The following is a 56812-nucleotide window of genomic DNA, read 5'->3' on the forward strand; positions in this document are numbered from 1 at the left end:
AGATCAGCAGCGACGTGCCGAGATCCTTCTCGAACACCAGGACGCCGATGGACACGATCCACGCGACGACGATGGGGCCGAGATCGCGGGCGCGCGGGAAGTCCATGCCGAGCACGTGCTTGCCCGCGGTGGTGAAGAGCTCGCGCTTCGCCACGAGCACCGAGGCGAAGAAGATGAGCAGCAGAATCTTCGAGAACTCACCGGGTTGGATGCTGAAGCCGGGCAACCGGATCCAGATCTTCGAGCCGTTGACCTCGGACAACGAGGAGGGCAGGACGGCCGGCAGGGCCAGGAACACCAGACCGCCGAGGCCCAGGGTGTAGCCGTACCGCGCGAGGGTGCGGTAGTCGCGGACCAGGACGAGGACAGCGATGAACCCGGCGATGCCCAGGGCCGTCCACAGCACCTGCTGCGTGGCGTCGGCCGACGGCTCTTCGATGCCGAGGTACACCGCCGACTGCTGGGCCGCGAGGTCGAGCCGGTGGATGAGCACCAGTCCGAGCCCGTTCAGCATGGCGACGACCGGGAGCAGCAGCGGATCCGCGTGGGTGGCGAATCGACGGACCGCGGCGTGGGCGACCGCGAACATCGCGAGGTAGGCGAGGCCGTACTTCGCCAGGTCCCAGGTGATGGCCTGCTCCTGGCTCGCCTCGACGAGCACCAGCGACACAGTGGTGATGACCGCGGCCGCGCCGAGCAGTGCCGCCTCGACACCGCGTCTCGTCGACTGCGGCGGGGCGGGGGCGAACCCACCGGGCGGGCTAGGGAACGAGGCGGACGACTGGCTGGGGGTGGGCCGGTTCGGGGTCGGCAGGTTCGGAGCGGACATCACGAACCCGTCCTGCAGGTCTGGCCCGCCACCAGCGTCGGCGTCGGTGCCGGGGTGGGCTCGATCGTGGTGGTCACGGGAGCCGCCGGATCGACGGGCACCGCCGGGTCCGGAGCGGGCGGTGCGGCCGTGGGAGCAGGCGTGGCCTCGGGAGTGGCGCTCGGCGTGGTGGTGGTGCTCGCCGGCGGCGTGCACGGGGGCAGCAGGTCACCGGACGCGAGTCGCGCCACCTGGGTGCGCGCGTCGTCGAGGGTGCCCGACGGCAGACCCGAGCGCACCTGTTCGCGTGCCGAGGGCTGGAGATCGTCGACACCCAGGATCGTGCAGTCGGCATCGCCGGGAGCGCGCAGCTCGACCGTCGCGTCCTCGGTGGCCGTGGCCCCGTCGCGGACGCAGCCGACCAGATCGACCTCCTGCAGCGAGAAGCCGAGCACCGAACCGGAGACTCCGCGCATCACGACAACGCGACCGTCGTCGGTTCCGACGTAGTAGTTACGTTGCAGCAGTTGCCATCCCACGACGAGGCCGACGACGAGAAGGGCGACCACGCCGAGGCCGGCGAGTGACCACCGGAGCTTGTGCGACTTCTTCTCCGGCACGGGCGGTGGTGTCACGACACGTTTCGGGGTGGTGCGGGGCGGCCGCATGGCGGCGGCGCGGCCGGCTGCCGTGTTCGGCGGCGGCGCGTCCTCCTCGTCGGACATCGACGCGGCTCCGGCGAGAATGGGGTGCGACTGGCCGTAGTCCAGATCGATGACGTCGGCGACGACGACGGTGACGTTGTCGGGGCCACCGCTGCGCAGCGCCAGCTCGATGAGCCGATCGGCGCACTCGTCGTTCTCGCCCTCGCGGAGCGTGTCGGCGATGGTCTCGCTGCTGACGACGTCGGACAGGCCGTCCGAGCACAGGAGATACCGATCCCCGGCGCGGGCCTCCCGCACCGTGAGCGTCGGCTCGATCTCGTTACCGGTGAGCGCGCGCATGATGAGCGACCGCTGCGGGTGCGAGTGCGCCTGCTCGGCCGTGATCCGGCCCTCGTCGACCAGGGACTGGACGAACGTGTCGTCTCGCGTGATCTGCGTCAGCTCGTCGTCGCGCAGCAGGTAGGCACGCGAGTCGCCGATGTGGACGAGCCCGATCTTTCTGCCGCCGAACAGGATCGCCGTCAGGGTCGTGCCCATGCCGTCGAGCTCGGGATCCTCCTCGACCTGCTCGGCGATGGTGGCGTTGCCCTCGCGCGTCGCCCGTTCGAGCTTGCCCAGGAGATCGTCTCCCGGCTCGTCGTCGTCGAGGTGGGCGAGCGCCGCGATCATGAGCTGGGACGCGACCTCACCGGCGGCGTGCCCTCCCATGCCGTCGGCGAGAGCGAGCAGGCGCGCACCGGCGTAGACCGAGTCCTCGTTGTTGGATCGCACGAGACCGCGATCGCTGCGCGCGGCGTAGCGGAGAACCAGTGTCACGGGCGCAGCTCGATCACGGTCTTGCCGACGCGGACGGGCGTGCCCAGCGGGACGCGCACCGCCGTCGTGACCTTGGCCCGGTCGAGGTAGGTGCCGTTGGTCGAACCGAGATCCTCGACGTACCAGTCACCTCCGCGAGGAGACAGCCGTGCGTGGCGCGTGGACGCGTAGTCGTCGGTGAGGACCAACGTCGAGTCGTCCGCCCGACCCATGAGGACCGGCTGCGACCCGAGCGTGATGCGGGTACCGGCCAGCGAACCCTGCGTGACCACCAGCTGCTTGGCCACCTTCGCCTTGCGGCCCTGCAGCGACACCGGTGACGTGCGGGAGCGCGGTGCCACGCGCAGCCCGGAGGCCGCATAGATGTCCGACCGCAGGGTGCGCAGCACTGCCCAGACGAACAACCACAGGATCAGGAGGAAGCCAGCTCGAGTGAGCTGCAGAATCAATCCCTGCACAGCGTGTCACCTCCTCGTGTCACCAGAAGCCGGGTCACGGCTTTCTCGGTCGCCCGGGGACGTCCCGTCTCGGAGCATCATAAGGGCAGGCGCCGACGGCCGGTGTCGGCCGCCGCACCCGTCGCCGGTCCGGTCGTGTCAGACGATGCGGACGAGGATCTCCGAATGTCCGGCGCGGACGATGTCGCCGTCGGCCAGCTGCCAGTCCTGGACCGGTGCACCGTTCACGGTCGTGCCGTTGGTGGAACCCAGGTCGGACAGCATGGCCACCCGGCCGTCCCAGCGGATCTCGAAGTGCCGACGCGAGACGCCGGTGTCGGGGAGCCGGAACTGGGCCTCCTGGCCGCGACCGACGACGTTGCCGCCCTCGCGCAGCTGGTAGTGACGGCCGCTGCCGTCCTCGAGCTGCAGGGTGGCGGCGAGCCCGCGAGACGCGGCCGGGCGGTCGTAGTCGTCCCCGTCCGCGACCTGCTGGTAGCCCTGTGTGGCCGGCTGGTCGTACGCCGCCGCAGCGCCGTACGCCCGCGGCTGTGCGGCCTGGCCACCGTCGGCGTAGCCGCGCTGGTCGTAGTCGCCGTACGCCTGCTGACGGTCCTGACCGTGCTGGTCGTAGCCCGACCGGTCGTAGCCGCCCTGGTCGTAGCCGCGCTGGTCGTACCCGCCCTGGTCGTACCCGCGCTGGTCATAGCCGCCCTGGTCGTAGCCCTGCTGGTCGTACCCGGCCTGGCCGTAGCCCTGCTGGCCGTAGGCGCGGGGATCGGGTCCACCCTGGTCGTACTGAGGACGGCCGTGACCGCGCGGATCCGCCGCCGGCTGTCCGTAGGCCTGGCGGTCGTACGGCTGCTGAGCGGGAGGCTGCTGGCCGTAGGCACGCGAGTCGTAGGGGGCGCGGTTCTGCGGCTGGCGTCCGTATCCCTGGTCGTAGCCGCCCTGCTCGTGACCCTGCTGGTCGTACCCGGCCTGGCCGTAGCCCTGCTGGTCGTACCCGGCCTGGCCGTAGCCCTGCTGATCGTGACCCTGTCCGTACGGTGCGCGTCCGTATCCGCCCTGCTCCTGACCGGCGGGCGGGCGGCCGTAGCCGCGGGCGTCCTGCTCGGAGTCGCCGTACGCGCGGGGCGGGCGCACCCGGTTCTCCGCCGCCGGGTCGACGCGGCCCGACGCCTCGGGGTCGTACGCCTCGGACGGGTACGCGCTGCCGTTGCGAGGGGCACGGGCGGCGACGCCCGATGCGGGCCGATCGTTGTCGCGGTCGGGCTCGTCGCCCTGGTTCTGAGTCCCTGAGTTCTGGGTCATGGGGCCGGCTCCTGATGTCGACGACGGTCGGTCTTGTGCAGTGGACTGGTGAGGTGGAGCGCTCTGCTGGGGTGACGCGTCGGGATCGACTGTTCCCGACGTGCGGAACTGTCCCGTGTGCAGTGTGGTGGACGGTTCGAAGCGGACCACCACGCGCCCGTACGTCTGCCATCCCTGGTCGGTGATGAAGTCCTGGAGATGGCGTGAGAAGGCGCGAGTGGTGAGGTCGTGGTCGGACGCGAGCCTGTCGTGATCCGACGGGCTGATGGTGATGACGTAGGCGTTGGGTGCCAGCAGATGTCCGCCGTCCAGCGTGCGGACCGACATGGTGGCCTCCTGCTGGAGGGCCGCCTCGACCTCCTGCGGCACCACACCGCCACCGAAGACGCGAGCGAAGGCGTCACCGACAGCACTCTGCAGCTTTCTCTCGAATCGCTGAACCACTCCCACGACACCCTCCTTCTCCGTCTTCGTCGGTACTGCGTCTCACATCGGTACTGCGTCCGTGCGTCGGAGACTCATGATGCTGGAACCGTCCCCGAGGCGTCCACGCCGCCGACGTCCGCGCAGGCCGTGCGGCCTCGCGTGTCCTTCCGTCGTGCGACTACCGATCCATGCTATACGCCCGGAACCGGTTCCCGGCCCCGCCTCAGGACCGGAAACCCGGACCGACGGTATGGATTTCTGCCCGAGTGACGGGTCGTGTTAATCTCGTCCCGTCGCTCGGGCGAGTGGCGGAATGGCAGACGCGCTGGCTTCAGGTGCCAGTGTCCTTCGGGACGTGGGGGTTCAAGTCCCCCTTCGCCCACCACACTGGCCGTAGCCGAGAAATCGCTACGGCCAGTAGTCTTTCATCGGACGTACGTCTCGGTGTGAGATCTCCGACGTCGAGCTCGTGCGCTCCCGGAGTATTCTCGTGAACGAACGCCGAGGTACCGCGCAACGTCGCGCACACACCCACACCGCCGGGGGAACGACCAGGTCAGGCCCGAATGAGGATGCCCTGATTTGTGAATTCGACCGGTTCCTGACTTATCGTTCAGCTGCGGGGTCGACCCACAAGGATCGCCCCTGCCCGAAAACACTCGGTCACCACCTCGGAACGGATCGTTGTCCGAGAGTGGCCGGAGCCCCATCGGAGTGCGTGTTCAACGGTGAACCCGCTCTCGCATCGCCCCGCGGTGGCTCGCGTCGAATCTCGGACGTGGCCGCGCTCTCGCGGATCTTGGCTCGACTCGTCAGTTAGGCAAGACACATGCAGCTTCCCGGACACCGGTACCCATCAGCGCGCGGCCTCTACGATCCCGCCAACGAACACGACTCCTGCGGTGTCGCGTTCGTGGTCGACATGCACGGCCGACGGAGCCGCGACATCGTCGACAAGGCGATCACGGCGCTGATCAATCTCGAACACCGCGGCGCTGCGGGTGCCGAGCCCAACACGGGTGACGGTGCCGGCATCCTGATCCAGGTCCCCGACGCGTTCTACCGCGCCGTGGTCGACTTCGATCTGCCGCCCGAGGGTTCCTACGCAACCGGTATCGCGTTCCTCCCGCAGGCGCGCGCCGCGTCCGCCGAGGCTGTCGCCGGTGTCGAGCGTGTCGTGACCGAGGAGGGCCTCGAGGTTCTCGGCTGGCGCGACATCGAGACGGACGACGCCTCCCTGGGCGCGCTGGCGCGCGACGCCATGCCGACGTTCCGCCAGCTGTTCGTCGCCGCTCCCGACCGTGCACTGTCCGGCATCGATCTCGAGCGACGCGCGTTCGTCGTGCGCAAGCGCGTCGAGCACGAACTCGGCCTCGAAGGCCCCGGCAAGGACGGTCCCGGCCGTGAGTCCGTGTACTTCCCGTCGCTGTCGCCGTCGACCATCGTCTACAAGGGCATGCTCACGACGCCGCAGCTGCGAGGCTTCTACCTCGATCTGCAGGACGAGCGCGTCGTCAGTGCCCTCGGTCTGGTGCACTCGCGCTTCTCCACCAACACGTTCCCCTCGTGGCCGCTGGCACACCCGTTCCGCCGTGTCGCGCACAACGGTGAGATCAACACCGTCACCGGCAACGAGAACTGGATGCGTGCCCGCGAGGCCCTCATCGAGTCGGACGTCTTCGGTGGCCCGGAGAAGCTCGAGAAGATCTTCCCGGTGAACACGCACGGAGCGTCGGACACCGCGCGCTTCGACGAGGTGCTGGAGTTCCTGCACCTCGGCGGTCGCAGCCTGCCGCACGCCGTGCTGATGATGATCCCCGAGGCGTGGGAGCACCACGACAAGATGGATCCGGCTCGCCGGGCGTTCTACCAGTACCACTCGACTCTGATGGAGCCGTGGGACGGACCGGCGTCGGTGTGCTTCACCGACGGCACCGTCATCGGCGCGGTCCTCGACCGCAACGGCCTGCGTCCGAGCCGTCTCTGGGTCACCGAGGACGGCCTGGTCATCATGGCGTCCGAGGTCGGCGTCCTCGACATCGAGCCGTCGAAGATCGTGCGCAAGGTTCGCCTGCAGCCCGGCCGCATGTTCCTGGTGGACACCGCGCAGGGCCGCATCGTCAGCGACGACGAGATCAAGGACGAGCTCGCCGCCGAGCACCCCTACCAGGAGTGGCTCGACGAGGGTCTCGTCGAGATCGACGACCTGCCCGAGCGCCCGCACGTCCACATGACGCACGACCGTGTGCTGATCCGTCAGCAGATCTTCGGCTACACCACCGAGGAACTGACCATGCTGGTCGCTCCCATGGCCAAGGCCGGCGCCGAGGCCATCGGGTCCATGGGCACCGACACGCCCGTCGCCGTGCTCTCGAACCGCCCGCGCATGCTGTTCGACTACTTCTCCCAGCTGTTCGCCCAGGTGACGAATCCGCCCCTGGACGCCATCCGGGAAGAGGTGGTCACCAGCCTCGGCGGCACCATCGGTCCCGAGCGGGATCTCCTGCAGCCCAGTGCCGAAGCATGCCGGCAGATCGTGCTGAAGTCGCCGATCCTGCACAACGACGAGCTGGCCAAGCTGGTCCACATCAACGACGACGGCACCCAGGACGGACTGCGCTCCGTGGTGGTCCGCGGCCTCTACCCGGTCGCCGAAGGCGGTGAGGGACTACGTCGTTCGCTCGAGATCATTCGTTCGCAGGTCTCCGCGGCGATCGACGGCGGCGCGCGCATCGTCATCCTGTCCGACCGCGAGTCGAGCGAGCGGCTGGCACCGATTCCGTCGCTGCTGCTGACCTCGGCCGTGCATCACCACCTCGTCCGGGAAAAGACCCGCACCAAGGTGGGGCTGATCGTCGAGGCCGGTGACGCCCGCGAGGTCCACCACATGGCCACCCTCGTCGGCTTCGGTGCCGCAGCGGTCAACCCCTACATGGCGTTCGAGTCGATCGAGGACATGATCGACCGCGACACCCTGCAGGGCATCGACTACGACAGTGCCGTCAAGAACTACATCAAGGCCGCCGGCAAGGGCGTGCTGAAGGTGATGTCGAAGATGGGCATCTCGACGCTCGCCTCGTACACCGGCGCCCAGCTGTTCCAGGTCATCGGCCTGTCGCAGGCCCTGGTCGACGAGTACTTCTACGGCGTGCAGTCGCCGCTCGGCGGCATCGACCTCGACCAGATCGCGGCCGACGTCGCGGTGCGTCACGGAGTCGCTTACCTGGACAACAAGTTCGAGCGCGCGCACCGCGAGCTCGAGACGGGCGGCGAGTACCAGTGGCGCCGCGAGGGCGAGTACCACCTGTTCAACCCGGACACGGTGTTCAAGCTCCAGCACGCCACCCGCACCGGTCAGTACTCCGTGTTCAAGGAGTACACCCGCATGGTGGACGACCAGTCCGAGCGGCTCGCGTCGCTGCGCGGACTGTTCCGCTTCAAGACCGAGGGTCGCACCCCGATCCCGATCGACGAGGTCGAGTCGGCACGCGACATCGTCAAGCGTTTCTCCACGGGTGCGATGAGCTACGGCTCCATCTCGGCAGAGGCGCACGAGACGCTGGCCATCGCGATGAACCGCCTCGGTGGTCGCTCGAACTCGGGTGAGGGCGGCGAGGACACCGCACGCTTCCTCCCCGACGAGAACGGTGACTGGCGTCGGTCGGCCATCAAGCAGGTCGCGTCGGGTCGTTTCGGTGTCACGTCGAACTACCTGACCAACTGCACCGACATCCAGATCAAGATGGCGCAGGGCGCCAAGCCCGGTGAGGGCGGCCAGCTTCCGGCGCACAAGGTGTACCCGTGGGTGGCCGACGTGCGTCACTCGACGCCGGGTGTCGGCCTCATCTCGCCGCCCCCGCACCACGACATCTACTCGATCGAGGATCTGGCTCAGCTGATCCACGACCTGAAGAACGCCAACCCGTCGGCGCGCATCCACGTGAAGCTCGTCTCCGAGGTCGGTGTCGGTACGGTCGCCGCCGGTGTCTCCAAGGCGCACGCGGACGTGGTGCTCATCTCGGGCCACGACGGCGGCACGGGCGCCACCCCGTTGACGTCGGTCAAGCACGCCGGCGCACCGTGGGAGCTCGGCCTGGCCGAGACCCAGCAGACGTTGCTGCTCAACGGTCTTCGCGATCGCATCGTCGTGCAGGTCGACGGTCAGCTCAAGACCGGTCGCGACGTCATGGTCGCCGCGCTGCTCGGTGGTGAGGAGTTCGGCTTCGCCACCGCGCCGCTGGTGGTCTCGGGCTGCATCATGATGCGCGTCTGCCACCTCGACACCTGCCCGGTGGGCGTGGCGACGCAGAACCCACTGCTGCGCAAGCGGTTCGCCGGTCAGCCGGAGTTCGTCGAGAACTTCTTCCTGTACATCGCCGAGGAGGTCCGCGAGTACCTCGCGGAATTCGGTTTCCGCACGCTCGACGAGGCCATCGGCCAGGTCGCGCTGCTGGACACCACCGCGGCGAAGGATCACTGGAAGGCGTCGAAGCTCGATCTGTCGCCGATCCTGGACGTCGCGGAGTCGGCGTTCATGAACCAGGATCTCTACTGCACCGGCACGCAGGACCACGCACTGGACAAGGCTCTCGACCAGCAACTCATCGCGCAGAGCCGCGAGGCACTGGACAAGGGCGAGAAGGTCGAGTTCTCGACGCGGATCACCAACGTGAACCGCACCGTGGGCACGATGCTCGGCCACGAGGTCACCAAGGCGTACGGCGAGGACGGTCTGCCGGAAGGCACGATCGACATCACCTTCACCGGATCGGCCGGTAACAGCTTCGGAGCGTTCGTGCCCAAGGGCATGACGCTGCGACTGCAGGGCGACGCCAACGACTTCGTCGGCAAGGGTCTGTCCGGTGGGCGGATCGTCGTACGCCCGTCGCTCCAGGCCAACTCGAGCTTCGTCGCCGAGAACAACATCATCGCCGGCAACGTGATCCTCTTCGGTGCCACCGAGGGTGAGGCGCTCATCCGCGGTGTCGTCGGTGAGCGGTTCGCCGTCCGTAACTCGGGCGCCGTCGCGGTGGTCGAGGGTGTCGGTGACCACGGGTGCGAGTACATGACCGGTGGCAAGGTCGTCATTCTCGGCGAGACCGGCCGCAACTTCGGTGCCGGCATGTCCGGCGGTGTGGCGTTCGTCTTCGACCCGAACTCGACCTTCGAGGACAACCTGAACACCGAGCTCGTCGACATCGAGGAGCTCCAGGGTGACGAGTTCGCGTGGCTCAAGGATGCGATCACGCGGCATCGTGACGAGACCGGGTCCGAGGTCGCCGAGCGCATCCTCGCGGACTGGTCGCAGCAGGTCAATCACTTCGTGAAGGTGATGCCCCGCGACTACAAGAAGGTACTGCTCGCGATCTCCGAGGCCGAGAAGAACGGCGCGGACGTGGACGAGGCGATCATGGAGGCAGCTCGTGGGTGATCCACAAGGATTTCTGAAGAACACGTCGCGGGAGCTCCCGTCGCGGCGCCCCGTCGACCTGCGCCTGATGGACTGGAAGGAGGTGTACGAGGACTTCTCCACGGACACCCTCCGCACCCAGGCCAGCCGGTGCATGGACTGTGGCATTCCGTTCTGCCACAACGGGTGCCCGCTCGGGAATCTGATTCCCGAGTGGAACGACCTGGTGTACAAGGACCGGTGGCGCGAGAGCATCGACCGGTTGCACGCCACCAACAACTTCCCGGAGTTCACGGGCCGGCTGTGCCCGGCTCCGTGTGAGGCGTCGTGCGTCCTGGGCATCAACCAGGACCCGGTGACCATCAAGCAGGTCGAGGTCGAGATCATCGATCGCGCCTTCGATGAGGGATGGGTCCAGCCCGTCTACCCGACGTACCTCACCGGCAAGAAGGTGGCCGTCGTCGGTTCCGGTCCCGCGGGTCTCGCTGCAGCGCAGCAGCTCACGCGTGCCGGCCACACCGTCACCGTGTTCGAGCGAGCTGATCGCATCGGCGGACTCCTGCGCTACGGCATCCCCGAGTTCAAGATGGAGAAGCGCCACATCGATCGCCGGTTGGCGCAGATGGAGGCCGAGGGCACCATCTTCCGCACCGGTGTCAACGTCGGTGTCGACATCACCGCGGACGAGCTCCGCGAGGAGTTCGACTCGGTCGTCCTGTCGGGCGGTGCCACCAAGGCCCGCGACCTCGAGGTCCCCGGCCGCGAGTACGGCGGCATCCATCAGGCGATGGAGTTCCTGCCCTGGGCCAATCGTGTTCAGCTCGGCGACGACGTCGTCGACCAGTACGGCCAGCCGCCCATCACGGCGAAGGGCAAGAAGGTCGTCATCATCGGCGGCGGCGACACCGGCGCGGACTGCCTCGGCACGTCGCACCGTCAGGGCGCGGCCAGCGTCCACCAGTTCGAGATCATGCCCCGCCCGCCGGAGGAGCGCGCCGGATCCACCCCGTGGCCGACGTACCCGCTGGTCTACCGCGTGTCCTCGGCTCACGAGGAGGGCGGCGAGCGCGTCTTCTCCGTCAACACGGAGCGCTTCACGGGCGAGAACGGCATGGTCACCGGACTCGACGCGCACGAGGTCGAGTTCAAGGACGGTCGCTTCGCCAAGGTCGAGGGGTCGGACTTCCACCTCGAGGCCGACATCGTGTTCCTCGCGATGGGCTTCACCGGGCCCGAGAAGCCGGGCCTGCTCACCGATCTCGGAGTGAATCTCAACGAGCGCGGCAACGTGTCGCGGACCGACAAGTGGAACACCAACGTCGACGGTGTCTTCGTGGCCGGCGACATGGGCCGCGGTCAGTCGCTCATCGTGTGGGCCATCGCCGAGGGCCGCTCCTGCGCGTCCGCGGTCGATTCGTTCCTCATGGGAAAGACGGCGCTGCCCGCGCCGATCGTGCCCACCCAGGCACCCCAGCGGTAGCGAGCCCACACACCCGGTACGAACAGAACACCCCCTGCAGCGTGCTGCAGGGGGTGTTCTGTGTCGGGAGTCGGTGCGTCAGCGCGCTCGACGGAACAGGACGGCGGCCGCGCTGCCGGCGATCAGCAGCGTGACGAGCGTGGCCCCGGACGCGGCGACGATGCCGTCCACGTACGCCTCGCGGGCGCGGGACGCGAGGTCGGGCCCGACGTCGGGTGACATCCGGCCGGCTTCGGCCAGGGTGCCGGCGAGCGTGCCGTCTCCGGACGTGTCGGCGGGCCCCAGCACCAGGCGGTACGTGGCCACGCTGATGGAGCCGAGCACGGCGATGCCCAGTGCCCCACCGAGTTCCGCGCCCGTCTCCGACACGGCACCGGCCGCGCCCGCCTTCTCCGGTGCCGCGGTGGCGAGCACCCGATCAGAGCCGAACGTCGTGCCGGTACCCACACCGAACGCAGCGATCACCATGCCGCACAGCAGGATCGCGAGCGTGGCGCCCGACCCGACGTCCGAGGGGAGGGCCACCGCACCGATCACGACGGCACCGACGAACATGACGGAGATGGCGCCGACGAGGATGACGGCCGGCGGGCGGCGCTTCATGATCAGGGGGGCCGTCAGTGAGGCGGTGGCCGTCGCGATCGCCGGGATCAGCGACCACAGTCCCGCCTCGAGGGTTCCGAGCCCCATGACGAGCTGAAGATATTGCGACAGCATCAGATTGAAGCCCGTGATGATGAAGACCGACACGAGGATGACGATCACCGCGACGGAGAACGCCGGGGTGCGGAACAGATCGAACTCGATGACGGGGTGCGTGCTCGCGCGTTGACGTCGCACGAACCACCAGCCGACGAGGAGCCCCACCGCGAGCGCGGCGGCCACCTGCCAGTCGAGGCCGTTCTGCGCGGCGTGCTTGAGCGCGTAGACGATACCGAGCATCGCGACGATCGAGGCGCCGACGGCGGGCAGGTCGAAGCGGCCGGGGTTCGGGTTCTTCGCCTCGGGCAGCATCACCGGCGCGGCGATCAGCAGGACCACCATGATCGGGATGTTGATGAGGAACACCGAGCCCCACCAGAAGTACTCGAGCAGCGCGCCCGCGATGACCGGGCCGAACGAGCCACCGCCGGCGAATCCGGCCGTCCAGATTCCGATGGCGACACCGCGCTGCACGGGGTCGACGAAGAGCTTGCGCAGCAACGACAGTGTCGACGGCGCGAGGGTGGCGCCGCCGATTCCGAGAAGCACCCGCGAGGCGATGAGGGCCTCCGGGGTGTGCGAGAAGGCGGCGGCGACGGACGCGATGCCGAAGACGAGCGACCCGATCATGAGCAGCCGACGGGTGCCGATGCGGTCGCCGAGGGAGCCCATCGTGACCAGTAGGCCGGCGAGCATGAAGCTGTAGATGTCGAGGATCCACAGCTGCTGCGAGCTGCTCGGCTGGAGATCCTCGGTCAGCGAGGGCAGGGCGAGGTACAGGACCGACATGTCCATCGAGACGAGGACGATGGGGACGACGAGGACGGCGAGACCCCACCACTCGCGACGCCCCGCCCGTTCGGTGGCGGGCGTGTCGGTGCTGGTCATGCGAGATCCGTTCGAGAGTGCGTGTGGTGGTGCTCCGTGAGGGGAACACCCTGCATTGCAACACACGGAGCGGGTCGGAAAAGAATCCGCTCCAGCCGGTGAGAGGGAACGAACATGCGGGTGGCAGTACTGGGAACCGGAACGATGGGCGCGGGCATGGCGGGGTCTCTGCTCCGCGGCGACCACGAGGTGACGGTGTGGAACCGCAACGCCGATCGCGCGGCGCCGCTGAAGGACCAGGGGGCGACCGTCGCGGACGATCCGGCGGCCTGCGTCGCTGACGCCGACGTGATCGTCACGATGCTCTACGACGAGTCGGCCACCGCGGACACGGCCACCACCTTCCTGTCCGCGGTGAAGGACGGCGCCGTGTGGGTCCAGTCCGCGACCGTCGGTCCGGCCGGCGCCCGACGGCTGGCCGATCTGGCGCAGCACCACGGGGTCGCCTTTCTCGACTGCCCGATGCTGGGGACCAAGGAGCCGGCGGAGTCGGGCAAGCTGACGGCGCTGGCCTCCGGACCCGCCGAGGCGCTCGAGTCGGTGCGCCCGGTGCTCGAGTCGTTGACGGTGAAGATCGTGAACGCGGGGACGGCGCCCGGCCGGGCGAGTGCGCTCAAACTGGCGTGCAACGCGATGGTGTCCACGCTCACGGCGGCCACGGCGCAGTCACTCGCGATGGCGTCGGAACTGGGCCTGGAGCCCTCGCTCGTCCTCGAAGCGCTCGACGGTGGTCCGATCAACGCGCCGTACACACAGATGAAGGGCCGCTCGATGATCGAGCGCGACTTCACCCCGTCGTTCGGGATCGACGGCGTGGTCAAGGACGTCGACCTGATGATCGATGCGGTGGATCCGCGCACCTCCCGCCTGCTGCAGGCCGTGCGCAGTGCGTACGTGGACGCGAGCGTCGCGGGGCACGGCGCCGACGATCTGGCGGCCGTCGTCACGGCCTTCGAGAACGACGAGGGGTTCCAGGGCTGAGTCGTCAGGGGGCAGTCGGGCGATAACAGACGCCCGCCGCCGCTCCTCGCCGTACGTTCGGGTGGACCGATGACGAACGAGCGAGACGAGAACGACGATGAGTGATCTGCACGTGGTGGCCACCATTCCGGTGACGGACGGCTTCGACGAGGTGCTGGAGGCGATGCGGCAGTTCGCCGTTCTCACGCGCGAGGAGGACGGCTGCCTGGAGTACGACGTCTACACCTCGAACGCGGCGCCCGACACCATCGTCACCGTCGAGGTGTGGCGGGACCAGGCGGCCCTCGACGGGCACATGGCGTCACCGCACATGGCCGACGTCATGGGTCGCCACGGCGCCAAGCTGGGCGCCCTGGCGATCCACCCGTTGACGCCCGCCTGAGTCAGGCGAGGCGCGGTTCGTCCCGGTAGGCCGCGCGGTCGTCCTCCGGGTCGGACCGGGCGACGAGCGAGTAGACGAGACCGGACACCGCGAGCAGGGCGACCATCACGAGGACGGCGAGCCAGCCGGTCGAGTCCATGGCGTCCGCCGCGATGCGCTCGAGCCCGGCGGCGAGCCACCCGACGGGCGTGAAGGACGCGGCCTTGCCGAAAACGGAGCTGTCGGGCGACCCCACCAGGGCTCCGCCTGCCAGGACCAGCTGGACGAGCAGCAGCACCAGGTTGATCGACTGGCCGACGGCACGGCCGAACGCCATCTGCACGGCGCCCGCCGCGGCCAGGAACGCCGCGGACCCCAGGAACAGCAGGACGATGCCGCCGAGGAGCGAGCCGAAACTCAGGCCGTCGCCGACGAACCAATAGGCGATACCCGCAGCTGCGGTGACCGCGAGTGCGCCGAGGGCGGGTGCGATCCGAGCGAGGCGGTCCCGGCGCGACAGCAGTCGCATCAGGCTCACGGCGGCGGCTGCGGCAACGGCCACCAACGCCGCGATCAGGTAGTAGTTCGACGGGGTGCTGCCCTGCACGACGAGGGTGGTCTGCGTCTGGCCGTTCTCGTCGGTGGTCGTGGTCGCCGCCACCGCGTTCGCCGCGGGCAGCGACGTCTGCGCGGTCTTCACGTTGGTCTGCAGGCTGCTGACGACGCCGCCGATCGGCTCGATCCCGGTCGCGATCTGGTCGGTGCCCGCCTTGAGCTGTTTGCCACCGTCGTCGAGCTGGATGATGCCGTCGTTCAGCTGACCGGCTCCCGTGGCGAGCTGCGCGCTGCCGTCGACGGCGGTGTTCACACCGGTGACGAACTCACTGGACGGATCGTCGAGCTGGAACGCGAGCAGGGCGGCGCCGTCGCGCAGCTGGTTGATCTGGGAGACGGTGTCGGGGCCGATGCCCTGCGCGTTCAGCGTGTCGATCAGCTCACGCAGCTGCCGTGCCGCGTCGGTGGTGATCGGGTTGTTCAGCACCTCGATGCGGTTCGCGACGTCCGCGATGGACGAGGTGACCTGAGCCTGCTTCTCGCCGAGCGCCAGCAGGGGCGTCGTCAGCTGGTTCACGCCGCCGCTGATCTGCACGGCGCCGTCACCGAGCTGGCCCACTCCGCCCTGCAGCTGCACGAGTCCGCCGGCCAGCTGAGAGTTGCCGTCCGCGAGCTGCTGGGACCCGGAGCGCGCCTGCCCGAGGCCGTCGGAGAGCTGGGTGACTCCGTCGGTGAGCTGCGGCGCCGCGTCGGTCAGCTGAGTGAGTCCACCGCTGAGCAGGCTCAGGGGCAACTGCGTCTGGGTGAGAGCCGAGCGCGTCTTCGCCAGCGGGTCTCCCGCGGCGGGGGTGCTGCCGTCCGTGCCCTCGGAACCGTCTGCCGAGGTGGTGGTCTCGGAACTGCTCTGCGAGGCCAGGGGAACGACGTCGTTCCCGCTGAACGACGCGTAGAGGCCGGCCAGGAGCAGGGGGAGGGCGATCACGAGAACGACGATCACGGGCCGCGACAACGTGGCGACGAGACCCGAACGCGGGGCACCGTGTGCTGAGGGAGAAGTCATGATACTGCTCAGGCTAACCGGTGCCGACGCGCTCGACGGACCGTGCCGAGCACCGATCGTGCCCGTAATGCCCGGTGACCTGCGCGATTAAGAAGTCGGTGAGGATCGCGCCCGGTTGCGGGGGAGCAGATCCCACACGTGCTGCGTCTCGTTCACCGACGCTACCGTACGTCTGCCGCTGCGCGAGAACAGTATTCGCGTGACCGAGACGTAGTCGATCGGGAAGGTCAGAGGCATGGCGGTGCCGAGCAGATCCTGCAGGTGGACGTTGATCACCCCGCCGTGGGCGAAGATCGCGACCGTGTCCTCCGGCTCCGCGTCCCGCACCACCGAGGCGATGTCGTCGAACACCCGTCGGCGGAAGGCGTCGGCGTCCACCGCGCTCGGCAGATGCCCGGCCTTGATGCGCTCGAACTCGGCGGGGAACTTCTCGCGCGCCTCCTCGATGGGGAGGTAACCCGGGAAGTCCCGGTCGTACTCCGCCAGACCGTCGAGAACGTCCACCGGGAGTCCGGTGTCCGCGGCGAGCGGTTCCGCGGTCTGCCGGGCGCGCAGTTGTGGACTGCTGACGATGCGCGCGAGCCGATGGGCGCGCAGCCCGTCGGGCACGCGCGCGGCCTGCTCGAGTCCCAGCGGTGCGAGTGCGGGATCGGCATCCGCGTCGGAACGCAGTGGCAGAGCATGGCGGATCAGCAGCAGTTGCACAGCGGCCACTGTCTCACGGCCACTGTCTCGCGGTCATGAGAGCGTTCGGAGTTCCGCGACCAGCCGGGCGGGCGCCGTCCGCCGGAACGACATGTCGAGCAGTTCGTCGACCTCGGCCCAGTCGGGGGTGCCGATCGTCAGGTCGAGTCCTACCCAGCCGCTCGCCGCGGTGTACGCGGGTTCGAAGAATCGCTCGTCGTCCAGCAACGCCGCTCGCTCGTCGGTGTCGGGCAGAACCTGCAGCGACCGATCCCAGCGGGTGGAGTGATGGTCCCCCTTCACCGTGGCGCCGTAGATCGCGAAGACCTTCGTGGTGCGGAAGTTCGGCCGGCCGTGGGAGACCTTCTCGGAGGCACCGGGCAGGCGTAGGGCTCGCTCCCGCACCCTGACCAACAACGGATCGTCGTCGCGGAATCGCACGGGATGCTCCATGACCGAGGAGACTAGGCCCTCGTCATCGAGCCGGGCGGTCGATCGCCATCACCACGTGGTCGGTGGGGTCGATCGGATTGTCCGGGGTGAGGTGGGCCTCGGCGACACGTCGGTACCCGGCCTTCTCGAGCGCGCGCCACGACGCCACGTTGCCGGCGGCCACCGGAACGACGACGCAGGTGGCGGCCGGGTATCGCCGCCACGTGTCGGCCGTGAACTCGATCAGCACGCGGGTGCCGAGGCCGTTCCCGACGAGGCGCCCCTCGCCGATGAGGTAGTCGATGGTGACGGCCTCCGCGGGCGCGGGCCAGAACGGTGCCAGCTCGTCGACGTACTCCGGGTAGTCGTGCCATCGGGCGCGCTGGAGCAGGCCGACGGGGGTTCCGTCGTCGAGGGCGAGCGAATCCTCGGACGGTTCCTCGCCGCGGGCGGACGCCCCGAAGTCGCGGGCGACGGCCTCGGCGGTGACCTCGTGGTTCCACCACCGCGCCACGTGGGGGTGCGACAACCAGCGCGCGAGCAGCGGAAAGTCGTTCTCGGTGACCCGCCGGAAGGTGATCATGATCAGCGCATGGACACGAGTTCGTGCACGTCGTCGTACGGGAGCATCCCGTCCACCGTGGCCATGACCTGCATGCGGTTCAGAACGATGTAGCCGTCGTGGTTGTCGAGGAACGCGGTGTCGGACGCGTCCCGCCCGGTCGCGATCCGCACCAGGCTCTGCCTCGGGGCCAGCCGCGTCGCGTCGACCACACGCCAGACACCGTCGACGTAGGCCTCCGCGACGGCGTGGAAGTCCATCGGGTCGCAGCCGGGTGCGTAGACCGCGACGAGTCGGGCCGGCACGGTCATGGCGCGCAGCAGTGCGACGACGAGATGCGTGTAGTCGCGGCAGACTCCGCTGCCCGCGAGGAGCGTGTCGGTGGCGCCGTCGATGGGGTCGCTGCTGCCGGGTACGTAATGGAGACGGCGGCCGACCCAGGCGGACACGCGCTCGAGCACGTCGGCATCCGAGGTGTAGCGCCCGAACTCGGTCGCGGCGAAGCCCAGGAACTTGTCCGATTCGCTGTACCGGCTCGGCCGCAGGTAGACGGACAGGTCTCGCTCGACCACCGGGGCGGGATCCGCCTCGCCTTCCACGCGGGCGCGGTAGTCGACGACGAGTTGTCCACGCCCACAATCGAAACGGTGGATGCGCCCGCCGGTCTCCGCGCGGATCTCCGTGGGTGTGATCTCCTCGCCGTCGAGCCGGAACGACAACGATTCGGTGACCGTCGTCCCCGGTAGCTGCGCGACCGCGATCTGGAACTCGAGGTTGGTGGGGTCGACGACGGTCACGTCGAGGTGGGCAGATACGTCACGCGTCACTACCGCATGATGCCACCGGTCACGGGCGGAAGATCGCCCGGACCGCGTGTGGTCCGGAAGCCCCGCGCTTCGATGACTTTCGATCCGCCGCCATGTCTGTCCAGTGGCAGGCCTGTCCAGTGGCAGGTCTCGAACACGACGGAGGATGTGGAGTCGCATGTCGAACGAGTTGGACAGAGAGCGCGTCGCGGCACTGACCGCGACGCAGAGGCAGGCAACGGTCGCGGTACTCGAAGGACTGTCGAACACCGAGTGGCAACAACCGACTCTGTGCGAGGGTTGGACCGTTGCCGACCTGGCGGCGCATCTGTCGATGTCTTTTCGGGTGAGCTTGCCCAAGTTGTTGGTGACGATGATTCGAGAACGCGGCAGCTTCGACCGCGCGGCCGACCGTCTTGCCCGCCGTGACGCCGCGACGATGGGCCGAGTCGAACTGATTGCCGCGCTCCGAGACAACATCACCACCGAGTGGAGTCCACCGGGAGGTGACCTCGTCGATTCGTTGTGCCACGACGTCGTTCACGGACTCGATCTGACGGAGGGACTGGGACTGCCCGCGACCGCCACGACGCCGCAACTGGAGGTGGTGCTTCGCACGATCGAGTCCAGGAATCGGATGGCCTATTTCGGCGCCGACCTCGACGGGTGTGCACTTCAGGCGTCCGACATCGACTTCCGCATCGGAGACGGCGACACCTTGATCTTGCCGGCGAAAGCGGTTGTCCTGATCCTCACCGGCCGGGCGACCGTGCACGATCATCGTGGAGCGTGACAGATCGGCCCCCGACTCCGGCACGGCCGCACCTGTGATCCGATGCCCGGGAGGCCCGCCGCCCTCCTCAGCCCGCTTCGCGCCCATCCTGCACCGTCGGGCCCGCACCCAGAGCCCACCGGATGGCGGTGGTGACGGCGATGCCGCTCGCGCGCACGGCGGTGGCCTCGGTGATCGGGAGGTAGGGGAGCCGGAGCGGGAAACGGGTCCAGCGCGGCATCATCGACACCGCCACCGACGACAGCAGACCGTAGGCGGGGCGTACTGCCAACGGGATCGGTGGGTTGAGCAGGATGAAGCGGGCGGTGCGACGTGCTGCGGGAGTGCCGCGCAGTTCGGGCCGGTACATCGCCAGCATCTCGTTCAGCTCGTCGACCGTCTCGGGCACGTCCTCGGCGCCGAGCCCGCGAGCGACCCAGGCCGACTCCCGGACGTAGGCGTCGCGGCCGCCGGCATCGAGAGGTCGGGCACCGTAACGATCGTGCGCGCGCAGGAAGCTGTCGATCTCCGCGACGTGGACCCACCGCAGCAGGTGCGGATCCGACGCGGCGTACGGCCGCCCGTCCGGCGCGACACCCGTGATGCGCTTGTGCACGGCGCGCACGATCCGCACGGCGCGCTCCGCGTCCTCGATGGTGCCGAACGTGGTCTCGGCGAGGAAGGTGCTGGTGCGCTGCAGCCGTCCCCAGGGGTCGCCGCGGTATCCGGAATGCTGGTCGACCGCCGCCATCGCGAGAGGGTGCAGTGACTGCAGCAGAAGAGCGCGCATGCCGCCGACGAACATCGAGGCGTCGCTGTGCACGCGATGTACCGCGGAGTCCGGGCCGTAGCGCCGGGGTCCGGTGGAGAGGTGGATGCGGTCGCGTCGTGCGGGGCCCTCGTCGCCCGCGATGCGAGCGAAGATGGTCTCGCCGACGCGCTGCTGGACGGAACTGAGAGGGTTCATCTCTCCAGTGTGCGCTCGCGCGGCGATCAGCCGACGGAGACAGTTCTCACCAGCGCCGCGACTCGCCGGGGCTGATCGATCATGGCGTGGTGGTGCGACGGGGACACCACGGCGAAGCGGCCGCCGAGGTAGTGGGCCAGACGCTGCTGGCGCCGCAACCACTGCGCTCCCCACGGGGTCCGTCGTCCCGTGTGCGCGGCCGCCACGATGACGGGGACGGACGGAACGGGCGTCGCGCGGCGCAGGCGGTTCAATTCGAGGGCCATGTCGGCGTACACCGCGTACTCGATCGCGGCGGCCTCCAGATAGGAGGGATCGCGGTAGATGCGGCGGAGATCGTCGATTCGGTCGGGCGCGTACCCGTCCGGGGGAATGGCCTGCGTCAGGACGTGGCGCACCGGATCGGCGAGCAACCGTTGCAGACCGGCGGCCGAGACGATGCGGGCGATCACGCGAGTCACCGGAATGCGGATGCGCGGCGGCACCAGGGCCGACGGCGACTTCTCGACGCTCGAGTCGAGCAGCACGAGCGCCGCCGTGCGCGCGGGGTACGACCGCGCGAAGCCCTCGACGTAGAAGCCGGCCATCGAGTGCCCCACCAGGACCACGGGGTCCGTCATCGCGAGGGCGTCCAGGACGGCGAGGATGCGATCGGCCTCCTCGTGCACCGTCGGCACCCGGTCCGGAGGCAGCGGTTCGCTGTCGCCGAAGCCCGGTCGATCGATGGCCACCGTCGTGTGGCCGGCCGCCACCAGCAGCGCGGACACGTCGATCCAGTCGTGCCACGTCGAGGCGAGCCCCCCGCACAGCACGACGACCGGGGCGGGCGCCGCCGCCGCGTCAGGACGGGAGACCACCACGTGCACGGCGGTCCCCAGTACGTCGACGACCACCTCGCCGTTCGGTTTCATGTGAAACATTCAGCTCCGCGGCTTGGCCAACGGGAACGCGAGGGTCTCGCGGATCGACCCGCCCGTGATGAGCATGACCACCCGGTCGACACCCATTCCGAGGCCACCGGTCGGCGGCATGCCGTGCTCGAGCGCCTGGAGGAAGTCCTCGTCCAGTTCCATCGCCTCGGGATCGCCGCCCGCGGCGAGCATCGACTGCGCGGTGAGACGAGCGCGTTGGTCCACGGGGTCGGTCAACTCGCTGTAGGCGGTGCCCAACTCGACCCCCCACGCCACCAGATCCCACTTCTCGGCGACGCCCGCGATGCTGCGGTGGGGCCGGGTCAACGGGGACATCGACGTGGGAAAATTGGTGTAGAACGTCGGGAACTCGGTGAAGTCCTCGACGAGGTGCTCGTACATCTCCTGCGCCACGGCCCCCTCGTCCCAGGTCGACTGATACGGGACGTCGTGCAGATCGCACAGCCGCTGCAGCTCCGCGAGCGGTGTGTCGGGCCGGACGTCGGCACCGATCTTCTCCGCGACGGCGCCGTGCATGGTCTTCACCGGCCACTCGCCGGAGATGTCGATCTCCGTCATGGTGCCGTCCTCGGCCGGCCGGTAGATCACCTCGCGGCCGTGCGCGGCCACGGCGGCGCGCTGGATCAGCTCCCGGCACAACACCATCGCGCGCTCGTAGTCGCTGTGCGCCTCGTAGGCCTCGAGGATCGTGAACTCCGGATTGTGCTTGAAGTCGGCGCCCTCGTTGCGGAACACGCGACCGATCTCGAAGACCCGCTCCATGCCGCCGACGCACAGCCGCTTGAGGTACAGCTCCGGCGCGATACGGAGGTAGAGATCGAGGTTGTAGGCATTGATGTGCGTGAGGAAGGGTGCCGCGTTCGCGCCGCCGTGAATCTGTTGCAGGATCGGCGTTTCCACCTCCATGTATCCGCGGTCGCCCAACGTGTCGCGCAGCGACTTCACCACCGCGCTGCGAGCACGCATGAGGGCGCGCGCCTGCGGATTGATCTCCATGTCGACGTAGCGCTGACGCACCCGCGCCTCGGGATCGGTGAGCCCGCGGAACTTGTCGGGCAGCGGGTGCAGCGATTTCGCGTTCATGCGCCAGTCGCTCACCAGCAGCGCGAGCGCTCCGGTGCGACTGCGACCGACCACTCCCGTGCAGGAGATCAGGTCGCCCAGGTCGAAATCGGACGTGAAGCGTCGCAACCGATCTCGATCGATGCGCTCGCTGTCGAGGAGGATCTGCAGGTCCCCGCTCCAGTCGCGCACGAGGCCGAAGACGACGCCGCCGTAGTCGCGGATGCGCAGCAGGCGACCGGACACGCGCACGGTGGTGCCCTCCGGGGCGTTCGCCGCGGAGTCCACGGTGTGGGTGGGCGGATGCGCGACGGGGTAGGCGTCGACGCCGTCCGCGGAGAGCCTGTCCAGCTTGGATATCCGCACCCGGACCTGTTCCGGCCGTCGCCGGCCGGGCAGCGTGTCGACGGGTGTGTCGTCGGGCTCGCTCCCGTCGGCGTGCAGCGTGCCGTCGGCCAGCAGCGCGGCGGGAACAGCCTGTCGGGTGCCGGTGTGAGTGCGTGCACCGAGGCCCGGCAGCGTGAGGAAGCCCTCCGCGATGGCCGATGCGGTACCCACCTTCGGCAGATCGCGGTTGTCCTCGAAGCACAGGTACCGCGGTACCCACTCGGGCTGGTACTTGAGGTTCGATCGGTACAGCGCCTCGAGCTGCCACCATCGCGAGAAGAACACGAGCGTCGAACGCCACAGGCGCAGAACAGGTCCCGCACCGATGCGGCCGCCCTCCTCGAACACGGAGCGGAAGACGGCGAAGTTCAGGGACACCTTGGTGATGCCCACGGTGTCCGAGCGGGACGCGAGCTCGGAGACCATGAGCTCGACGGTGCCGTTGGGTGAGGCGGGATCACGGCGCATGAGGTCGAGCGATGCTCCGCTCGCGCCCCAGGGCACGAGGGAGAGGGTGCCGACGACGCGGTCGTCCGCATCGAGCACGGCCTCGACGAGCAGGCAGTCGCCGTCGAGAGGGTCGCCGAGGCGCCCGAGTGCCATGGAGAACCCTCGTTCGGTCTCGGTGTCACGCCAGCGGTCGGCACGCTCGACGATGCCCGGCCACTCGTCCTCGGGGATGTCGCGATGCCGTCGGATGCGCACCGTCACGCCCTTGCCGCGCGCCCGATTGACCGCTTGGCGCACCGGGCGCATGTCGGGTCCGTTCAGGCTGAACGAGCGGGTCTGCAGGATCGCCTCGTCGCCGAGTTCGAGCACGGCGAGTCCCGCCCGCCGGAACGCGGCGGCACCGGTCTCGCTCGCTCCCATCACCGCCGGGGCCCACCCGTACCGAGACGACATCTCGAGCCACGCCTCGATCGCGTGAGGCCAGGACTCCTCGAGGCCGATGGGATCGCCGCTGGCGAGGCACACTCCGACCTCGACGCGATAGGTGATGGCGGCCTTGCCGTTCGGTGCGAAGACCACCGCCTTGTCGCGGCGGGTGGCGAAGTAGGCCAACGAGTCGTCGTGGCCGGAGCGGGCGATGAGTCCGCGTAGCGCCGACTCGTCCGTGCCGGTGAGGGCGTTGCTCGCACGCTGCGAGCGGAACAGTGTCACCACCGCCGCGGCGAGGGCGACGAAGGCGAGCAGTCCCAGAAGAAAGTTGAGGAATCCGTGTGGTCGGCCGCTGAACTGCTCGTTGTCCACCAGTGCCAGGCCGGCCACTCGGTTGAGTGACCACAGAAAGGTCTCGTTCCGCGGCAGCGAACCCGGGAAGGCCTCGAGCAGCGCCCAGCCGGCGAGGATGCCGACGATCAGACCGGTGACGAGAACACCGAGTGCCTTCCATCCGGCGCCGCGTCGGACCTTGGTGTCGAACTCGGTGCGGGAGGCGAGCAGCAGTGCGAGCACCGCGACCTGCAGGACGAGTCCGATCCAGGACCCGACGCTGCCGGGATCGTCCACCAGGGTCGATACGTTCACCACCGCGGATCCGGCCGTGTAGAGAAGAGCGATCCACCACGCGACGCGTTTGCGCGTCGACAGCGCCGCGGCGACCAGCGCGACCACGAAGCCGTAGGACAGGCTCGTGTCGGGAGCGTCGATGACGTACGAGTCGAGCCACTCGCGGGGTACGTGGACGAGGGCTCGGAGCGCGGGTGACAGGCTCCACAGGAGGACCAGCGTCGCGTAGACACCGAGCACGAGGCCGACGTGGTGCGGCACCTGCCGCAGGCGCCCCTTGTGGCGCGACCGGCGATCGGCGCGGGCGACGCGGGACGCGTCGGACAGGCCTGACGGGGACGGTGATGCAGTGCCCGCGGCGGATGCCGCCGGGGTCGCCTGTGTGGCCATGATCGAGCGCCTCCTGCCGGGACCGTGGATGACGGGACGAGCCCGTGCTCCGCAGGACACAGGCTGTGACAGACAACTATGCAGCGTTCGATGCCGCCGCGCGCCCTGTGCTGCGCGGCGGGTCGTCACGAAGGGCCGGGAACCGGAACGACGTCGGGTTCGTTGGCCGGGCAGCACCGATCCGAATACGGATGAATCGGGCGAAACGAGAAGGGATCTCTCACATGGGCGTCAGCCTGACCAAGGGTGGCAACGTGTCTCTCACGAAGGCCGCACCGAATCTGACCGCGGTGTCCGTCGGACTCGGATGGGATCTGCGCACGACGACCGGAACGGATTTCGATCTCGACGCCAGCGCCATCGCGCTCGGCCCGGACAAGAAGGCGCCCGGCAACGAGTACTTCGTCTTCTTCAACAATCTGAAGACTCCGGACGGCTCGATCCAGCACACGGGTGACAACAAGACCGGTGAGGGCGACGGCGACGACGAGGTCATCGACGTCGATCTCGCAGCGGTCCCGTCCACCGTCGACATCGTCACGTTCCCCGTCTCGATCTACGAGGCCGACGCGCGCTCGCAGTCGTTCGGCCAGGTCCGCGGCGCCTACATCCGTGTGATCGACAAGTCGAACGGCACCGAGCTCGCCCGTTACGACCTCACCGAGGACGCCTCGACGGAGACCGCCATGGTCTTCGGCGAGCTGTACCGCAACGGTGCGGAGTGGAAGTTCCGCGCCGTCGGCCAGGGCTACGCCTCCGGACTCGCCGGCATCGCCCGCGACTTCGGCATCAGCGTCTGATCAGTCTCGACGCCTGACCTCGGGGCGGTCGGCTCGTCGCCTCGCGCGCACGATGCCGACCGCCCCGATGATCATGCCCACGATGGACAGCACGTCCGACTCGGTGAATCCGTGCTGGAGTGAGAACACCACCAGCACACGGCCCTCGAGCGGCGCGTTGAAGAGCAGCCAGCCGATCGACGCGAGCACCACCGCGGAGATCGACCAGGCGTTCGGCCGCGCCAGGCACCACGCCGACGCGGCGAACAGCGAGTTCATGACCACGAGTGCGTGGAAGATGTCGATCACGGGGTGGGTTTCCTCGTCTGGGTCCGATGCAGGGCGGGTGTCACAGGAAGGTCGAGAGCAGCCGATGCCCGCCGGCGGCCTTGGCTCGGTACATCATCGAGTCCGCACCCCGCGTCGCGCGGTCGATCGCCCCGGGTCCGGAACTCCACAGCGACGAGTCGGGATTCAACACGGCGACGCCGACGCTGGCGGTCACGGGAATGGTGTCCTGTCGATCGTGGACCGTCTCGGTGACACGGGCGACCACCGACTCGACGTCACCGTCCACATCGGTGAGGACCGCCACGAACTCTTCGCCGCCGGTTCGCGCGAGCACCCCGTGGCCGTCGAAGAGCTCGGCGAGCCGGGTCGCGACCAGGACGATCACGGTGTCGCCCTGATCGTGTCCGAAGCGGTCGTTGACGCTCTTGAAACGATCGATGTCGATCATCACGACCACCACGGGCGATGTGGTCGCGAGTGCCGTCTCCCACAGATCCTCGACCGAGTTCTGCAGACCGCGGCGGTTCCTGACGCCGGTCAGCGAATCGAGGTCCGAGGCTTTCGCGTCCGTCGATACGAGTGACCACGCGATGGACGCGAAGACCGGCACCCCACTGCTCGCGCCGCTGGCCACCAGCACCGCGGCGATCGCGTCCCACGGCCCCCACAGGTTCTGGACGTACGCCAGGGTGCCGATGAGGACGATGACGGCATTGGTGAACGCGAGATGGGCGAGCAGCACTCGTGGGCTGAGGAAGAACGTGCAGAGAGCGCCGTTGATCGCGAACAGGAAGGTGCCGATCAGTGCCGACGTCGGGGTGTCCAGCAGGATCACGGACGTGATGCCGACGTCGCCGAAGATCAGGAACCCGAGGAACTGCGCCTTCGTGTCCGGCGTCGGTCCCGTGAGCACCCAGATCATCGCGGCGATCTGCAGTGCCAGCACGAGGAAGACGTAGACGATCGCCGGCGTGCCGGAGGGGCCGTTGGGCGAGGCGAGCATCAACATGGACACGGTCGCGTTGAGCAGCACCGCGCCGGCGAAGACCAGCCGGATGATGCCGTGGATGGACCGGGTGGAGTGATGGACGAAGATCCAGTCGAAATCGTGCGGCGTGGTCAGCCACCGACGCACGACGTCGAGTGCGCTGTCCCGAGGCCGGTGGGTGAGGGGCCTGCGTTGCGCGTTGCGGATGCGCCGGGATCCGCTGTGTCGACCCGGGCGAGCGCGATCGCGGGACGCGCGGACGCGCTGCGTGACCGGCGGACGGGTCGGGTGCGACATGCGTGGAGAATCCCTTCGAACTCGATGCGACCCCCGACGCGGCGTGTGTCCCTGCTGGTGACCAGTGAAGTGTACGTGTAGTCGGTTTGGTCGGCCCGAAACCGGTGAAAGATCGGGTATTCGTGGTAGGTAGCCGAGATCATCCCTCGACGTACGATCGGCCGCATGACCGCTGTGTTCCCTGCCAGGCTTCCCGTCGTGTGCGCGCCGATGGCCGGAGGCCCGTCCACCCCCGCCCTGACCGCTGCCGTGAGCGATGCCGGTGGCCTGGGGTTCCTGGCCGGAGCGCTGCTGAGCCCGGAGGCGCTCGACGGCCGGCTCTCCGAGATCGAGTCCCTCACGTCGGCGCCGTACGGCGTCAATCTCTTCCTCCCGTCAGCGCACATCGCGGTCGCCGACGAGATGGAGTCGTACCGCGCCGCGCTGGCCCCGATAGCCGCCGAGTTCGGGGTCGAACCCGGCCCGGCGACACCCGGCCCCGACGACATCGACGCGGTGATCGACGTGGTGCTCGCCCACCGCCCGGCGGCCGTGTCGGTCACGTTCGGTCGACCCGGCGCCGAGCTCACCGCCCGCGTGCACGAGATCGGCGCCCTGATGATCGGGACGGTCACCTCGGTCGACGAGGCCCGCGAGGCCGTCGAGGACGGGGCCGACATGCTCGTCGTCCAGGGCAGCGAGGCCGGTGGACACCGGGGCGTCTTCACGGACGACGCGTCGTCTCCTCGAGGCGGTGACGCGATGTCGCTGCCGTCCCTGCTGCTCGCCGTCGGACTGTCGGTCGACGTGCCCTTGATCGCGGCCGGCGGGATCATGGACGGGTCCGGCGTGGTGGCCGCTCTCGGGCTCGGCGCCGTCGCTGCGCAGATGGGCACCGCGTTCCTGTGCTCCGACGAGGCCGGTACCTCGGCGGTGCACCGCGCCGCACTGCTGGACCGTCGCTACCGGCGCACCGTGGTGACGCGTGCGTTCTCGGGACGACCGGCTCGGGGACTCGAGAACGAGTTCGCGGCGCAGTTCACGGCCTCCGCACCGGCCGGCTATCCCGATGTCAACGCGATCACGGGCCCGATCCGCACCGCGGCGACGGCTGCCGGCCGAGCGGACGTGCCCAACCTGTGGGCCGGTACCGGGTGGCGTTCGGTGATCGCCGCGCCGGCCGCGGACATCGTCGCGCGGATCGTCGCCGAGATGGAGACCGCCTAGAACCTCAGGACGGGTCTGCGGTCGGGGACCGGTCCTGACTTCCCGCGAGGAGGATCGACGCGATCAGCTCGGGGTTGTCCGTCATCGGCACGTGGCCGACCCCGGGGACCGAGATGACGCGGGCGTGCGGGAAGCGGCGACGGACGCCCCGCACCTGGTAGTGCGGCAGGATCAGGTCTCGCGTGCCCCACGCCACCGTCACCGGCACCAGCGGTTCGGTGAGTGGCGGGAACTCGAACGGCGCGTCGATGCCCGCGTCGATCATCGCGTTGGTGGTGAGTGACGAGGCGTCGACGACGGCGGCCTCGTACGACACCCTGCTCGGATGCGCGAAGAACGGCAGCAGCGTGGGGTACCGCACCGCCCGCATCTTGAGCGCCGTCGGTGTGGCCTTGCCGAACGTGCGCGCGACGGTCCGCATCGCGCGGAACGTCACCATGGTTCGAGCCTGGTCGGTGTGGTTGAGGAAGAAGCCGGCGGGGGACAGCGCGGTGGCCGACGCCACCTCACCCTGCGCGGCGAGACACAGCGCGACGTAGCCGCCGAGCGAGTTGCCGGCGATGTGCACCTGGTGGTCCGGCTCCTCGATCTCGCGGACGAACTCGGTGACCTCGTTCTGGAGCGTGAGCAGCACGTTCTCACCGGACTCGTGCAGCGGCTCCGACTCCCCGTGCCCGGGCAGGTCCACGGTCACGACCCGCCGATAGGGCGTGAGCAGGTCCAGCACCGCGTCCCACGCCTGGCGGCGGTGAACGACTCCGTGCACCAGTACGAGGGTGGGACCGTGACCGTCGACGTCGTAGCGCAGTGTCATGGGCGGATGGTAGCGGAGCCCGGCGCAGTGCCTGTCACTCGGCGTACACAGACAATCCGTTCATGAGCTGAGAACCCGGTCGATCGCCGCGACGGCGTCGGCCAGCGCCTCCTCGGTCACGGTCAGCGCGGGACGGAACCGGACGCTGCGCGAGCCGCACCCCAGCATGATCACCCGCTCGTCGACGAGGAGCCGCGTGATCAGTCGATCGCGAGTCGCGGTGTCCGGCAGTGAGAACGCCCGGAACAGGCCGCGTCCCCGCACGTCGGAGATCGACGGGTGACGCACCGCGAGTGCGTCGAGAGCGGCGCCGAGGATCGCGCCCCTCTCCGCGGCGCGGGCGATGAGGCCGTCGCGTTCGATCACCTCGAGGATCCGCCGTGCCCGCACCATGTCGGCCAGGCCGCCGCCCCACGTCGAGTTGATCCGGGATCCGACCTCGAAGACGTTGTCGCGCACCATGTCCACGCGGCGGCCCGCCATGATGCCGCACACCTGGGTCTTCTTGCCGAAGGCGAGGACATCGGGTTCGATGCCCAGCTGCTGGTGCGCCCACGCGGTGCCGGTGATGCCCGCCCCGGACTGGACCTCGTCGACGACGAACAATGCGTCGAACTCGTGGCACAGAGCCTGCAGCCCGAGGAGGAACGACGGTCGGAAGTGATGGTCGCCGCCCTCGCCCTGGATCGGCTCGACGATGGCGGCGGCGATGTCGTCGGGGAACGACTCGAACGCGGCCCGCGCAGCGGCCAGTGAGCGCGCCTCGAGAGCGTCCATGTCCGCGCCCTCGCGCAGGTACGGCGACGGGATGCGGGGCCAGTCGAACTTCGGGAAACGCGCGACCTTGATCGGATCCGTGTTGGTGAGCGACATGGTGTAGCCCGACCGGCCGTGGAAGGCGTGCTCGAGGTGCAGGATCCGTCCGCCCAGTGCCGGGTCGAGACCGCGGGACTCGTTCAACCGGCTCTTCCAGTCGAAGGCCACCTTCAGGGCGTTCTCGACGGCGAGCGCACCGCCCTCGACGAAGAAGAGGTGGGGTAGTTCGGGGATGCCGAGCACGCGCGCGAAGGTCGCGACGAAGCGGGCCATCGGCTCGGAGTAGAGGTCGGAGTTGCTCGGCTTGTGCAGCGCGGCCGTCAGCAGATCCGCCCGGAACTCGTCGTCGCGGGCGAGCGACGGATGGTTCATCCCGAGCGCGTTCGAGGCGAAGAACGTGAACATGTCGAGATAGGACGCACCGGTCCGCGCATCGACGAGTGTGGAGCCGTGCGACCGCTCGAGGTCGAGAACCATGTCGAAGCCGTCGGCCAGGATGTGGCGCGACAGCACGTCGTGGACCGACTCCGGCGCACCGGCGGGAACGGGGGTGGTGGGCCGCGATGGCAGTACCTGCGTCATGAAGGCGAAAGTACGCGATAAAATACTGTCAAACAACAGCTGGGCCGGAATAAATCCTGTCACGACCATCGGAGACAATGAATCCATGACATCGACCGTCGACCTGTCCGCCCGTACGTCCGAGCTGCTCGCCGCAGTCGGGGCCGCGCCGCTCGACCACGACTCCGGCCTGGCCGCGACCAGCCCGATCACCGGTGCGGTGCTGGGCCACGTGCCGCTCACGAGCGACGTGGACTCGGTGATCGCCGCAGCCGCGGACGCCTACCCGTCGTGGTCTCTCGTTCCCGCGCCGGTACGCGGCGGTCTGGTGCGTGAGCTGGGTGAACTGCTCCGCGAACACAAGGACGCACTCGGTGAGCTGGTGTCCATCGAGGCCGGCAAGATCGTCAGCGAGGGCCTCGGCGAGGTCCAGGAGATGATCGACATCTGCGACTTCGGCGTCGGACTGTCCCGCCAGCTCTACGGCAACACCATCGCCACCGAGCGGCCCGGCCACCGGATGATGGAGCAGTGGCACCCACTCGGAGTCGTCGCCGTGATCACGGCCTTCAACTTCCCGGTCGCGGTGTGGTCGTGGAACACCGTGCTCGCCCTCGTCGCCGGCGACACGGTGGTGTGGAAGCCGTCGGAGAAGACGCCCGTCACCGCGGTGGCCGTGCAGGCGCTGTTCGAGGAAGCCGCACGCCGTGCCGGGGTGTCGCCGGCGGTGGCGCAACTCGTCGTCGGTGACCGTGCCGTCGGTGAGACCCTCGTCGACGATCCGCGCATCGCCCTGGTCTCCGCCACCGGATCGACCCGCATGGGCCGCGAGGTGGGCCCCCGCGTCGCGGCACGGTTCGGCCGCGTGCTCCTCGAACTCGGCGGCAACAACGCCGCGATCGTCTGTCCGAGCGCCGATCTCGACCTCACCGTCCGCGGCCTGGTGTTCTCCGCGGCCGGCACGGCCGGTCAACGGTGCACGTCCCTGCGCCGCGTCATCGTGCACGAGTCCGTCGCCGACACCCTCGTCGACCGACTGGGTACCGCGTACTCGTCGTTGCCCGTCGGGTCGCCGCTCGACTCGTCGACGCTGGTCGGACCGCTGATCGACGAGGCCGCGCACGACGGGTACGCCGACGCGTTGGAGCTCGCGCGGAAGGACGGCGGCACCGTCGTCGCGGGTGGTGAGCGGGTGCGAGTGGCGGGCGCCGAGGACGGTGTCTACGTCCAGCCGGCCATCGTGCGGATGCCCGCGCAGACCGACGTGGTGCGCCGTGAGACGTTCGCGCCCATTCTGTACGTCATGACCTACAGCGATCTGGACGAGGCCATCGCCCTCCACAACGACGTACCGCAGGGGCTGTCGTCGTCGATCTTCACGACCGACCTGCGCGAGGCGGAACGCTTCCTGTCGGCGGCAGGGTCGGACTGCGGCATCGCGAACGTGAACATCGGCCCGTCGGGCGCGGAGATCGGCGGCGCGTTCGGCGGCGAGAAGGAGACCGGTGGCGGGCGCGAATCGGGCAGTGACGCCTGGAAGTCCTACATGCGACGCACCACCAACACGGTCAACTACAGCTCGGAGCTGCCGCTCGCCCAGGGGGTGACGTTCCTGTGACTGCGGGAAGGCCGGAGGCCGGCCGGGATCATGCGGGAAGGCCGGAGGCCGGCCGGGATCATGCGGGAAGGCCGGAGGACGGCCGGGATCACGCGGGAAGGCCGGAGGACGGCCGGGATCACAGCAGCGATCGAACGGTCGAGATCCGCGACGAGGTGATCAGGCTGGGGCAGTTCCTCAAGCTGGCCGACCTCATCGAGTCGGGGTCCGAGGCGAAGGCCGTCATCGCGGACGGTCTCGTCGAAGTCAACGGTGAGACCGAACTGCGCCGAGGACGTCAGCTCCGTGCGGGCGACACCGTCACCGTCGGCGGGGTGTCCGCCCGCGTCGCTCAGGCCTGAGCTGCCGGTCAGCCCTGAGGCGGGAGGGGTTGCGCCGCGACGACGACACCGTCGTCGTCGCTGTAGACGAACTCGCCGGGGATGAAGGTAACTCCGCCGAACTCGACTGTGACGTTCTTCTCACCCGACCCTGTCTGCGTGCTCTTGCGCGGGTTGGTTCCCAGCGCCTTCACCCCGATGGCGAGAGTCGTCAGGATGGCCGAGTCGCGCACGGCACCGTTGACGATGACGCCCGCCCACCCGTTGTCCACACCGCGCCCGGCGATGATGTCGCCGACGAGGGCGGTGTGGACACTCGCGTCGCCGTCGACCACCAGGACTCCGCCGTTGCCGGGCTCCGACAATGTCTGCTTGACCAGCAGGTTGTCCTGAAAGCAGCGAATGGTGGTGATGGGTCCGCAGAACTCCCGCACGGCCCCGAGCTGACGGAACTGCGTGTCGCAGCTCCGGATGTCCGGCCCGATGGTGTCGGCGAGATCGGCGGTCGCGATGAAGGTGCTCATGGCGTCACAGGCTAGCGGCAGTCCTTCGGCACGTCGGGTCACGCTGTCGGGGACACCCGCCGGGGCGGCGGTAGGTGCGTCGGCGGTTCGGTCCCTCGAGGTCGATTGGACGGTGCAGGTCGGGGGAACCCGCACGTCATGAGTACAAGTCACGACGGCAACGACGGTCACACCGGTGACGAGACTGCGCGCGACGCCACCCGAGAGGACCACCCCATGTCCGGCCAGAACCCCGATCCCGCAGAGACTGCAGGACTCGAACCCGGTGGCAGCATCGTGCCGGGTGACACGCCGCCGGACTCCACGTCGGCCGCGGGTCCCAATCATGAACCGCCTCAGCGCACTCGGACACCCGCGATCGTGTTCCTGGTCGCGGTCGGCGTCGTCGTGGTGCTGATCGTCCTCGGTGTCGTGGGCAGGATCGCGGGCCTCGTCTAGAGCCCCCGACAGAACTGACGACGGAGCACGTGGCCTCTCGGCCTCGTGCTCCGTCCGTGTGTCAGGCCCCGTTCTCGCGGGCGTTCGCTCCGACGACGGCGACGATCCACTCCGCCAGCCCGGCGGCCCGCCCGTCGTAGTGCGCGCGGAACCGCTCGTCGGCGGTGTACATCCCGGCCACGCAGACATGCATTGCGTGGTCGCAGTCGTAGAAGCGGTCGATCGACGCTCGGTGGCGTTCCGCGAGGACGTCGGCCTCGTCCGAACCGGGCTCCACGCCGCGGAGCATCGCCGCCGCGAGATCAGCCTCGAGTTGTTCGGTGTCGGCCTTGATCGCACGCCAGTCGTCGGCCGACATCGCGGCGGTGCGCTCCGTGCTCTGGGCCCACGCGTCGGTGGTTCCCCAACGCTCGCGGGCCTCGTCCTCGTACTTCTCGCCGGCCCAGTCGTCGCCCCAGATCTCACGCTGCTCGGCCGGGGTCAGGTTCGTACCCATCGTCTTCCTCTCGATCACGGTGTCCACGGCGTTCGCCATGGCTGTCAGGTGAGCGATGCGCCGGTCGAGCAGGGTGCGCTGCCGTCGGAGATGCTCGAGCGCGTCCGCGGCGGGATCGTCGAGTATCTCCTTGATCTCGGTCAGCGGGAACCCGAGTTCGCGATAGGTCAGCACGGAGTACAGGCGCTCCACGTCCTGCGAGGAGTAGGTGCGGTATCCCGCAGGAGACCTGCCGCCGGGCACCACCAGCCCCACCGCGTCGTAGTGGTGCAGGGTGCGCACGCTGACGTCTGCCAGCGCGGCGACCTGTCCCACGGTCAGTGCATCGTTCACACCGGTCACTGTCCTGCCTCCCGTTGCGTGAGGGTCAAGCACAATCTTGGCCCGATCCGCCGAGGCGTCCGGTCAGGGGCTGTGTCCGAACGCACTCCTGGCGTACCGTGTCGATACCGACGGTGTATCCGTCAACCGTCGTCACACTCATCCGCCACTGGGAGATACGCATGTCAGCGCCGACCGCAGACACGTTCACACGACTAGTCGCCCTCGCCTCGGTCGCACCGGGCCGGGAGACCAAGCCCGTCATCGAGGTGTTCACCGGCCGCGAGATGGCGACCATCCCCGTCGGCACCCGCGACGACGTGCTGGCGGCGAACGACAAGGTCCGCGCAGCCCAGAAGCGGTGGGCGACGACGTCCATCGCAGATCGAGCGAAGATCCTCCACAAGTATCGCGACCTCGTGTTGAAGCACCGGGCGTCGCTCATCGACCTGGCGCAGGCAGAGACCGGGAAGTCCCGGTCCGCCGCCCAGGAGGAGGTCCTCGACATCGCGATGACGGCGCGGCACTACGCGCGGGTCTCCGGCGAACTGCTGAAGAGCAAGCGCGTCAAGGGCATGCTTCCCGTGCTGACCAAGACGCAGGTCAACTACCAGCCCAAAGGCATCGTCGGCATCATCTCGCCGTGGAACTACCCGATGACCCTCGCGGTGTCCGATGCCATCCCGGCTCTGATGGCCGGCAACGGCATCGTGCTGAAGCCGGACAGCCAGACGCCGTACTGCGCGCTCGCATGTGTCGAACTGCTCTACCAGGCCGGTCTGCCCCGTGACCTCTTCGCCGTGGTTCCCGGCCCCGGATCGGTGGTGGGCACCGCCATCGTCGACACCTCCGACTACCTGATGTTCACGGGTTCCACCGCCACCGGCCAGCTTCTCGCCGAGCAGACCGGTCGGCGACTCATCGGGTTCTCCGCCGAGCTCGGCGGCAAGAACGCCATGATCGTCGCCGCCGGCGCCAAGATCCCCGAGGTGGTCGACGCGGCCGTCCGTGCCTGCTTCTCCAACTCCGGTCAGCTCTGCATCTCCATCGAGCGCATCTACGTCGAGAAGTCGATCGCCGACAAGTTCACCGCCGCGTTCGGTGAGCGGGTGCGCCGCATGACGCTGGCCGCCACGTACGAGTTCGGGGTCGAGATGGGCAGCCTCATCTCGGAGGACCAGGTCAAGGCCATCTCGAACCACGTGGACGATGCGAAGGTGAAGGGTGCGACCGTGGTCGCCGGCGGCAAGGCACGCCCCGACATCGGCCCGCTGTTCTACGAGCCCACCGTGCTCACCGGCGTGACCGACGACATGGAGTGCTGGGGAGCCGAGACGTTCGGTCCCCTCGTCTCCATCTACCCCGTCGCCAGTGTCGACGAGGCTGTCGAGCGGGCCAACGCCACCGAGTACGGACTGAACGCCAGCGTGTGGGCGAAGACGAAGGCGCAGGGCGAGGCCATCGCCGCGCGACTGCACGCCGGCACCGTGAACGTGGACGAGGGGTACGCGCCGACCTGGGGAAGCACCGGTGCGCCGATGGGCGGCATGGGTGTCTCGGGCGTCGGTCGTCGACACGGACCGGACGGCGTCCTGAAGTACACCGAGTCGCAGACCGTCTCCACGACGCGCCTGATCAACCTCGGCGGACGACGGCTGCCTCCGAAGCTCTGGGCGAAGGCGTTGCCGATCTTCATCCGGGCGCTGAAGTACGTGCCGGGACGGTAGCGGCGCGCATCCCGTAGAATCGGGCGAAACACCCGCAGCGACTAGAGGACGAATGGACAGCGACAAACCCGGGCCGGTCATGGCCCCCCTCGTATCGACCGATGCGACCAGGGCGGTGACCGGCACATGAGCGAGTTGTTGACGCTTCTCCTCGGTATCGTCGTCGTCGTCGGAATCACCGCCGGCACAGGCTATTTCGTGGCCCAGGAATTCGCTTACATGACCGTGGACCGGTCGAGGCTCGAAGCGCGCTCGAAAGCGGGTGACACCGTCGCCGCGCGCACCCTGGCCGTCACGAAGCGCACGTCCTTCATGCTCTCGGGCGCTCAGTTGGGCATCACCGTCACCGGCCTGCTCGTCGGTAACTTCGCCGAGCCGCTCATCGGACAGTCCCTCGGGACTCTGCTCGGCGGCGTCGGCATTCCGAGCGGTGTCGGACTCGCCGTCGGTGCGGTGACGGCGCTGGTGGTGTCGACGTTCGTGCAGATGCTCTTCGGCGAGCTGTTCCCCAAGAACTTCGCCATCGCCCGCCCCGAACCCGTCGCGCGATGGCTCTCGCTGTCGACGACGATCTACCTCAAGCTGTTCGGCTGGCTCATCCGTATCTTCGACGCCTCGTCCAACGCGCTGCTGAAGGCGCTGAAGATCGAGCCGGTCCACGACGTCGAGCACTCGGCGACCCCGCGCGACCTCGAACACATCGTGGCCGAGAGCCGGGGCACCGGTGACCTGCCCGAGGAGCTGTCCACACTGCTCGACCGCATCCTCGACTTCCCCACCCAGACCACGGGTCACGCGATGATCCCCCGCGCGAAGGTGGCTACGGTGCGCTCCGACTCCACCATCGCCGAGGTGCGCGCCCTCATGAGCGTCGAGCACTCGCGGTATCCGGTGCTCCATGCCGACGACTCGATCGAGGGCGTCGTGCACCTGCGCGACGTGCTCGCCACCGACCTGCCCGGCGACACACCGGTCGCCGTGCTGTCCCGCGACGCACTGGTGCTCCCCGAGACCCAGATGCTCCCCGACGCCATGGGGGAGCTTCGCGCGTCGAAGAACCAACTCGCCTGCGTCATCGACGAATACGGCTCCTTCACCGGTGTCGTCACCATCGAGGACCTGGCCGAGGAGCTCGTCGGCGAGATCACCGACGAGCACGACGACGCCGACGGCGCGGAACCCGTGCCCGGCGACGACGGTGTGTGGACGGTGGCCGGCGACGTCCACCTCGACGAGGTGGAACGTGCTCTGGACCGCGAACTTCCGGAGGGTGACATCGAGACCATCGCCGGACTGGCCATAAGCGTCCACGGATCGCTTCCCGAGGTCGGCGACGTCATCGAACTGGAGCTGCCCATCGACCCCGGTGACCTCGCGACCGACGCCGAACCGCCCCGACGGTTCCTCGTCATGAGGATTCAGGAGATCGACAACCACGTGCCGTCGTCGGTCACGCTCGAGGTCGTGGAGCGCACTTCCGACGACGTCCCGGCCATGAGTGAGACGGAGGACGCGCTGTGAGCAACCCCCTGGTGTTCCTCGTCGTCACCGTCGGCCTGATCGCGCTCAGCGCCTTCTTCGTCGCCGTCGAGTTCGCGCTCCTCGCCGCCAAGCGGCACCGGCTCGAGGACGCGGCGGCCGATTCGCGGTCGGCGCGCGCCGCTCTCCGCAGTTCCACCGAGCTCACGGTGCTGCTCGCCGGCTCGCAGCTGGGTATCACGTTGTGCACGTTGGCACTCGGTGCGTTCACCAAGCCCGCCGTGCACTACTGGCTCCGGCCGCTGTTCGAGTCACTCGGTCTGCCCTACTGGGCATCCGACGTGCTCGGCTTCGTCCTGGCCCTGGTCATCGTGACCTTCCTGCACCTGGTCGTCGGCGAGATGGCGCCGAAGTCGTGGGCCATCGCGCATCCCGAGAAGTCGGCGACGATGCTGGCCATCCCGATGCGTGTCTTCATGTTCTTCACCCGCCCGATCCTGGTGTCGCTCAACGGAATGGCGAATGCACTGCTGCGCCGGGCCGGTGTGGAGCCGGCCGATCAGGTGATGTCGGGCCAGAACCCGGACGATCTCGAGCAGCTGGTCGCGCACTCGGTGAGTGTCGGATCGCTGGACAAGGGCTACTCGGATCAGCTCTCGAGTGCGCTGGAACTGCAGAAGCTCACGGTGGCGGACCTCGTGCGCATCGATTCCGAGCCCACCGCGGTGGCGACGACGGCGACGGTCGCCGACGTGCGGGCGGCGTCGCTGCGCACGGGCCATCTGCGCATCCTCGTGCGGGACGGCGCCGACGTGATCGGTCTGGTCCACGTGCGAGACACGTTGCAGGCGGAGGACTCCCGCTCGGTGGACGACTTCGTGCGACCGGCCTTCGAGCTCGACGCCGCCGCGCCCGTGTACGTCGCGCTCGCGGAGATGCGGGAGACCCGCAACCATCTCGCGGTGGTGCGCGACGGCGGTGCGGTGGTCGGTGTCATCACCATGTCGGACGTGCTCGTCCGGTTGCTGCCCAGCGCGGACCCGCTGCCCGCGTGATCAGGCCGTGGTCGCCAGTGCGGCGGCCACGCCGAACGCCGCGGCCATCGCCGCGGTCTCGACGACGGCACGCCGCGTCGAGACCGTGGCGTGCGTGGTGTGGGCACCGATGACGCTCACCCACGTGCGCCGTCGCCACCACCCGCCGATCACCAGGGCGACCAGCAGGACCGACTTGAGCAGGATCAGCCGCCCGTAGTCGGTGTCGACCAGGGCGGTCACCGAGGTGAGCCGCACGGCGGCGTTGACGACACCGGTGACGGCGACGGCGACCACACACCACAGCGCGGCCGCCGAGTAGCGCGGGAGCAGATCCGCCCAGGCGGTCCGTGACCGCAGGGTCACCGCCATCGCGACCAGCAGCCCGAGCCACACCGATGCCGCCACGACGTGCACGGCGACGAGCAGCGCGCCGACGGCGTGCTGCGCCATGTGGCCGGTCATCGGGCGAGCGATGAGGGCGACGGCGGTGGGTACGACGACGACGATGCCGGAGACTTCCAGATCGGTGCGGAGGGCAGTGGCCGCCAGCACGGCCATCGCGAGCGCGACGACCACGACCGCGGAGCCGATCCGGCCGTTCGCGATGTTCTGGACGTAGTCGGTGAACGTGCCGAGCGACACCGCGGTGGCGCTGACGGCATCGGACCGCGCCGCCCCCAGCACCAGCAGCGTGACCTCGGAGACTGCCCAGCACGCGGCCGCGACGAGGGCGCCGCGCCACGCGAGGTGGTCGTCGACGTGCCGGGAATCGCGGGCCCACAGGATCAGCAGACCGAACCCGAGCGCCACGGCACCGGCGACGTCGGCACCGGTCCGCACGAGGGAGTCGAGCGGAAGGTCGGAGGGCGCCAGTACGAGGGCGGCGATCACTCCGAGCAGTGCAGCCGGAACGACGGCGAGCGGTGACCACCGCGCCGTCGTCGTTCCGGCCACGACTCAGTTCTTCTTCCGCAGAGCGAACGCGAGACCGCCGAGGAACACCACCGCGGCGGCGACCAGGAACGGCCAGAGCGGCACACCGCCCCCCGACTCGGTCGAGGACGCGCCGGCGTCGGCCGCGGGACCGGGGGTCCCGGTGCCGGCCGTCGTCAGCTCGAATGTCCGAGTACCGCTCACGGGGTGGCCGTCGGCTGACGTGACGCGGAACGCGATGGTGTATGTGCCCGTCGGCCCGAGCTCTCGGAGGTCCACCGCGACGGTGGAACCCGACACCCGCGGGTCACCGTCGGACCAGAGGTTGCCGTCGGGACCGACGACGGTCAGCGAGGCGAACTGCGACTGCACTGCCTCGTTGAACGTCACCGTCGCCTCCGCCGGACCTTGATCGACGGAACTCTCGTTCTCGGGGGAGCTGGACACCACCACCGAGTGCGCGGACGCCGTCGAGGTGCCGAGCAGCAGCGCCGCGGCGAGGGCGAGCAGCAGAGCGAGGAACCGGCTCACGAGCGTCGACTCCGCACCGTGGCGCCGATCCCGAGTGCGGCACCGAGTGCTCCGAGAACCAGGCCGATCCCGCCGAGCCACCGGGCCGTGGTGTCGGACGACGACGCGGCGGCCTCGGTGGTCGAGGACGCTGACGACACCGTGGGGCTGCTGTGATGATCGCCGCTGCTCGCCGCGAGTTCCAGTGTGGGAGCCGGCAGTTCGGGCTCGGTACCGTCCTCCGGTGTCGGCTGGTCCCAGTTCACGACCTCGCCGTCACTGTAGGTCTGGCGGGCCGGGAAGGACACGCTCTCCTCCTCCGGCAGGGGGCCGGCCGAGAGCTGGAACTGCTCGAACTGTCCGGGCCCGACACCGGGGTTGCCGGGATCCGCCGTCCAGGTGACCGAGGTGGCGAGTTCGTCCGCCGAACGTTCGACGACGGCCGTCCAGCCGGGCATGGGCTGCGTGCGGGCCGAGGTGAGGCCGGGCAGCTGGACGGTGACGGAGGTGGTGGACGCCGCCTCCGACTCGGTCGGCACCCGGAAGGTGAGAACGCCGTATCCACCCTGTGCCGCGTCCGGAGCGGACACGACGACGTGGGCGGACGCCAGTCCTGCGGAGGCGAGGAGGGCGGCGGCGGTGAGGACACTCGTGCCCAGGGCACGCGTGGAGAAGCTGGTCATGACAGATGTCTTCCGTTCAGGTGAGGGAGTACCGCGGTGTGAGTGGCTGCACGAGCACCTGCGGTGGTCCTCTCCTGGAGACGGCGGACAGAACGGGTACGGGAACCGGCCGATCGAGCGGCGCGGTGGCGGTGACGGATCGGGGGCGACGCGGCGGCGAGAACGTGAGCCGCGGTGCGCGCAGCACCGACGTGATCGCGGCGAACAGCCGCTCCGACGAGGCGACCAGGACTGCGCCGACACCGACGGCGACGGCGTGCGCCGCGAGCATCGACGCGTCGAGCGGGTGGGCGTGTTCCGCGACGGCGGCCAGTGCCTCGTGCGCGACGACCTGTCCGCCCACGAGCCACAGGAGGATCGGGAGGGGGCCGGTCCGGGCGGTCCCGACACCGGCGGCGAGCACGCCCGCACCGATCGCGACGGCGAGCAGCAGGGAGAGAGCGGACGAGGTGGGCACGCCACCACCGCCGACACCGTGCGCGGCGACGGCGAGCGTGGCCGTGAGTGCTCCCACGGCACCACCACGCCACACGCGCGTGCGCTCGGTCCCCATCGTCGACTCAGGCAGGGATCAGCGCACGCCGAGGCGCGCGAGGATGTCGGCCTCGATGCCGTCGAGCTCGTCGGAGATGGCGCCGTGAGCCAGCTTGCGGCGCGACGGCGGCATCTGCTCGGCGGCGTGCACCGCGGTGGTGAGCTCGGTCAGGCGCGACCGGATCGCATCGGCGAAGGCGCCCGTCTCGGCGTCCTGGTGCGACGCGGCGACCTCGGCGACGGAACGCTCGGCACCGACGATGCGAGCGCTGAGCTTGGCGCCGTGTCCGGTGTACTGGCCGAGCTCCTTCACGTCGACGCCGATGCGGCCGGCCCGGTACTGGTCGAGCTGACCCCGCAGGAGGGTCGCCGCGCGGTACGCGATCGGCACGAGGACGGGGGCCAAGACGCGACCGATGCCGACGTACTTGCGCACCTTCGCCGCGTTGATCTTGCCTTCGCGCGCGGCCTTCTCCCGAGCGGCCAGGGTCCTGATGTGCGCCTGATCCACCTTCTGTTGGCTGGTCAGCGCCTTGGCGTCGTTCTTCGCCAGCTTCTTCAGATGCTTGCGCTCGTTCCGGGCGGTGTACTTCGCCTCGAGGCCCGCCTTGTGGCGCAGGGCCTTGGCCTCGGCCTTCCGGGTCGCACGGCGAGAACGCTTCTTGCGCAGAGCCATGGTGTACGTGCCCCTATCGTGTCCGACTACGTCGCCAGAACGCTCCGACCGGATGACCGACGAGCGCCTGAATGCCTGCCGCCAGCCTATCGGTCCGCTCCGGGTGCGCTGCATCCGCGTGAGGTGTCGGCCCGTGGATCTACGCTGCGAGAATGTCCCACGTCGTGCCGCCCCCCGCTCCGGCGTCCGGCCCCTCCGTGCTGATCGACGCGTCGTCGCTCACCCGGTGCCGCCACCGCGTGTATCTCGACACCGCCTACCGCTCTCTGCTCGTCGACACCGCGGAGGACGCGGGGGTGCAGATGCGCCGGGAGGCGGCCGCCGCGTACCGAGCCGAGATCCGGGACACCCTGGTCGCCGCGGATCCGCAGTCGTGGGTGGTGGTCTCCCCGTCGATGTCCCGCTCGATGCAGGTCCGCGCCACCCGCGCGGCGTGCGAGTCCGGTGTCGAGCGCATCTGGAACGCGACCTTCGCCGACGACGAGGACGCCGGTCGGCGTGGCCGGTGCGACATGCTGGTGCGCGATCCGGACGGCGGGTACATCCCGGTACTGGTGGTCAACCACAAGGTCACCGATCCGGGAAGCGGCGCGGTGACCACGCCGTTCACGTCGTGGGCCCCCGCTCTCGATCCCACGCGCAAGGTGCGACCGCAGTTACGGGACCAGTTGGCGGCCGTGCACGTGCATCGGCTCCTGGGCCGCATCGGTCAGGCCGGTGTGTCGGCGCGAGCCGGTGTCATCGGCTTCGGTGCCGAGGTGATGCTCGTGCACGATCTGACGGCGGTCGAGGCGGAGTACGACACGCGCTTCGGTGACCGACTGGCCATCGCGTCGGGCTCGGTCGTCACGTCGCCGTCGAAGGTGTCGGAATGTCGGTCCTGTCCGTGGTGGTCCGAGTGCGGGGAGACCCTGCGGCGCACGCGGGACGTCTCGCTGGTGGCGGCGGGGTCGCGAGCGGACGCCCTGCGGTCCGCGGGCATCGTCACCATCGACGACCTGGCGGACTGGACGGGCGGCGTGCCCGACGAGTGGCCGCACGGCGACTTCGACGAGACGGTCGTCATCGCCCGTGCATGGATCGCCGACCTGCCTCTCGTCCGGCGCCGCGACACCGTGACGGTCCAGCGGGCGGACGTCGAGGTGGACGTCGACATGGAGAGCTACCAGGAGCACGGCGCCTACATGTGGGGAACGCTCCTCGACCGGCGGGACGGTGCCGAGCCGCAGTACCGCGCCTTCGTGACGTGGGAACCGGTTCCCACGATGGACGAGGCGCGCTCGTTCGGCGAGTTCTGGTCCTGGATGCAGGGCGTGCGTGCGGACGCGCACGCGGAGGGCCTGACGTTCGCGGCCTACTGCTACTCGCGCGCCGCCGAGGACAAGTGGCTGCTGGGATCCGCGCGCCGGTTCGCCGGCATGCCCGGTGTCCCCACCGAGGCCGAGGTGCGGGAGTTCATCGACGGGCCGGACTGGGTCGACATCTACATCGCGGTGTCCCAGAACTTCGTGTGTCCGTCGGGCAAGGGCCTCAAGAAGGTCGCACCGGTCGCGGGCTTCCACTGGCGGGACGACGAGGCGGGCGGCGAGGCGTCGATGGCCTGGTACCGCCGCGCGGTGGGATACGACGGAGACGTCGACGCGTCGCAACGCACGCGGTTGCTCGAGTACAACGAGGACGACGTGCAGGCCACCCGCGCGCTGCGGGTCTGGATGGATGGGGCGGCCGCGCGGGAGATTCCGACTGCGGACGAGCTCGGCGGGATTTCCTCTGTAACGAAGTGAAACGCTCGCCATCGCTACCAGTCGGGGGTTGGCAGCGACGACGAGCGTCTCAAGATGTGATTCGTCCCAGTACCCGGTGTGGATGGGTGGTGACGAAGAACTTTTTTCGAGCAGTTACCGCGGTGCCATCCGGAGTGCGCCGTCCATGCGGATGGTCTCGCCGTTGAGGTAGTCGTGCTCGACGATCATCTGTGCGAGCTGCGCGTACTCGGTGGGCTGAGCGAGTCGGGACGGGAACGGGACGCCCGCCTCGAGGCCGGCGCGGTACTCCGGGGTGACGCCGGCGAGCATCGGGGTGTCGACGATGCCGGGGGCGATGGTGTTGACGCGGATGCCCACCTGGGCGAGGTCGCGCGCCGCGGGGACGGTCATGCCGTGCACGCCGCCCTTGGAGGCGGAGTAGGCGATCTGACCGATCTGGCCTTCGAACGCGGCCACCGACGCGGTGTTGATGATGACGCCGCGCTGTCCGGCCTCGTCGACGGTCGGCAGCGTCTGCATGTGATCGGCCGCCAGACGCATGACGTTGAAGGTGCCGAGCAGGTTGATGGTGATGACCGTGCGGAAGAGCTCGAGATCGTGCACGCCCTTCTTGGACAGGATGCGTCCCGCCCAGCCCACGCCGGCGCAGTTCACGACGATGCGCAGCGGGACGCCGGCCTCGCCGATCTGTGCGAGGGCGGCCCGTACCTCCTCGTCGCTGGTGACGTCGGCGGCGATGAGCGTCACGCCGTCCGGTACGGAGTCACCGGCCTTGTCGATGGACTGCTGCAGGTCGAGGCCGAAGACGGTGACGCCGTTGTCGGCGAACCGCTTCGCCGTGGCCGCGCCGAGCCCCGATGCGCCGCCGGTGACCAATGCCGCTGTTCCCGCGATCTCCACTGCCGTGTCCTCTCGTCGGACGGCCGACTCGGTTACCGGCCGCTCACTGAAACGAACCCTAGTCGGTGGGTGCAGACTCGGGACATGACGTTCCCCGGTTCGGCAGACGAGGTCCATGTCCGGCGTTGTGTCGCGCTCGCGCGCGAGGCACTCGACGCCGGTGACGAGCCGTTCGGGTCGGTGTTGGTCGACGCGGACGGTCAGGTGCTCTTCGAGGACCGCAATCGCGTGGGCGGCGGGGACTCGACGCGCCATCCCGAGTTCACGATCGTGGAGTGGGCCGTGCGGAACCTGACGGCCGACGGGCGCGCCCGGACCACGGTGTACACATCGGGGGAGCACTGCCCGATGTGTTCGGCGGCGCACGCGTGGGTGGGGCTCGGCGACATCGTCGTCGCGGTGACGAGTGCTCAGCTCACCGCGTGGCGGTCGGAGTGGGGTCTGGAGCCGGGCCCTGTCGCCGCGCTGCCCATCGGCGATGTGGCGCCGCGGATCCGGGTGCGGGGGCCCGTACCGGAGGTCAGCGCGGAGATGCGGTCACTTCATCGTCGGAATGCCGGTCTGCCGTCGGACGAGTGAGAGTCCAGCTCGTCGCCGCGATACCGAGGGCGAGGACCACGGCTGCGGCGATCAGTCCGACGGGTGTGCCGGGAAGCAGCCCCTCGAGGATCAGCCACACGCCGAAGACGAAGAACAGGGTCGCGGCACCGAGGGTGATGAGCCGCTCGGGCAGGTGCTTGCCCAGGGTCGCGCCGATGACGATGGCCAGAGCGTCGGCGGCGACCATGCCCAGCGTCGAGCCGATCCACACGCCGACCCAGTCGTTGTCGGAGGCGAGCGTGACGGTGGCCAACATCGTCTTGTCGCCGAGCTCGGCGAGGAAGAAGGCGGACGCGACGGCGATGAAGGCGGACTTCGTCACCCGGTCGGCCTTCGTCTTCTCCTCGTCGTCGAGCGAATCGCCGCGCAGCGTCCACAGGCCGAAGACCAGGAACGCGACGCCGCCGACGATGCCGATCAGGTGCGTGGGCAGCGCGACACCGAGGTAGTGGCCCACGGCGACGGAGACGAGGTGGACGAGCGTCGTGGCGACCGTGATGCCGCCGATGACGACCCACCAGCGGTACTTCAGGGCGAACGTCATGGCCATCAGCTGGGATTTGTCACCGAGTTCGGCGACGAAGATGACTCCGAAGCTGAGCAGCAGGGCGGCGAGCACGTCGAACCTCCAGGACAGGGCGCGTCGGCCGACACGAGGGGAGAACCTGGCCGACGCTCGGTGCAGCGCACCGTGCGGTCATCGGGACCGGTGCGGGAAGGCCGGAGGCCGGCCGGTCGACGAAAGGTCTCGCCCACCTGCTGCCACGTGGGTGGCAGCTCGGTTCACCGAGCCGGGAGCGCTCCGGCGAACCGGTGCGCGCCAGTATGTCGACTGGATGATCGGGGGCTACTCCCCTTCGCTGATCTCCACGCTAAAGCCCTGGTCAGGCTTCTGCAACTTCGACAAACCTGTTCGGCTACCCGAAATTTGTCGTGTCATGCAGCGAGCAACATCGCGAGGACGGCCGTATCGGGATGGCTGATGGGATCGAGGCCCACACGGCTGATCATCGACGTCACGGTGCCGTCCGCCTCGGCCTCGACCCAGGCGGCACGATGGTCCAGCCCGAGGTGCGGCAGACCCGGCAACAGTACGCACCCCGACGCGGCCCCGGCGCACTCCGGCAGCGTCGGCATCGTCTCCGACGGCGGATGCAGCATCATCAGCGCGGCCGGCTGATGCAGCGCGAAGCGCTCCGGGGTCACCGCGTGGTCCCCGATGACGGGGCCCTCGGACACCACGATGCCCACGGTCCCCTCGTGTGGGTCGTCGGGCAGTTCCTCGCGGACACAGAAGACGGTGCTGGTGTCCAGCAGGCCGGGGGTCGACGCGACCCGCACAGTGAAGGCGAGAAGCTGCGCCCATTCCTTCGTCGTGTCGGGCCACCGGCCGGAGATGACGAAGCCGCGCAGGGTTCCCGAGGCGTGGAACGGGGCCACACCGATGATGCGACGATCGGGACTGGTCATGACGTTCTCCTCGCACTGGCCGGCATCGAGCGGGACGGCCTGCGCGGAACGTGCGCGGACCATCGGCACACAACGTCGGGTAGAGGAAGAGAACACCACCATCGCGCTGGCACACAAGTGGTCACGAGTGCCAGATGTGGCGGGAGACACGACGAATGCCGCGCCCTCGTGGGGACGCGGCATTCGCGGTACGACTGTGCGGCGGGACTACGGGAAGATGAGACCCGAGGTCTGCGACGTGGCTGCGGCGAAGCGCTGCTGCACGTCGGCCCAGTTGACGACGTTCCAGAACGCCTTCACGTAGTCGGCCTTGACGTTCTTGTACTGCAGGTAGAAGGCGTGCTCCCACATGTCGACCTGCAGCAGGGGAATGATGCCGAGCGGCACGTTCGCCTGCTGGTCGTACAGCTGGAACGTGAGGAGTTTCTTGCCCAGCGTGTCGTAGCCGAGCACTGCCCAGCCGGAGCCCTGCAGACCGTTGGCCGCGGCGGTGAACTGCGCGCGGAACTTGTCGAACGAGCCGAAGTGGTCGTCCAGTGCGGCCGCGAGCTCGCCCTCGGGCTTGTCTCCACCGTTGGGGGAGAGGTTCTTCCACCAGATGGAGTGGTTCACGTGGCCACCGAGGTGGAACGCGAGGTTCTTCTCCTGCAGGAAGATCGAGCCGTGATCGTCCTTGTCACGGGCGTCGGCCAGCTTCTCCAGTGCGGTGTTCACGCCGGCGACGTAGGTGGCGTGGTGCTTGGAGTGATGCAGCTCGTTGATCTCCCCGGAGATGTGGGGCTCGAGAGCTGCATAGTCGTAGTCGAGGTCGGGCAGTGTGTACTCGGACACGTGTTTCCCTTCTCTTGCATCTGTTGTAGCTAACTGCTGGCGTTACCCAGCCAACGTCATTCGTACACCTCGCGCAAGAGTTCGACGCAGTCGGAGTGCAGCGCAGACGCGCCGATGCGGACCGTGGTCCCCTTGCCCGCGCGCAGCGATGACGTGGGCGAACTCGACCGACAGGTGAACGGAACCTTAAGATCGAGGGTGATGACCTCCTCGACGCCCGACTCGGACGGTGGGGTGGTCTCCGTCCGTACGGCGGCCGATCCGCCGCGGATCCGGTTCGGCGGAGTCGACATCCTGCGTGCGCTGGCGGTCATGACCGTCGTGTACTCGCACATCTCGTACTTCCTGGTCGACGATCTCGGAACACCGTGGTGGCTCATCGACGTCGTCACCCTCGTGTTCGTCGAGCACGGCGGTCTGAACCACCATCTCTCGTTCGTGGGCGTCGCGTTCTTCATGATCCTCACCGGACTGGTCGCGACCGCGTCCGTCGTCCGCAACTCGCCGCGCGCCTTCCTCGTGGGGCGGGCAGCGCGGTTGCTCCCGGTGTTCTGGCTGTCGGTCCTCGCCGCGATCGTGCTGGTCCGCCTCGGGGTGAACGGGATGTTCTCGCAGACCGTGGGCATCAGCAACGCCGAGGCCGCCATGAGCTTCGTGCTCGGCGGCTTCTTCGTGCGCCCGGAGGTCGTGGTCCTCGGGGTCACCTGGACGCTCGTCGTCCAGGGGGTCTTCTACGTGTATGCGGTGTGCATGCGCCGGGTGCTCGCGTCCCGCCCCGTGCTGGTTCCGGTCGTCGGCGCGGCGGTGTGCTGGCTGATCCTGCTCTACACCGATCTGGTGCCGTACGAGTACACGATCCCCATGGTCGACAAGGTCGCGGCGACGTTGCCCACCGTCTTCCTGGGCCAGATCGTGTACCTCGCGTTCGCCAGGCTGGCGTCGTGGCGGGCCCTTCTTCTCGCGGGTCTCGCCCAGTTCGCCGTCATCCGGTACGCGACGACGGTGGACGCCTTCCACGTCGGTCAGCAGGGTCACCTGTGGACGGTGCTGGTGCTCGTCGTCGCGGTGGTGCTGGTGGCTCCCACCGACACCGCGTTCGGCCGCTCGCGCGTGATCCACTGGCTCGCGACGCGCAGCTACACGATCTACCTGGTCCACACTCTGGTGCTCTACCGCATCTACTCGCTCGTCGAGCCGCATCTCGGTGCGACCGTCGCGGTGCTCGTCTTCGCGCTGATCACCGGTGTGCTCTCGGATCTGGTGTATCGCTACGTCGAGACGCCGGCGGCACGGTGGATCGCCCGCCACTGGTCGGGGCATCCGCGGAAGCCTGCCCCGACCGCGAACGAGCCGACCTCGAGTGACCCGACCTCCGGCCCTCAGGCCAGCTGACGCATCACCTCGGCGGCGACAAGCTCGATGTGGTCGAGATCGGACAGGTCCAGCATCTGCAGGTAGAACCGGGTGGATCCGAGCTCGGCATACGTTCCGAGCTTGTCGACGATCTCGGCAGGCGTCCCTGCCGCGCCGTTCGCCCGGAGCTCCTCCACGTCCCGTCCGATCGCGGCGGCGCGGCGGGCGATCTCGTCCTCGGTGGTGCCGCAGCACAGCACCAGCGCGTTGGAGAACGTCATCGACGACGGATCACGGCCGATGTCGGAGCACGCTGCGCGCACCCGGTCGAACTGTGTCGCCGTCGCGTCGGTGTCCGCGAACGGGAGATTGAACTCCGTCGCGTGACGCGCGGCGAGTTCCGGCGTCCGCTTCTTCCCCATGCCGCCGATGATGATGGGCGGCGGACTCTGCACCGGCTTCGGCAGAGCGGGTGAGTCGGTCACGGTGAAGTGGTCGCCCTGGTACGAGAACGTCTCACCCGCGGGAGTGCCCCACAGACCGGTGACGATCGCGAGGGTCTCCTCGAAGCGATCGAAGCGCGTGCCCACCGACGGGAACGGGATCGCGTACGCCGCGTGCTCCTCTGCGTACCAGCCTGCTCCGAGCCCCAGTTCGACGCGGCCGGCGCTCATCGCGTCGACCTGCGCGACCGAGATCGCCAGGGGACCCGGGTACCGGAAGGTGGCCGAGGTGACGAGGGTGCCGAGGCGGATCGTGGAGGTCTCGCGAGCGATGCCGGCCAGCGTGATCCAGGCGTCCGTGGGTCCGGGGAGGCCGTCCGTGCTCATCGCCAGGTAGTGGTCGGAGCGGAAGAAGGCGTCGTACCCGAAGTCCTCGGCGGCGCGCGCCACGCGGACCAGGTCGTCGTAGGTCGCGCCCTGCTGCGGTTCGGTGAAAATTCTGAGGTCCATGGTTCGACAGTAGAAGGGCGTGCCGGAGTCGGGGAGCGACCGTGGGTGCGACACACGCGGAGGAAACGGGATCAAGTCCCGTTTCTGTGGATGTTTCTGTGGATGATGGGGATGGTGACTGTCGATCAGCAACCTGCAAAGCAGGCAGAAGGTGCCGATCGACAATACTGCTCCCCATGGACTTCACCGCCGAGGCCGAATTGTCCGCCGCGCTCGACGACCTGCACGCCGCGGAGATCGACTCCCTGGCCTCGGCGGTCGCGCCGTTTCGCGGACGCCTCACCCGGAGCCATCTCGGCCGCGCGCGCTTGGTGGTCACACTCTCGGCCGACGGCCTGCCGCAGGCCGTCACCCTCGCCTCGGCTCTGCTGCGAGATCTCGTCGGCGGTCGCGACCTCGTGTCGCTGTCCGTCCGCTCGGCACGAGACCACGAGTCGGTCTCCGGACTGCCGCCCACCGACGGGTGGTCGTCGGTGTCCGAGGTGGCGGCGGAGCGGGCGATCTCCCGACAGGCCGTGCTCGCGCAGATCGCGGCGGGCACCCTGCCCGCGGCGAAGGTGGGGACCACGTGGGTGGTGGCCCGCGGCGCACGACGGTTCGAGAGCGGGCGGTTCGAGAACGACTGGTGATCGACGGTGGCACCGGGGCGAGGGGCGTGACAGGATCGAGTGCGTGAGCTTCGGATCCGTACCGTCCGTGTCCGTCTCCGACGTCCCGGAGCCCGGTCCCAGCGCCGCCCTGCTCGACGTCCGTGAGGACGACGAGTGGACCGCCGGGCACGCTCCCGGCGCGCTGCACGTCCCGATGGGCGACGTCCCGTCGCGGATGGCCGACATCAGCGTTGACGGCACTCTCTACGTGGTGTGCCGCCAGGGTGGGCGTTCGGCCCGCGTCGTCGAGTACCTGCAGCACGCGGGAGTCGACGCGGTGAACGTGGACGGCGGCATGGTGGCGTGGCAGCAGGCCGGCCTCCCGGTCGTCGACGACGCCGGTCGCCCGGCCACCGTGTACTGACGCCGTGACCGCTCCTCGGCCGGTGGCCTGGTTCCAGATCTGTGCGCGCTGCACACGGCGCATCGACGTGGGGCCGTCGCCGCGGCAGTGGTGTCCCGTCTGCCACGGGGTCCTGCTCTCCCCGGTGCCGGTCGGGCAGTCGACTGCCCCGGTCGGGCAGTGGCCCATGGCCGTCCGTCGTAACTTCCGCTGGGTGGCCTCCACGCCCGGATCCGCGCCGCGGCGCCGTGTCCGCCGGGTGCCGACCCCCACCCCCCGTTACGACGTCATGCCCACCTGGGGTCTGCCGATCGCGCCGCGCCCGCACCCGAGTGCGCCGGAGAGCGCCACGGACCGGCTGGCCCGGCGCTCGACCTCCCTGCTCACGGCGACCGTCGTCCTGTTCGCCGCGGCGGCTGTCGCCGAGCTGGCCCGGTACGTCGTGCTGCTCGTCAGTCGCGATCGACTGATGCCCGCCGCGGTCCTCGCACTGTCGGACGCCGCCGTGTGGTGCCTGTCGTTCCTGTCCCTCGGAGTCGGTCTGGTCGCCGCGGTGGCGACGGTCGCCCGCGTGGTCCGGTTGCGCCGGAGCGCCTACGCCCGTCACGGACTCACCGATCCGCGGCGCACGCGAACCCTGTACCTCGGATCGCTGCTGCCGATCGTCACCCTGCTGTTGCCCGGGGTCTTCCTTACGGAGCTGGCCCGCACGAGCGAGCACCGGCTCCGGCTCGAGCGCCTGGTGCCGTGGTGGTGGGCGGCCTGGGTCGGCAACTGGCTGCTGATCGCCGCAACTGTCGCGTGGCGCACCGTCGACGGCATCCAGGCGCAGGCGAACGGTGTGGTCCTCACCGCGATCACCGACCTGGTCGCCGCGGGGGTGGCCGCCCTCACGCTCACCGTGATCCGCCGAGCCGACGGCCGCACCGTGCGCGGCGACACCCGCACCCTCACGCGATGGACGGTCCTGCCGACCACCCCCGTGTCCGACACGACCCCGGCCCCGGAGGACACCGCACCCGACCAGCTCGCCGACGTCCGATGATCTACTCCGCACACGAGGCCACACCCCTCGTCGTCGCGCATCGTGGCTCGTCGGGAACGCGGCCGGAACACACACTGGTGGCGTACGAACAGGCACTGCGCGAGGGGGCCGACGGCGTCGAGTGCGACGTGCGGCTCACGCGCGACGGCCGGGTGGTGTGCGTCCACGACCGACGGATCGACCGGACGTCGTCGGGAACCGGGATCGTCAGTGCCCTCACCTACGAGGCACTGTCCGGCCACGACTACGGGACAGCCGACGATCCGGCGAACGTGCTGCTGCTGAGCGACCTCATCGACATGGTCATGGCGTGGAAGGCGAAGCCCGCCAAGATCTTCATCGAGACCAAGCACCCGGTGCGCTACGGAGGCCTGATCGAGAACGCCGTGCTGGCGGAACTGCACCGCTTCGGCATCGGCCGACCCGGGTCGGCATCCCTGTCCCGCGCCGTCGTGATGTCGTTCGCGCCGTCGGCGGTGTGGCGGGTGCGGCGATCGGCGCCGATGCTGCCGACCGTGCTGCTCGGCACCGCGTCGCGCTACATCGGCGGCGGCGCCGCGACCACGGTGGGCGCCACGGCGGTCGGGCCCTCGATCAAGACGCTGCGTGATCATCCGAACCTGGTCGATCACGCCGCGGCGGCCGGTCGAGCGACGTACTGCTGGACCGTGAACACCGAGGAGGACGTGCATCTGTGCCACGACCTCGGGGTGCGCTGGCTCGCCACCGATCATCCGGGTCGGGCGCTCGCGTGGTTGGACGACAGCATCACCCGGTAGGTTCGACGCTCGTGGGTAAGAAGAGCAAGAGAAACAGCGGACCGAAGCCCGACAGTCGACGCGCGGAGCTGCTGGAACAGCGCAGAGCCGAGCGTGAGGCGCTGTCGTCCGCGCCGGTGCGGCCGTTCGAGGGCCTCGCCTTCGAGTGCGACATCGTGGCGATGCGCGAGTTCGTCGCCTCCGCGTCGGCATCCCTCCCGGTGACGGGAAGCGACCGTCCCTTCACCCTCGCGACCGTGCTCCCCGGTGCCGTCGCCGCACTCGTGCGTGACGACGAGCAGAAGAACGCGTTCGTCGCGATGCAGGTCCAGACCTTCTCGGAAGATCTGTCGGCCGACCTCGCCGCCTCCGTCGTGTGGGCCTCCTCGGCGACGCCCGGAACCTCGACGGCGGCGTCGAACCCGTCCGCCGAGACGCCCGCGCTCACGGAACTCGTGGACGCGACGTCGCCCCTGGACATCACCGTCCACAAGGACTTCTCGTGGTGGATCCCGGAGGGCGCGGGAGCGGACCCCGAGGTCGACGCCACCATCGAGCGCGCCAACGGTGCGATCCTCCCGTCCGCCCGCATCACGGCCGATGGTGTGTCCGCGGCCTGGTGGGTCGACGCCGGCGACAAGGCGCACATCCGCTGGGTCCGTCCCGAGGACGAGGATCAGTTGATGATCGCGCTGGCTCGCTTGCAGTCGGTGGGTGAACTGCATGTGGGGGAGGGATCGCGCTTCGCCGGCTCGTTCCGTACCCACGGCCTGCTCGTGCCCGTCTTCGACCTCGATCCCGAGGTGCATCCCGACGAATGGGCAACGGGCACAGCGGCTCTCGGCCGCAGGCTCGACGAGACGCTGGCCGACACCAGCGAGCTCACCTCCGAGCAGCGGCGCGCCCGTGACGGCCTGCGCAGCCGCCAGGTCACCCTGCGCTGACGATCAGGCGAGTCCCCCGGCGGCCCTCGGCGTGTTGCCGCCGCCGCGGGACTCGCTCGTCATCTCGCGGGCGATGAAGTCCTCGATGTGGAAGAGGTTCTCGCCGGCACGGTCGACGATGGTGAGCAGCGTCGTCATCGACGCCACCTCTTCGATCTGCTCGGCGAGGAACCACTGCATGAACTGCTCGCCCAGGTAGTCGCCGGTGTCGCGGGCGGTGCGTGCCAGCGTCGTGATCTGCTCGGTGACCTTCTTCTCCTGCCGCAGCGCCAGCTCGACCGGCTCGCGCACCGACCCGAACGCGTTCACGACGTCGTCGACCCCGGGCACCCGGACCTCGAGGTCGTTGTCCAGCAGGTACTGGATCATCATCATGGCGTGGCCGCGTTCCTCGTCGGCCTGGGCGTAGAACCGTGCGGCGAGCTGCGGCAGATCCGCCCCGTCGAAGTGGACCGCGATCGCGATGTACTGCTGCGAGGCGGTGAACTCGTGTCGCACCTGTTCACGGAGGAGAAGGTGGAACGCGCTGGACTCCCTGTCGTGGAACACCCCGGAATCCCGGGCGTCGGAGGCAGCGGACACGTCGTCGAGGCTCATGACGACACACGGTACTGGGTCGAGCGTGTCCGTCGGGACGCGTCATCCGCCGCCGACGAGGTCGGGGGGCAGCTGCTGATCGGTGGCCAGGAGCTCGAAGAACCGGGACGCCCGCTCGCGGTCGGACAGCAGGACGTTGCCCGAGCCGTCGACGTCCTCGAACCCGGAGACGGGAATGGTGGTGGTGACCATCTCCCCGCGCAGCGCCCAGCCGAGGGAGGCCAGATTCCAGATGTGGTCGCCGTCGTCGACCTGCAGCGACTTCACGACCCCCCGTACCAGCGGCACCGCCCGGAACGGGTTCAGGAAGGTGGTCGGGCTGGTCGCCTTCGAGAGCAACGACGACAGGAAGAGTCGTTGGTTGTTCATCCGATCGATGTCGGCGAGCGCCGTCGCGCGGCTGCGGACGAAGCCGAGCGCCTGCGGACCCGAGAGCTCCTGGCAGCCCGCACGCAGGTCGATTCCTGCCAGGGGGTCGACGATGTCGTAGGGCACGCAGATGTCCACCCCGCCGATCGCGTCGACCATGTCGGCGAACCCGCCGAAGCCCACCTCGGCGTAGTGGTCGATGCGCAGGCCCGTCACACCCTCCACGGTCTGCACCAGCAGCGGCGCGCCGCCGAGGGAGAACGAGGCGTTGAGCTTGTCGGTGCCGTTGCCGGGAATCGGCACGTACCAGTCGCGCGGGAGGCTGACCATCGTGGTCGGGCCGCTCGCCGGCACGTGGATCAGCAGGATCGTGTCGGTCCGGCCCGCACCGATGTCCCCACCGGTCGCGAGTTCGGCCTCCTGCTCGGGAGTGAGTCCGGTACGACTGTCCGATCCGACGAGCAGCCAGTTGGTCCCCGGGGTGTCTCCCGGGCGACCCTCGTAGTTCCCGAGCGCGTCGACTCGGGACAGCGACGTGTCCGCCCAGACGGCGCCCCCGACGACGAGCAGGAGCAACACCACCAGGGCGATGCCTATGCGGCGACCCCACCGTGGCCGCCTGCGTCGACGCGTCGGCTCGGGCGGCACCTGGCGCGGCGGAACCGGGGCGGGAGCAGGGGCGCGGCCTCGATCGGTCGGCCCACGCCCGTCGTCGTACGGTCGCCGGTCGTCCCGGTACCGATCGTCACGCCGTGGCGCGTCCCGCGCCGGGGGAACCGCCGACCACGCCCGCGGATCCTGCCGGGGTGGTGGCTGCTGAGGACCCCGCTGCACACGGGTCTGGTCGGCCCACCCCGGAGGGCTGCCCGCCCGTCGCCGCACCACCGGCGGTTCCTCCGGACCCGGACGGCGAGGGGGTGGCGGTCGCCGCCGCGGGTCGTACGGAGGTTGCTGGCTCATCCGGCGACTCTAACCGGCCGACCTGTCAGCCCGGCAGCCACGAAACGTGATCCCGCAGGGCGGCGAACCCCACGAACGCCACGATGTCGATGAGGGCGTGGGCGATCACGAGGGGCCACAGTCGACCGGTGCGCTGGAAGTACCGGCCGAAGATCAGACCCATGACGAGGTTGCCGACGCCGGCCCCGAAGCCCTGGTAGAGGTGGTAGCTCCCGCGCAACACGGCCGACGCGAGCAGCGATCGGTTGTCGGTCCACCCGAGGGCGCGCAGCCGCGAGATCAGCCACGCCACCACCAGGACCTCCTCGGCGACCGAGTTGGCCACCGCGGAGAGCGTCAGCGTGATCGGGCGCCACCACACGTCGTTCAAGGTGCTCGGCAGCACCGTGACGTTGAGATCCAGTGCGACGGCGACGAGGTAGAACAGCAGGCCCGGGATGCCGATGATCGCGGCGAGCCCCACGCCGTGCAGCACGTGCGGGCGCAGGCGGGGACGTGCGAAGCCGATGGCGCGTGGCCCGATTCCGCTGCGCCACAACAGGTACAGACCGAGTGCCCCCCATGCGCAGAGCCGGACGACGCCGATCAGTTGACGGAGGAAGTCGATCGGTCCGAGAGTCGACTGCGGCACGTTGATCGCCACGGTCTGGTCCGACAGGGCGCCCTGCTCGAGCGCGCTCTCGACGAGCGACAGAATGCTCGACAGTCCGCTGAGCCCGAACGTGAACAGCAGGACGACGACGATCTCGATCCGGATCGACCGTGGCGACTCGGTGGTGGGTGTCTTCTCCGGATGCACCCGGTCGATTGTGCCCGTGACCCGTCTCGAGGGTCGTGGTCAGTGGTGGTCGCGCGCCCGCAGGCCGTTCATGAACGGGCATCCGGCGAGCACGCGCAGCGCGCGACCGAGCTCGGTCACGTCGGACACGGGGTTCGCGAACGGCACCCGCACATCGTGGTCCTGGCCCTGCCCCTCCACCCGGATGCCGACGCCGTAGCGGTCGATGCTCAGCGGCCGGGCGCGACCGGTGCGCAACGACGGCGGGAGTCGCCGCGCGATCTGCTCGACCATGTCCGAGTGGTCGCTGTCGAGGTGCTGCAGCCAGCCTCCCTCGACCTCCCAGAACGGATCGGGATCGGCGTTCATGAGGTCGCGCACCGGCACCGGCTCCGCTCCCGTCGCATCGGCCACGACGACGGACTCGAGCAGCAGACGCAGCAGGATGCCGCTGTGTCCGATGTCGAGCAGTCCCGCGTGCGGGTACTGGGAGGCGACCGCCGCGGCGACCGCGCGCTCGGCGGTGTCCGGGACGCGGCGCAGCTCACCGCTGAGCCAGACCAGCGAGCGCACGGGTTCGCGCAGGTCCAGGGGAGTGTGGTCGGTCAGTTCGAGCACGGCGGGGATCCCCGCGGAGCCGGCCTGGAAGGACACGGCCCCCACGGTGCTGTCCGCGGGCACCACCATGACGATCTCGCCTGGCGAGCGCAGGAAGTGCATGGTCGTGGCGACGGGTGCGCTGCCCTCCACCGCCAGGACGGTGTGCTCGGCACGTAGACACACGCTGCGCACCCGCTCGGCGGTGGACGGCGCGGTGGTGGTGACGACACCGTTCATGACGGCCCCCTCGGGTGGAAGTAATTAGGTAAGGGTTAGCTAACCAGCCCTCGCGCCGGTGCGCAAGACGTCGAACTAGACTCGGAGCGTGCCCACGATGCTGACCCTGGGCGTGCGCCCCCGGCGAGATCCCGAGGCCCTGTTCGCCGACCTGCTCGTCGCGACCGTCGACGACGTGGCGACGGCGGAGGCCCTCGAACCGCA

The 56812-nt window shown here is 69.2% G+C and carries 55 protein-coding genes and 1 tRNA gene (2 of these 56 cut by a window edge); 23 read left to right on the forward strand and 33 right to left on the reverse strand.

What is annotated here, in order from left to right; all coding sequences use genetic code 11:
• From HQ314_RS10795 to HQ314_RS10810, 4 genes are all read right to left on the reverse strand, one after another.
• A protein-coding gene (locus tag HQ314_RS10795) for an FtsW/RodA/SpoVE family cell cycle protein (RefSeq protein WP_222650098.1) crosses the window boundary here: on the reverse strand, positions 1–829 show its 5' portion. Its footprint begins 656 nt before the window's first position; 829 of the gene's 1485 nt are visible here — the first part of the coding sequence; its start codon is at positions 827–829; its stop codon lies beyond the left edge, outside the window.
• Entirely contained in the window at positions 829–2289 is a 1461-nt protein-coding gene (locus tag HQ314_RS10800) for a PP2C family serine/threonine-protein phosphatase (protein WP_222649996.1), read from the reverse strand. Before HQ314_RS10800 ends, HQ314_RS10795 begins: the two co-directional genes overlap by 1 nt.
• A complete protein-coding gene (locus tag HQ314_RS10805) occupies positions 2286–2747 on the reverse strand; it encodes an FHA domain-containing protein (protein ID WP_027505924.1) in 462 nt (153 codons plus the stop codon). Before HQ314_RS10805 ends, HQ314_RS10800 begins: the two co-directional genes overlap by 4 nt.
• Before the next feature lie 138 nt (positions 2748–2885).
• Positions 2886–4490: a DUF3662 and FHA domain-containing protein gene (locus tag HQ314_RS10810; protein WP_222649997.1), complete on the reverse strand. Its 1605-nt coding sequence runs from the start codon at positions 4488–4490 to the stop codon at positions 2886–2888.
• 275 nt (positions 4491–4765) lie between these two features.
• Here HQ314_RS10810 and HQ314_RS10815 point away from each other — a divergent pair.
• The 3 genes from HQ314_RS10815 (at position 4766) to HQ314_RS10825 (ending at position 11356) form a co-directional block, all read left to right on the forward strand.
• A tRNA-Leu gene (locus HQ314_RS10815) sits at positions 4766–4851 on the forward strand.
• 444 nt (positions 4852–5295) lie between these two features.
• Positions 5296–9897, forward strand: coding sequence for a glutamate synthase large subunit (gene gltB, locus HQ314_RS10820; protein WP_222649998.1), 4602 nt, complete (start codon positions 5296–5298; stop codon positions 9895–9897).
• Positions 9890–11356: a glutamate synthase subunit beta gene (locus HQ314_RS10825; protein WP_027505921.1), complete on the forward strand. Its 1467-nt coding sequence runs from the start codon at positions 9890–9892 to the stop codon at positions 11354–11356. Before gltB ends, HQ314_RS10825 begins: the two co-directional genes overlap by 8 nt.
• A gap of 78 nt (positions 11357–11434) precedes the next feature.
• Here the strand turns inward: HQ314_RS10825 and HQ314_RS10830 are convergent, their stop codons facing one another.
• The gene (locus tag HQ314_RS10830) at positions 11435–12946 is read right to left on the reverse strand and encodes an MFS transporter (RefSeq protein WP_027505920.1); all 1512 of its coding nucleotides are present in this window, start codon (positions 12944–12946) and stop codon (positions 11435–11437) included.
• A gap of 114 nt (positions 12947–13060) precedes the next feature.
• Here HQ314_RS10830 and HQ314_RS10835 point away from each other — a divergent pair, with 114 nt between their 5' ends.
• Together HQ314_RS10835 and HQ314_RS10840 are read left to right on the forward strand one after the other, a co-directional pair.
• Positions 13061–13927 carry an NAD(P)-dependent oxidoreductase gene (locus HQ314_RS10835; protein WP_222649999.1) on the forward strand — a complete coding sequence of 289 codons (867 nt, stop codon included), beginning with the start codon at positions 13061–13063 and terminating at the stop codon, positions 13925–13927.
• Between the two features lie 97 nt (positions 13928–14024).
• On the forward strand, positions 14025–14309 hold the full coding sequence (locus HQ314_RS10840) for a putative quinol monooxygenase (RefSeq protein ID WP_027505918.1): 285 nt from the start codon (positions 14025–14027) through the stop codon (positions 14307–14309).
• A 1-nt stretch (position 14310) separates the two neighbouring features.
• Here the strand turns inward: HQ314_RS10840 and HQ314_RS10845 are convergent, their stop codons facing one another.
• The 5 genes from HQ314_RS10845 to HQ314_RS10865 all read right to left on the reverse strand — a co-directional run bounded on the left by HQ314_RS10845 (position 14311) and on the right by HQ314_RS10865 (position 18408).
• The gene (locus HQ314_RS10845; protein ID WP_222650000.1) at positions 14311–15903 is read right to left on the reverse strand and encodes a phage infection protein; all 1593 of its coding nucleotides are present in this window, start codon (positions 15901–15903) and stop codon (positions 14311–14313) included.
• An 87-nt stretch (positions 15904–15990) separates the two neighbouring features.
• Positions 15991–16608: a histidine phosphatase family protein gene (locus HQ314_RS10850; protein WP_027505916.1), complete on the reverse strand. Its 618-nt coding sequence runs from the start codon at positions 16606–16608 to the stop codon at positions 15991–15993.
• Positions 16609–16641: 33 nt separating this feature from the next.
• Positions 16642–17040 carry an MmcQ/YjbR family DNA-binding protein gene (locus tag HQ314_RS10855; protein WP_222650001.1) on the reverse strand — a complete coding sequence of 133 codons (399 nt, stop codon included), beginning with the start codon at positions 17038–17040 and terminating at the stop codon, positions 16642–16644.
• A gap of 22 nt (positions 17041–17062) precedes the next feature.
• A complete protein-coding gene (locus tag HQ314_RS10860) occupies positions 17063–17602 on the reverse strand; it encodes a GNAT family N-acetyltransferase (RefSeq protein ID WP_204869464.1) in 540 nt (179 codons plus the stop codon).
• Between the two features lie 2 nt (positions 17603–17604).
• Positions 17605–18408, reverse strand: a complete 804-nt coding sequence (locus tag HQ314_RS10865) for a transglutaminase family protein (RefSeq protein WP_308119352.1) — start codon at positions 18406–18408, stop codon at positions 17605–17607.
• A gap of 157 nt (positions 18409–18565) precedes the next feature.
• On the opposite strand from HQ314_RS10865, the gene HQ314_RS10870 reads away from it, so the two are divergent.
• The gene (locus HQ314_RS10870; RefSeq protein ID WP_051613396.1) at positions 18566–19180 is read left to right on the forward strand and encodes a maleylpyruvate isomerase family mycothiol-dependent enzyme; all 615 of its coding nucleotides are present in this window, start codon (positions 18566–18568) and stop codon (positions 19178–19180) included.
• A gap of 67 nt (positions 19181–19247) precedes the next feature.
• Here HQ314_RS10870 and HQ314_RS10875 read toward each other — a convergent pair whose 3' ends face one another.
• The 3 genes from HQ314_RS10875 to lysX are packed head-to-tail and all read right to left on the reverse strand — an operon-like array spanning position 19248 to position 24406.
• Positions 19248–20126 carry an oxygenase MpaB family protein gene (locus HQ314_RS10875; protein ID WP_222650003.1) on the reverse strand — a complete coding sequence of 293 codons (879 nt, stop codon included), beginning with the start codon at positions 20124–20126 and terminating at the stop codon, positions 19248–19250.
• Positions 20127–20152: 26 nt separating this feature from the next.
• The gene (locus HQ314_RS10880; protein WP_261781506.1) at positions 20153–21037 is read right to left on the reverse strand and encodes an alpha/beta fold hydrolase; all 885 of its coding nucleotides are present in this window, start codon (positions 21035–21037) and stop codon (positions 20153–20155) included.
• Between the two features lie 9 nt (positions 21038–21046).
• The gene (gene lysX / locus HQ314_RS10885; RefSeq protein WP_222650005.1) at positions 21047–24406 is read right to left on the reverse strand and encodes a bifunctional lysylphosphatidylglycerol synthetase/lysine--tRNA ligase LysX; all 3360 of its coding nucleotides are present in this window, start codon (positions 24404–24406) and stop codon (positions 21047–21049) included.
• A 224-nt stretch (positions 24407–24630) separates the two neighbouring features.
• Between lysX and HQ314_RS10890 the strand changes: the two genes are divergently transcribed.
• A complete protein-coding gene (locus HQ314_RS10890; protein WP_027505908.1) occupies positions 24631–25206 on the forward strand; it encodes a TerD family protein in 576 nt (191 codons plus the stop codon).
• Here the strand turns inward: HQ314_RS10890 and HQ314_RS10895 are convergent, their stop codons facing one another.
• Entirely contained in the window at positions 25207–25494 is a 288-nt protein-coding gene (locus tag HQ314_RS10895) for a hypothetical protein (protein ID WP_231476344.1), read from the reverse strand.
• 40 nt (positions 25495–25534) lie between these two features.
• Complete coding sequence (locus HQ314_RS10900) at positions 25535–26761, reverse strand: diguanylate cyclase (protein ID WP_222650006.1); 1227 nt, start codon at positions 26759–26761, stop codon at positions 25535–25537.
• A 165-nt stretch (positions 26762–26926) separates the two neighbouring features.
• On the opposite strand from HQ314_RS10900, the gene HQ314_RS10905 reads away from it, so the two are divergent.
• The gene (locus HQ314_RS10905; RefSeq protein ID WP_156380436.1) at positions 26927–27967 is read left to right on the forward strand and encodes a nitronate monooxygenase family protein; all 1041 of its coding nucleotides are present in this window, start codon (positions 26927–26929) and stop codon (positions 27965–27967) included.
• A 4-nt stretch (positions 27968–27971) separates the two neighbouring features.
• Here HQ314_RS10905 and HQ314_RS10910 read toward each other — a convergent pair whose 3' ends face one another.
• Positions 27972–28781: an alpha/beta fold hydrolase gene (locus HQ314_RS10910; protein WP_027505905.1), complete on the reverse strand. Its 810-nt coding sequence runs from the start codon at positions 28779–28781 to the stop codon at positions 27972–27974.
• 60 nt (positions 28782–28841) lie between these two features.
• Positions 28842–30179, reverse strand: coding sequence for an L-lysine 6-transaminase (gene lat / locus HQ314_RS10915; protein WP_222650007.1), 1338 nt, complete (start codon positions 30177–30179; stop codon positions 28842–28844).
• A gap of 85 nt (positions 30180–30264) precedes the next feature.
• On the opposite strand from lat, the gene HQ314_RS10920 reads away from it, so the two are divergent.
• Complete coding sequence (locus HQ314_RS10920) at positions 30265–31776, forward strand: aldehyde dehydrogenase family protein (RefSeq protein WP_222650008.1); 1512 nt, start codon at positions 30265–30267, stop codon at positions 31774–31776.
• 143 nt (positions 31777–31919) lie between these two features.
• Positions 31920–32117: an RNA-binding S4 domain-containing protein gene (locus HQ314_RS10925; RefSeq protein WP_027505902.1), complete on the forward strand. Its 198-nt coding sequence runs from the start codon at positions 31920–31922 to the stop codon at positions 32115–32117.
• An 8-nt stretch (positions 32118–32125) separates the two neighbouring features.
• On the opposite strand, the gene rraA is transcribed toward HQ314_RS10925, so the two are convergent.
• Complete coding sequence (rraA, locus tag HQ314_RS10930; protein ID WP_056440786.1) at positions 32126–32620, reverse strand: ribonuclease E activity regulator RraA; 495 nt, start codon at positions 32618–32620, stop codon at positions 32126–32128.
• A gap of 138 nt (positions 32621–32758) precedes the next feature.
• Here rraA and HQ314_RS10935 point away from each other — a divergent pair, with 138 nt between their 5' ends.
• A complete protein-coding gene (locus tag HQ314_RS10935; protein WP_231476342.1) occupies positions 32759–33058 on the forward strand; it encodes a DUF6480 family protein in 300 nt (99 codons plus the stop codon).
• Positions 33059–33119: 61 nt separating this feature from the next.
• On the opposite strand, the gene HQ314_RS10940 is transcribed toward HQ314_RS10935, so the two are convergent.
• Positions 33120–33887 (reverse strand): MerR family transcriptional regulator, encoded by a 768-nt coding sequence (locus HQ314_RS10940; RefSeq protein WP_027505899.1) that lies wholly within the window; start codon positions 33885–33887, stop codon positions 33120–33122.
• A gap of 170 nt (positions 33888–34057) precedes the next feature.
• Here HQ314_RS10940 and HQ314_RS10945 point away from each other — a divergent pair, with 170 nt between their 5' ends.
• The 3 genes from HQ314_RS10945 to HQ314_RS10955 all read left to right on the forward strand — a co-directional run bounded on the left by HQ314_RS10945 (position 34058) and on the right by HQ314_RS10955 (position 38136).
• On the forward strand, positions 34058–35602 hold the full coding sequence (locus HQ314_RS10945; protein WP_222650009.1) for a succinic semialdehyde dehydrogenase: 1545 nt from the start codon (positions 34058–34060) through the stop codon (positions 35600–35602).
• A gap of 126 nt (positions 35603–35728) precedes the next feature.
• On the forward strand, positions 35729–37123 hold the full coding sequence (locus HQ314_RS10950; protein ID WP_222629311.1) for a hemolysin family protein: 1395 nt from the start codon (positions 35729–35731) through the stop codon (positions 37121–37123).
• The gene (locus HQ314_RS10955) at positions 37120–38136 is read left to right on the forward strand and encodes a CNNM domain-containing protein (protein WP_222650010.1); all 1017 of its coding nucleotides are present in this window, start codon (positions 37120–37122) and stop codon (positions 38134–38136) included. The genes HQ314_RS10950 and HQ314_RS10955 overlap by 4 nt, the downstream gene beginning before the upstream one ends.
• On the opposite strand, the gene HQ314_RS21740 is transcribed toward HQ314_RS10955, so the two are convergent.
• Genes HQ314_RS21740 through HQ314_RS10980 form a run of 5 tightly spaced genes read right to left on the reverse strand, consistent with a single transcriptional unit; the run spans position 38137 to position 41454 of the window.
• Positions 38137–39072: a CopD family protein gene (locus HQ314_RS21740; protein ID WP_222650011.1), complete on the reverse strand. Its 936-nt coding sequence runs from the start codon at positions 39070–39072 to the stop codon at positions 38137–38139. It lies immediately after the preceding gene.
• A 3-nt stretch (positions 39073–39075) separates the two neighbouring features.
• On the reverse strand, positions 39076–39582 hold the full coding sequence (locus HQ314_RS10965; protein ID WP_056440779.1) for a copper resistance CopC family protein: 507 nt from the start codon (positions 39580–39582) through the stop codon (positions 39076–39078).
• The gene (locus HQ314_RS10970; RefSeq protein WP_027505893.1) at positions 39579–40244 is read right to left on the reverse strand and encodes a YcnI family protein; all 666 of its coding nucleotides are present in this window, start codon (positions 40242–40244) and stop codon (positions 39579–39581) included. Before HQ314_RS10970 ends, HQ314_RS10965 begins: the two co-directional genes overlap by 4 nt.
• 16 nt (positions 40245–40260) lie before the next feature.
• On the reverse strand, positions 40261–40758 hold the full coding sequence (locus tag HQ314_RS10975; protein ID WP_222650012.1) for a hypothetical protein: 498 nt from the start codon (positions 40756–40758) through the stop codon (positions 40261–40263).
• Positions 40759–40815: 57 nt separating this feature from the next.
• Entirely contained in the window at positions 40816–41454 is a 639-nt protein-coding gene (locus HQ314_RS10980; protein WP_027505892.1) for a DUF6474 family protein, read from the reverse strand.
• A gap of 152 nt (positions 41455–41606) precedes the next feature.
• Between HQ314_RS10980 and HQ314_RS10985 the strand changes: the two genes are divergently transcribed.
• Positions 41607–43238 carry a TM0106 family RecB-like putative nuclease gene (locus HQ314_RS10985; protein ID WP_197027802.1) on the forward strand — a complete coding sequence of 544 codons (1632 nt, stop codon included), beginning with the start codon at positions 41607–41609 and terminating at the stop codon, positions 43236–43238.
• 114 nt (positions 43239–43352) lie between these two features.
• Here HQ314_RS10985 and HQ314_RS10990 read toward each other — a convergent pair whose 3' ends face one another.
• On the reverse strand, positions 43353–44120 hold the full coding sequence (locus HQ314_RS10990; RefSeq protein ID WP_222629296.1) for an SDR family NAD(P)-dependent oxidoreductase: 768 nt from the start codon (positions 44118–44120) through the stop codon (positions 43353–43355).
• A gap of 84 nt (positions 44121–44204) precedes the next feature.
• Here HQ314_RS10990 and HQ314_RS10995 point away from each other — a divergent pair, with 84 nt between their 5' ends.
• Positions 44205–44699: a nucleoside deaminase gene (locus HQ314_RS10995; RefSeq protein WP_222650013.1), complete on the forward strand. Its 495-nt coding sequence runs from the start codon at positions 44205–44207 to the stop codon at positions 44697–44699.
• On the opposite strand, the gene HQ314_RS11000 is transcribed toward HQ314_RS10995, so the two are convergent.
• The 3 genes from HQ314_RS11000 to HQ314_RS11010 form a co-directional block, all read right to left on the reverse strand.
• Positions 44641–45339: a TMEM165/GDT1 family protein gene (locus tag HQ314_RS11000; protein ID WP_222632541.1), complete on the reverse strand. Its 699-nt coding sequence runs from the start codon at positions 45337–45339 to the stop codon at positions 44641–44643. The genes HQ314_RS10995 and HQ314_RS11000 overlap by 59 nt on opposite strands.
• A 317-nt stretch (positions 45340–45656) precedes the next feature.
• Complete coding sequence (locus HQ314_RS11005; RefSeq protein WP_027507330.1) at positions 45657–46190, reverse strand: hypothetical protein; 534 nt, start codon at positions 46188–46190, stop codon at positions 45657–45659.
• Between the two features lie 207 nt (positions 46191–46397).
• The gene (locus HQ314_RS11010; RefSeq protein WP_027507329.1) at positions 46398–47021 is read right to left on the reverse strand and encodes a superoxide dismutase; all 624 of its coding nucleotides are present in this window, start codon (positions 47019–47021) and stop codon (positions 46398–46400) included.
• A 201-nt stretch (positions 47022–47222) separates the two neighbouring features.
• On the opposite strand from HQ314_RS11010, the gene HQ314_RS11015 reads away from it, so the two are divergent.
• Positions 47223–48413 carry an acyltransferase gene (locus HQ314_RS11015; protein WP_261781507.1) on the forward strand — a complete coding sequence of 397 codons (1191 nt, stop codon included), beginning with the start codon at positions 47223–47225 and terminating at the stop codon, positions 48411–48413.
• On the opposite strand, the gene HQ314_RS11020 is transcribed toward HQ314_RS11015, so the two are convergent.
• Positions 48401–49327, reverse strand: a complete 927-nt coding sequence (locus tag HQ314_RS11020) for an LLM class F420-dependent oxidoreductase (RefSeq protein ID WP_222650014.1) — start codon at positions 49325–49327, stop codon at positions 48401–48403. The two genes, HQ314_RS11015 and HQ314_RS11020, sit on opposite strands and share 13 nt — an antisense overlap.
• 176 nt (positions 49328–49503) lie before the next feature.
• Between HQ314_RS11020 and HQ314_RS21350 the strand changes: the two genes are divergently transcribed.
• From HQ314_RS21350 to HQ314_RS11040, 5 genes are read left to right on the forward strand one after another with little or no spacing between them, the layout of a single operon-like run.
• Positions 49504–49956 (forward strand): hypothetical protein, encoded by a 453-nt coding sequence (locus HQ314_RS21350; protein WP_261776415.1) that lies wholly within the window; start codon positions 49504–49506, stop codon positions 49954–49956.
• A 43-nt stretch (positions 49957–49999) separates the two neighbouring features.
• Positions 50000–50341, forward strand: coding sequence for a rhodanese-like domain-containing protein (locus tag HQ314_RS21355; RefSeq protein ID WP_204869490.1), 342 nt, complete (start codon positions 50000–50002; stop codon positions 50339–50341).
• 4 nt (positions 50342–50345) lie between these two features.
• Positions 50346–51365 (forward strand): DUF4328 domain-containing protein, encoded by a 1020-nt coding sequence (locus HQ314_RS21745; RefSeq protein ID WP_222650016.1) that lies wholly within the window; start codon positions 50346–50348, stop codon positions 51363–51365.
• Positions 51362–52144, forward strand: a complete 783-nt coding sequence (locus HQ314_RS11035; protein ID WP_027507324.1) for a glycerophosphodiester phosphodiesterase family protein — start codon at positions 51362–51364, stop codon at positions 52142–52144. Before HQ314_RS21745 ends, HQ314_RS11035 begins: the two co-directional genes overlap by 4 nt.
• 11 nt (positions 52145–52155) lie before the next feature.
• Positions 52156–53067 (forward strand): DUF5926 family protein, encoded by a 912-nt coding sequence (locus HQ314_RS11040; protein WP_027507323.1) that lies wholly within the window; start codon positions 52156–52158, stop codon positions 53065–53067.
• 3 nt (positions 53068–53070) lie between these two features.
• On the opposite strand, the gene HQ314_RS11045 is transcribed toward HQ314_RS11040, so the two are convergent.
• The 4 genes from HQ314_RS11045 to HQ314_RS11060 are packed head-to-tail and all read right to left on the reverse strand — an operon-like array spanning position 53071 to position 56608.
• Positions 53071–53664 carry a ferritin gene (locus HQ314_RS11045; RefSeq protein ID WP_082544257.1) on the reverse strand — a complete coding sequence of 198 codons (594 nt, stop codon included), beginning with the start codon at positions 53662–53664 and terminating at the stop codon, positions 53071–53073.
• Between the two features lie 42 nt (positions 53665–53706).
• On the reverse strand, positions 53707–54993 hold the full coding sequence (locus HQ314_RS11050) for an LCP family protein (protein WP_222650017.1): 1287 nt from the start codon (positions 54991–54993) through the stop codon (positions 53707–53709).
• A gap of 25 nt (positions 54994–55018) precedes the next feature.
• On the reverse strand, positions 55019–55801 hold the full coding sequence (locus tag HQ314_RS11055) for a CPBP family intramembrane glutamic endopeptidase (protein ID WP_051613717.1): 783 nt from the start codon (positions 55799–55801) through the stop codon (positions 55019–55021).
• A 30-nt stretch (positions 55802–55831) separates the two neighbouring features.
• Positions 55832–56608: a DUF2470 domain-containing protein gene (locus HQ314_RS11060; RefSeq protein ID WP_222650018.1), complete on the reverse strand. Its 777-nt coding sequence runs from the start codon at positions 56606–56608 to the stop codon at positions 55832–55834.
• Positions 56609–56696: 88 nt separating this feature from the next.
• Here HQ314_RS11060 and HQ314_RS11065 point away from each other — a divergent pair, with 88 nt between their 5' ends.
• Positions 56697–56812: the 5' portion of a hypothetical protein gene (locus HQ314_RS11065; RefSeq protein ID WP_222650019.1), read on the forward strand. The gene runs 580 nt beyond the window's last position; 116 of the gene's 696 nt are visible here — the first part of the coding sequence; its start codon is at positions 56697–56699; its stop codon lies beyond the right edge, outside the window.

Origin of the sequence: Rhodococcus sp. BP-332 (assembly GCF_019836065.1) — a bacterium.
In the GTDB taxonomy this organism is placed as follows: domain Bacteria; phylum Actinomycetota; class Actinomycetes; order Mycobacteriales; family Mycobacteriaceae; genus Rhodococcoides.

Bases quoted from the DNA above. Each gene is read 5' to 3' on its own strand.
- gltB (WP_222649998.1), top strand. From the start codon at position 5,296: ATGCAGCTTCCCGGACACCGGTACCCATCAGCGCGCGGCCTCTACGAT.
- HQ314_RS10830 (WP_027505920.1), bottom strand. From the start codon at position 12,946: ATGACCAGCACCGACACGCCCGCCACCGAACGGGCGGGGCGTCGCGAG.
- HQ314_RS10835 (WP_222649999.1), top strand. From the start codon at position 13,061: ATGCGGGTGGCAGTACTGGGAACCGGAACGATGGGCGCGGGCATGGCG.
- HQ314_RS10840 (WP_027505918.1), top strand. From the start codon at position 14,025: ATGAGTGATCTGCACGTGGTGGCCACCATTCCGGTGACGGACGGCTTC.
- HQ314_RS10845 (WP_222650000.1), bottom strand. From the start codon at position 15,903: ATGACTTCTCCCTCAGCACACGGTGCCCCGCGTTCGGGTCTCGTCGCC.
- HQ314_RS10855 (WP_222650001.1), bottom strand. From the start codon at position 17,040: ATGGAGCATCCCGTGCGATTCCGCGACGACGATCCGTTGTTGGTCAGG.
- HQ314_RS10860 (WP_204869464.1), bottom strand. From the start codon at position 17,602: ATGATCACCTTCCGGCGGGTCACCGAGAACGACTTTCCGCTGCTCGCG.
- HQ314_RS10870 (WP_051613396.1), top strand. From the start codon at position 18,566: ATGTCGAACGAGTTGGACAGAGAGCGCGTCGCGGCACTGACCGCGACG.
- HQ314_RS10875 (WP_222650003.1), bottom strand. From the start codon at position 20,126: ATGAACCCTCTCAGTTCCGTCCAGCAGCGCGTCGGCGAGACCATCTTC.
- HQ314_RS10880 (WP_261781506.1), bottom strand. From the start codon at position 21,037: ATGAAACCGAACGGCGAGGTGGTCGTCGACGTACTGGGGACCGCCGTG.
- lysX (WP_222650005.1), bottom strand. From the start codon at position 24,406: ATGGCCACACAGGCGACCCCGGCGGCATCCGCCGCGGGCACTGCATCA.
- HQ314_RS10890 (WP_027505908.1), top strand. From the start codon at position 24,631: ATGGGCGTCAGCCTGACCAAGGGTGGCAACGTGTCTCTCACGAAGGCC.
- HQ314_RS10900 (WP_222650006.1), bottom strand. From the start codon at position 26,761: ATGTCGCACCCGACCCGTCCGCCGGTCACGCAGCGCGTCCGCGCGTCC.
- HQ314_RS10905 (WP_156380436.1), top strand. From the start codon at position 26,927: ATGACCGCTGTGTTCCCTGCCAGGCTTCCCGTCGTGTGCGCGCCGATG.
- HQ314_RS10910 (WP_027505905.1), bottom strand. From the start codon at position 28,781: ATGACACTGCGCTACGACGTCGACGGTCACGGTCCCACCCTCGTACTG.
- lat (WP_222650007.1), bottom strand. From the start codon at position 30,179: ATGACGCAGGTACTGCCATCGCGGCCCACCACCCCCGTTCCCGCCGGT.
- HQ314_RS10920 (WP_222650008.1), top strand. From the start codon at position 30,265: ATGACATCGACCGTCGACCTGTCCGCCCGTACGTCCGAGCTGCTCGCC.
- rraA (WP_056440786.1), bottom strand. From the start codon at position 32,620: ATGAGCACCTTCATCGCGACCGCCGATCTCGCCGACACCATCGGGCCG.
- HQ314_RS10935 (WP_231476342.1), top strand. From the start codon at position 32,759: ATGAGTACAAGTCACGACGGCAACGACGGTCACACCGGTGACGAGACT.
- HQ314_RS10945 (WP_222650009.1), top strand. From the start codon at position 34,058: ATGTCAGCGCCGACCGCAGACACGTTCACACGACTAGTCGCCCTCGCC.
- HQ314_RS10950 (WP_222629311.1), top strand. From the start codon at position 35,729: ATGAGCGAGTTGTTGACGCTTCTCCTCGGTATCGTCGTCGTCGTCGGA.
- HQ314_RS10970 (WP_027505893.1), bottom strand. From the start codon at position 40,244: ATGACCAGCTTCTCCACGCGTGCCCTGGGCACGAGTGTCCTCACCGCC.
- HQ314_RS10980 (WP_027505892.1), bottom strand. From the start codon at position 41,454: ATGGCTCTGCGCAAGAAGCGTTCTCGCCGTGCGACCCGGAAGGCCGAG.
- HQ314_RS10985 (WP_197027802.1), top strand. From the start codon at position 41,607: ATGTCCCACGTCGTGCCGCCCCCCGCTCCGGCGTCCGGCCCCTCCGTG.
- HQ314_RS10995 (WP_222650013.1), top strand. From the start codon at position 44,205: ATGACGTTCCCCGGTTCGGCAGACGAGGTCCATGTCCGGCGTTGTGTC.
- HQ314_RS11005 (WP_027507330.1), bottom strand. From the start codon at position 46,190: ATGACCAGTCCCGATCGTCGCATCATCGGTGTGGCCCCGTTCCACGCC.
- HQ314_RS11015 (WP_261781507.1), top strand. From the start codon at position 47,223: ATGACCTCCTCGACGCCCGACTCGGACGGTGGGGTGGTCTCCGTCCGT.
- HQ314_RS11020 (WP_222650014.1), bottom strand. From the start codon at position 49,327: ATGGACCTCAGAATTTTCACCGAACCGCAGCAGGGCGCGACCTACGAC.
- HQ314_RS21350 (WP_261776415.1), top strand. From the start codon at position 49,504: ATGGACTTCACCGCCGAGGCCGAATTGTCCGCCGCGCTCGACGACCTG.
- HQ314_RS11035 (WP_027507324.1), top strand. From the start codon at position 51,362: ATGATCTACTCCGCACACGAGGCCACACCCCTCGTCGTCGCGCATCGT.
- HQ314_RS11045 (WP_082544257.1), bottom strand. From the start codon at position 53,664: ATGAGCCTCGACGACGTGTCCGCTGCCTCCGACGCCCGGGATTCCGGG.
- HQ314_RS11050 (WP_222650017.1), bottom strand. From the start codon at position 54,993: ATGAGCCAGCAACCTCCGTACGACCCGCGGCGGCGACCGCCACCCCCT.
- HQ314_RS11060 (WP_222650018.1), bottom strand. From the start codon at position 56,608: ATGAACGGTGTCGTCACCACCACCGCGCCGTCCACCGCCGAGCGGGTG.